Genomic DNA, 57671 nt, shown 5'->3' with positions numbered 1-57671 from the left:
CAAAAACAAGGTCACGAACAACCCAGTCCCGGCAGTGAGCGAGCCGTTTAATATTCCTATCAGGGCCAGCCCGAGACCGCCAATCACCATCCCCTGCCAGTGGCGGTTGCGAGGCTGGTCGTACTGGCCAAGCTCTTTTTTGGTCAGCGAGTAGATGCCCAGTCCCAGAATCAATGCTCCCAGCATGGCTTCCGCTGTTCTGCCCGGTACGAACAAGATCACATTGGCACCCAATATCACGCCCAGCATGCCAGCCACAATCACATAGACGGTCAGCGGCCAGTTGAGGCTGCCGGCTCTTATATGCTTGATAGCAGCCCCCAGTCCGAGGGCGACACTGGCGACTTTATGGGTGGCCAGCGCAACGGCAAAGGGCAGGCCAAGAAAGATAAGTAACGGAAACTGGATCAGGCCAGCACCGCCTCCGGACAGAGAGGCCAGGGTGTTGGACAGCAGTGAGCCAAGAAACAGGCCGAGAGTGTTAAATAGATCCATGATGTGTAGATAATTCCCTTTATCTGCAAGTGCCTGCATCTTATCAACTTCCCAGAGGCTCTGCATCAGGCATAACCGTACGCTCTTATGCGTCGAATGTGAGGACGACTTTGATTGAATTGAACGATTGGATTACTGAAATGTTGAGTGATGTTTACTAAATATGTTGATTCGGAATATTCGAAGTATAATCTCGTTTTTATCGAGTTTTTGTTGTTGTCGAGTCTTGTATTTCCCCTGATTTAGGTTCACTATCCGGCATCCATTTTTATGTGTTTCAGTTGGTACAGGTACAAGATTATGAGTCAGGGGCAGTTTGATTCTCTTTTACCGCCGCAGATGGCCGAGAAGGCCGCTGAGGTCGGGGTAGGCAAAGCAACAAAAGATCCGGTGAAGTCGCTGTTGCTGGCCATTACTGCTGGGATGCACATCGGGATTGCATTTGTTTTTTATACCACGGTGACCACTGGTACGGGTGACATGGCGTGGGGAATGGCGCGTTTTGTCGGCGGGCTGGCATTTAGCCTGGGATTGATCTTGGTGGTGATCACCGGTGGTGAGCTGTTTACCAGTTCGGTGCTTACTTTGGTCGCCCGTGCCAGCGGTAAAATCAGTTGGAAAAGCCTGTGCTTGAACTGGGGCGTTGTCTATATCGGTAATCTGATCGGCGCCTTGCTGCTGGTGGGGATTATGCTGGTCAGCAAGCAGTATCTGTCAGCAGATGGCGCTTTGGGGATCAATACTATGCAAATTGCCCAGCACAAGCTGCATCATGGTTTCTTCCAAGCTGTTGCGCTGGGGATCATGTGTAACGTCTTGGTGTGTGTCGCGGTTTGGATGACATTTAGCGGTCGTACCCTGACGGATAAAATCATCGTGATGGTATTGCCTGTTGCAATGTTTGTCTCGGCGGGTTTCGAGCACTGTATTGCCAATATGTTCCAGGTCCCGATGGCCATCGGTATCAAAAACCTGGCCTCCCCGGAATTTTGGCAGATGAGCGGAATGAATCCGGCTGACTTCGCCGATCTGACCATGGTTAATTTCATCCTGAATAACCTTATTCCGGTGACAATTGGTAATATTATCGGTGGTGGCGTATTCGTCGGGATGGGATACTGGATTATTTACCTGCGCGGTAAGTAACTTAGTCGTATGTAAGAGTTAACTGTTCTACGTTTGCTAACTTATTTTGTTAGTTATATTTCTTGTTAGATATTCGAGTCTGATGTTGGCCATAGTAAATTGCTATGGCCTTTTTTGTCATCTTTATTGGATATATCACTTCAGATCAGCGCCTTGCCTACGTGGCCCGATCTACCCAACTAGTCATTCTCACTGAAACGAGCACCTTGAGGTCGTTGGGGGTATTAATGTATGCCTACAGAGTGTTTGTGTTTAACGATAAATACTGGTTAAACGAGGAGGTAGTTTTTGGGACATCTGCTCCTTTTCAAAACACATAACAATAGATGTATTCACTTTATTTGTGGTTGTATATTCAGAGACATAAATCATTTTCCAACCATCATACATCTCTAAATCTTCATTCATATTACCGTCGGTTATGGACTCAAATTGAGTGCACCGAGTCATCATATTATTTTCACCGCTAGACTCACGGATGTGTGAGCTTATGTTTGCTCCCGTGCAACCACTTAAAACAACCGCAACAATAAGACATAGGAACTTGTTCATACACAAATGCTCGAAAAGTATAGATAAATCAATAATCTAAATATTGCGACCATTTTCGGGGGAAACTTAAATTTTTATTTGGGAAGAATTCAGTTCAGATAAGTGAAAGCTGAGGATTTTATCCATAAAAAAAACGCCCCCGCATGGCAGAGGCGTTCACACTATTTCTTAGTCGTTAATAACGATTAAGCGCTAGCTTCTTCGGCTTGTTTGGCCTGAATCGCAGTCAGTGCCACTGTGTATACGATATCGTCTACCAGTGCGCCACGAGAAAGGTCGTTAACTGGCTTGCGCATGCCCTGAAGCATAGGACCGATAGAGACTAGGTCTGCAGAACGCTGTACCGCTTTGTATGTCGTGTTACCAGTGTTTAGGTCTGGGAATACGAATACAGTCGCTTTACCCGCTACTGGCGAGTTAGGCGCTTTAGAAGCAGCAACGTTTTCCATGATCGCAGCATCGTACTGAAGAGGACCATCGATCACTAGATCTGGGCGCTTCTCTTGAGCAATGCGAGTTGCTTCACGTACTTTATCTACGTCTGCACCCTTACCAGACGTACCGGTAGAGTAAGAGATCATTGCAACGCGTGGTTCAATACCGAATGCTTTTGCAGAGTCTGCAGACTGGATAGCGATTTCCGCTAGCTGCTCGGCATTTGGATCTGGGTTGATTGCACAGTCACCGTATACCAGTACCTGATCAGGCAGTAGCATGAAGAATACAGATGATACGATTGACGCATCAGGTGCAGTCTTGATGATCTGGAACGGAGGAACGATAGTGTTCGCCGTTGTGTGAACAGCACCAGAAACCAGGCCGTCTACCTCGTTGTTTTCAAGCATCATTGTGCCTAGGAAAACAGAGTCTTGTAGCTTCTCACGAGCAACAACGTCAGTCATACCTTTCGCGCCACGAAGCTCAACCAGGCGAGCAACGTAGTTCTCACGAACTTCTTCAGAGTTGATGATAGTGACGCCAGAACCTAGGTTAACGCCTTGCTGTTCTGCAACACGCTTGATTTCTTCTGGGTTACCAAGAAGCACACACTCCGCGATGCCGCGCTCAGCACAGATAGCTGCCGCTTTAACGGTACGTGGCTCATCACCTTCAGGAAGTACGATACGCTTAGCTGCCTTACGGGCAAGTTCTGTTAGCTCGTAACGGAATGCCGGTGGGCTCAGGCGACGCTCTTTGCTTGAACCTTCAGTCAGTGATTCAATCCACTGGCCGTCAACATGGCTGGCCATGTATTCGTTAACTAGCTCAACACGCTCTTTATCGTCTGCTGGCACTTCCAGGCTGAAGCTCTGAAGGTTCAGAGACGTCTGCCAGGTGTTACCTTGTGCAGTCATTACAGGCAGGCCTGTTTCAAATGCGCGCTCACACAGATCCATTACTGGCTTAGGTAGCTCGTAGCCGCCTGTCAGCAGCAGGGCACCGATTTCAACGCCGTTCATTGCTGCCAGACATGCTGCAACAATAACGTCAGGGCGGTCGGCAGAAGTTACAAGCAGAGAGCCCGGACGGAAGTGCTCAACCATGTGCGGGATAGAACGTGCACAGAATGTGATGCTCTTGATACGACGAGTATCGATGTCACCTTCGTTGATGATTTCAGCGTTTAGGTGCTTGGCGATATCGCGTGAACGAGTCGCGATCAGCTCTGAGCTCCAAGGTGCACAGCCTAGTACACGGATTGGGCTTGAGTTGAATACCTGCATCACTTCAACGTGAGAAGGAACTGTTGCTTCTGCATCGTCAAAGATTTCAGATAGGTCCGGACGAGTACGACCTTCAGCATCAACCGGTGCGTTTAGTTTGTTAACGACAACGCCAGAGATTTGCTCGTTTTTGATACCGCCGAAGTTAGAACATGCTACTTCGATACGTTCTTTAAGCTGAGCTGGGTTGTCTGTACCCGGTGCAACAACGAATACGATTTCCGCATCCAGTGTTTTTGCGATCTCATAGTTGATTTGGTTTGCAAACGGGTGCTTGCGAGTTGGTACCAGACCTTCGATTAGCGCCACTTCAGCATCAGCTGTCGCTTCTTTGAAACGGGCAACAATATCTTCAAGCAGTACATCGCTCTTATCATTACGGATAAGCTCTTCGGCACAAGCCATTGAGAAAGGTTCTGCAACTTTCATGTCACTGTTAGCAGTGATGATGTTGGTTGTCAGATCAGGCTGGCCGCCGCCGTGACGTGGCTGGGCGATAGGCTTGAAGAAAGAAACGCGAACACCTTTGCGTTCCATTGCGCGTAGCACACCAAGGCTAACGCTCGTAAGACCAACTCCGGCACCAACCGGAATAAGCATAATAGTACGGGACACTATGGATTCCTCAACTATTGAACAATACAGTGCTGTTCAATAATGATTTGTTAACCGTTATTGAGCAGCACCACAAAAAAAAGGTCACAACTTTCGCCTTCGACGATAAAGCCATGAAAAAATGGCCGGCCAAAGCCAGCCATTATTTGCCGCGTCTGGTGCACAGCAAAGTATCGGCAGATTAGATTTCAGTCAGACGCGCTGTATCTTCTGCGATTACTAGTTCTTCGTTAGTTGAAACAACCATTGCAGGTACACGGCTGTTTTCAGTGGTGATCACACCTTCGCCGCCGAAGCGTGCTTTAAGGTTAGCTTCACCGTCAATTTCAACACCCAGGATAGCTAGACGGTTAAGAACCATCTCACGGATTGGTGCAGAGTTTTCACCGATACCACCAGTGAATACGATAGCGTCCAGGCGGCCTTCTAGTGTTGCAGTGTAGCCGGCAACGTACTTAGCCAGGCGGTGGCAGAACACGTCCATTGCACGTGTTGCTTCTTCTTTCTCACCGTAGTTGTCTTCAACGAAACGGCAGTCAGAAGTTACGCCAGTCAGACCTAGTAGGCCAGACTCTTTAGTGAACATAGTGTTGATTTCATCAACGCTCATGCCTAGCTTGTCATGTAGGTGGAACATAACAGCTGGGTCAAGATCACCACAACGAGTACCCATTACCAGGCCTTCAAGAGGAGTCAGACCCATAGAAGTATCTACAGACTGGCCGTTCTTGATAGCACAAACAGAAGCACCGTTACCTAGGTGGCAGTTGATGATGTTTAGTTCGTTTTCAGGCTTACCTAGACGCTCAGCTGTCTCACGAGTGATGAACAGGTGAGAAGTACCGTGTGCGCCGTAGCGACGGATACCGTGATCTTTGTATAGGTTGTATGGTAGAGCGTATAGGTACGCTTCTTCTGGCATTGTTGTGTGGAATGCAGTATCGAACACAGCAACGTTTTTCAGAGCTGGGAAAGATTTCTGAGCAGCTTTGATACCGATGATATGAGCTGGGTTATGAAGCGGTGCGAAAGTTGCAGCGTCTTCGATACCTTTAAGAACAGCTTCGTCGATTAGTGCAGACTTAGTGAACTGCTCGCCGCCGTGAACAACACGGTGACCGATAGCCGCTAGGTTTTCAGCTAGTTCCGGCTTAGAAGCAAGAATAGTGTCAACCATGAACGCAAGCGCTTCTTCGTGAGCAGCGCCGTTACCTAGTTGTGCTTCGTGCTTACCGTCAAGTTTCCACTTGATACGTGCTTCTGGAAGGTGCAGACATTCTGCAAGACCTGTCAGGTGCTCTTCACCTGATACCGCGTCAACAACAGCGAACTTAAGAGAAGAACTACCGCAGTTAAGAACTAAAACCAGCTTAGACATGAGAGTGACTACCTATAATCTGTCTGAAAGTTGATATTCAACTGATGAAAAATTACCCATAGGATAGACGACTTTTGATTCTGCCGATCCAATCTGGGTCAAATTCGTGTTATGTCCGTATAATAGAGAATTGAGAAACCCACAATCCTGGGCCATCCCTGGAGGCTGCCTTAGGTTGCCAGAACGATGATTACAGGCAACAATTACTTTAGGCGCGTCTAGGATAGCGATTGTTAAGCAATATAACAAAAAGATTTTTAGAAAAATTTAATTTGAATCAAGTTTATTATTCCTGAATTTGAATTTTTACTGTTTTTTTTGAAGTTTGGTGCTTTATGAGTCAAAACAAATCGATCTGGCAGTCTTTCAAAAATGGTCAGCAGTACATGGCTACCTGGCCGATGAGGAAAGAGCTGGCAATGATGTTCCCGGAGCCTCGTTACATCAAGGCGACGAAGTTTGCGACCCGAGTGATGCCTGCTGTGGCAGTGATGAGCGTACTGAGTCAGATGGCGTTTAACAACTATGATGCTTTGCCACAGGCAATTGCCGTTGCATTCTTTGCACTGAGCATGCCGTTGCAGGGGCTCTGGTGGTTGGGTAAACGCAGTCGGACGGATTTGCCGCCTTCGCTGGCGACCTGGTATCGCGAGATCCATGACAAGATCACCAGCGAAGGGTATGCGCTGCAGCCGATAAAGCCTCGACCGCGTTATCTTGAACTGGCGCAGGTGCTGAACCGGGCGTTCAAGCAGTTGGATAAGACATCGCTGGAGCGGTGGTTTTAATTTATTCCATAACCTTATTAAGAAGAGAGGTAGGGGGGATTGGTTACACTCATCCCCTCCCAGCCTCTCCATTGAACCTCTGCCTTGAATAGGCGGAGGGGCATTCACTGTTATATCAACCTAATGTCCAATTAAAAAGCGCCGGAGCTTCCCCGTCTTACATAGAAGCTCACCATGGCGCTTTTTTGTCGGTGTTTCAAGTCATGTATTAGCCTAGCAGCAGGCTATCATCCGCCAGCTCTTCACCGCGTACTTTGCTGAACATTTCGAGCAACTGCTTCACGTCCATGTTCTCTCTTTCTTGTCCCTGGACATCCAGCACGATTTCGCCCTGGTGCAGCATCACAGTACGGTCGCCGTAGGCAAGAGCATCCTTCATTGAGTGGGTAACCATCATGACGGTCAGGTCAAACTCCTCAACCACTTTTTTGGTCAGAGCCAGAACGAAAGCAGCCATGCGCGGATCCAGAGCAGCGGTGTGCTCGTCGAGCAACAAAAGCTTGCTGTCGGCCAATGAGGCCATGACCAGACTGACGGCCTGGCGCTGACCACCGGAAAGGAGGCCGATGTGATCGCCCAGGCGGTCTTCGAGGCCGAGGCCAAGAATACTGATACGTTCCTGAAAGAGTTTGCGGCGCTGTGACGACAGGGCCAGTTTCCAGCTTCGTTTGCTGCCACGCTTGTAGGCGAGTGCCATGTTTTCTTCGATTGTCAGCGAGGCACAGGTGCCCGCCAGCGGATCCTGAAAAACACGGGCGGCATACTGCGCGCGCTCATGGACCGTTTTATGGGTCACATCGATGTCGTCAATAAGCACCTGGCCGCCCACCATTGGGGTCTCCCCGCTAACGGCGCCCAGCAGCGTTGACTTGCCTGCGCCGTTGGATCCGATCACGGTGACAAACTGCTTTTCCGGCACTGCAAGCGAAACACCGCGAAGGGCCTGGTTTTCTAATATAGTGCCTTCATTGAAGGTAACGCGGATGTCATTTAATTCAATCATCTATTTTTACCCTCTGAACGGCTCAAGCCAGCTTTTTTGCCGTGCTGGCTTGTTTCTTCTTGCGTTGAATGGTGGTTTTCATTTTTGGCGCAATGAGTGCGACGGCAACCAGCAATGCGGTGATCAGGTTAAGATCCGAGGCTTGCAGGCCAAACATACCGCTGCTTAATGCAAAGGCAACAGCCAGGCGGTACAGAACCGAGCCAAGGATAACAGCAACTACGGCCACCCAGATTTTGCGTCCCGGGATCAGGGTCTGGCCGAGGATCACGGCTGCCAGTCCGACGACAATGGTCCCGACCCCAGAGGTGACATCGGCAAAGCTATTGGTCTGGGCAAACAAGGCACCGGAAAAACCGACCAGGCCGTTTGAAAGTGCCAATCCAAAATAGGTGTACAACGCAGTATTACCGCCCTGGGCACTGACCATTCGGCTGTTGACACCGGTCGCTCGAAGTCCGAGCCCGAAGTCACTGGCGAGCAGACGGGTGATGAACCAGGCACTGAAGATAACAAGCAGCAGGACAACGCCGAGGCGCATGATCCCCGAATCTATGCCGAGATCCATTGCCAGCAGCTCAAACGGAGTCAGGATGGTATCTTCGCCCAGCAAGGCCAGGTTTGGCCGTCCCATGATCCGAATGTTGATCGAGAAGGCGGCAATCATGGTCAGGATACTGGCGAGCAGGTGGAGAATACCGCAGCGGATCGCCAGAAAAGCCGTTACCAGCCCGCAAAGGCCACCGGCAAAGATTGCCAGCAGGGTGGCAATCCACGGGTTAACACCTGCTACAATGGCGGTGGCGGCAACAGCTGCACCCATCGGGAAACTGCCGTCGACGGTAAGATCAGGAAAGTCCAGAACACGGAAAGTCAGGTAAACACCGAGGGCAACCAGGCCGTAAACCAAACCGATTTCCAGTGTGCCCAGAAAGGCAAAGAAAGACATCTAAAACACTCCTTGTCTTTGGTATTAATCAGAGGTGTAACCTGAGAGACGAGCTGCTGAAAAGCTTTTCTCGTCCCTCAAGGCCAGACCTTGTCTGATGCTTATTCGGTGACTGACGTGGCGCGATCAAGCACGGATGCAGGGAAGGTGATCCCCAGCTTGGCGGCGGCTTTCTGGTTCAGGGCCAAATCAGAGCCTTTGGCAACTTTCACCGGTAGATCGGCCACTTTCTTGCCTTTTAGCAGTGCATCAACATAGTCAGCAGTCTGAACACCGACCTGATAGTAATCAAAGCCCAATGCCGCCAGGGCACCGTTTTCGATATATGTAGTCGAGGCGCCGACAATTGGTTTGTTGGCCTGGTTGGCTGCATTGACTAGGCCGTCAATGGCACTGGCGACTGTGTTATCCGTCGGAGCATAAATTACATCGGCCTTAGAGGCGACAATTTGGGCGGCAGCTTGTACATCAGCGCTTTTCAGTGCAGTGCCTTCAACAACATTCAGGCCTCTGGCGTTGGCCGCTTCGCGCAGTAGTTCAACCAAGGCTACGGCATTGGCTTCACCGGGGTTGAACACGACCCCGATATTTTTCACGTTCGGCAGTAGCTCTTGCATGAGCTCAACATGCTGGGCGACAGGAGACAGGTCAGAAAGGCCGGTGACATTGCGGCCAGGTTTGTCCATGTTTTTAACCAGCTTGGCACCGATAGGATCGGTTACCGCAGTGAATACGACCGGAATCGAGCGTGTCGACGCAGCCAGAGCCTGGGCAGTAGGAGTGGCAATGCCGACAAGGACATCAGGGCGTTCACCGACAAATTGCTTAGCTATCTGAACCGCAATAGCCGGATTGCCCTGAGCAGTCTGGTAAGTAAATTCGAGGTTTTCCCCTTCGACATACCCTTTTTCTTTCAGGCCATCCAATAATCCCTGGCGGGCCGCATCAAGGGCCGGGTGCTCTACAATTTGCGAGACGGCAACTTTGGCAACATCAGCCAATACGGAAGGGGATGAGAGCGCGAGAGAGGCAGCAACGCAGGCTGCGGTAAGCAGTTTATTGTTTTTGATTTTCTTGAATTCCATGTCACAAGCTCCTTGCCAATAGTGATGGTCAGTACGAGGGTGACAAGTCGGCTATTGTTTACCCTCTGGAATAATGTTTTATCGCAACAGAGAAAGAAAGAACATCTATATTTTAACAAAAGCGAAACAACTTACAGGTTGGATATGCTGGTTTTTGGTTGTGACATGGATGGTTGGGCTAAATGGATGGGTAATGGTGGGTTAAATTTCGAGCGGGTAGTTAGTTGCTAGAGTTATATTCTTAATTGGCATTCATTGGCGACAAACCGATAACGCACTCTGAACGTTAGTTTCATAACGGCATGTGTTCAGCCATCAGACAGCTATCAGGCAATATGATGTCCTCTAGGAGATATTAGCTGTATCTCTCCCAAAGAACCCCACAAGCTTGGCCGCCGGTGGGGTTCTGTTCAAATGCCCTACGGGTAACACTTCAACGTCTTGTTCCTTCCGTGTATTTTGCTCATGGCTGCCATCATCTTGTCATTGTCGATGTAGCTTTGCGGCAGTGCCATCACCTCTACACGATAATCAGGAGCTGATTCGGCCAGCGTCGAGCTGGCAGTCACCGGGGTAACCATCATGACATTCAGTTCCGGGTTTCGGGCACGAATGCGCGACGCGGTGCCGAGTCCTTCTGCCACATGAAAGCGACCGGCAACGTGGATGATCTGCCTGTTGGGGTGCAGAGCAAGATAATTCACCATACTTTCAGCCATCGTATCGTCCCAGGTTGTCTGGGCGGCAAACTGGCGCTGGGTTCTTGCTTCATCGCCGTGATGCATCGAGGCAATAAACTTTTGCTGGTAGGCGTCGTTGTCCAAAGTCAGCGATTCGGCTACCCAGTTGCGCTCAGTGGCCGGTAGTTTGCCTAGGTACTCAGCCCCGTTTTTACCAATGCAGCGGACAATGGGTCTGGGCGCGTTGGCCGCAATGACATCGAGCTGCTCTTGTTTGGCAAACTCGACCAACGGGCGGTAGTCACTGGCGTAGTTTGGCCAGGCATGACCTTCCTTGATTAATGTCTTCTCACCAATCTCCCCGGCAAGATACTGGTTCACAACATTTTGCTTCTCCCGGGTAAACTGCTCCATTGACAGGGCCATATCCGGGTTCAGGCGATAGAGCTGGGCAAACAGTTGTGCCTGCATCAGATGGGTACCGGGGTGTCCGTGCCACTCGCCGACCAGAACAATATCGGCACTCTGCAAAGCCTGGGCTAGCTCACTTATGCTTAAGGCCTGGCCTTGCGGAGAGGTGATTGTGTAGTCATAAAAAGTTGTCGGAAGTGGATCTGTATCCGAGTCTGATTGTGTTGTGGCAGGCTGGGTCGCGCATCCCATTAGCAGGCTGACCAACCCGAGGGAGAGCCAATTTTTCATTCATTCACCACTGTGCTCTGAGAAATTACAGGTTAAAACCGTATTTATCTTCGAAAATACCAAGCATGATGTGTTAGCCACAGAAGCAATTGCTGATAGCTGCTTGAGATAATCACTTGATATAACTGTAGACGGTGCGAAATGATAAGAGAGATGAAATTAGCTAGCAATGAAAATAAGAATTAATTTCAATTGGCGTTGAGCTTTCTGTTTACTAAGCGCTCAACCCGGTCCAAGCCAGAGGCCGAGACCGGACAGGTGCTGTCATGCGCTGGATCTATTGTCTGCGATACACCCGAACTGAAAAGTCTGCTTCGCAGCTAAATTCGTTGGCCGAACGGAGCTGCTCCCACACTGCCTCAGAGGTTTTCCAGGCAAACGGCGTCATCTGCATCAATGCTGTCGCTTCTTCACCGGAGAGGCTCATGTCGTAATGCAGCTGCTGGTCGGCAACCAACTCGAAGCCTTCGATGCTTTCTGCTGTCATCTCATGCAGGCGTACGTCATCGTAGATGAGGTCTTTTAGCTGGTACAGGTGACGGGCCGCAGGTGTGACCGTTACCAAAATACCGCCGGCCTTGATGGCACGGTAAAGCTCTTCGTCCTTGCAAGGGGCATAGATCCGCACCACGCCATCGAGCATACCGTCGGAGAACGGCAACCGGTGGCTGGAGGCGACACAGAAGTGACATGCTTGATAACGTTTGGCCGCATAACGGACAGCGACTTTGGAGATATCCAGTCCGTGGATGCAAAGCGCCGGGTGGGCCTGTTTCAGGTGAACAAACTCGGAGGTGTAGTAACCTTCACCGCAGCCGATATCGAGCAGGTGCCGTGAATCAGCCGGCAGATATTGATCCAGTTGTTCGACCACCATTTCACGTAACGGCTGGTAGTGGTCCGTATTGAGAAACAGACGGCGAGCCTGCATCATCTCTTTATTGTCACCCGGATTTTTCGAGCTTTTGTGATGGGCCGGCATCAGGTTGACATAGCCTTCTTTGGCCTGATCAAACTGGTGGTTGTTTTCGCAGCGCCACGAGTTAGCCTGAAGACTGAGCGGCGAATGACAAAGTGGACATTGGTAGGACATGGTGAAAACCGGATGATATAAGACAGCGGGTATTGTAAACATCCCCTTATACAGCTGCAAGCCGGGGCGACAGGGAGGCTGGTCCTCCCTGTCTGCAATCGCTCATAATGGTAAATCCTGACGTTTTATCTCTCTTTATAGTTATCTTTATCTCACCTTGTAGTTATCTTTATCCAGATTGTATTTCTTCATTCTCAGGTAGAGTTTCTTACGCTGTATTTTCAAGTAGTCAGAGACTTCGTTGATACGCCCGGCATACAAATAAAGCGCATCTTCGATCAATTGTTTTTCGTATTGCTCGACCAGGTCGTCCAGCGGGCTGGTCATTTGTTCTATGGGCTGTATGCGATCAGCGCCGGAAAGCTTGACGATCCCGATGGCATAGAGTTCAGCGACACTTTTTAGCTCGCGGATATTACCGGGCCATTGGTGGCGCTTGAGCGTATCGAGGTAAGCCTTGTCAATTTTCGGCTTAGGCTTGCCCAGCAGCGCGCAACTGTTGCGTAAAAAATGGTGAAACAGCGGAATGATGTCTTCCTTGTGAAAGCGCAGCGGCGGGATCGTAAACCTCACCTGGCTCAGGAAGTAAAACAGCTCCGGTAACAGGCGGTGCTCTTTAAGCTCGGTTTCCGGGCATTCACCGAAAATAGCAATCAGCTTGACGCCACGTTTGCCCGAGCGCTCCTGGTTAAGCAAAAAGTGGCTGAGAAAGCGTTGTACCTCTATTGGCATCGATGCCGGGTTCTGTATTATCAGGCTGCCCTGTTTCGCTTCCTCCAGGGTTGCTTCAAGTTCTTGGATGGAAGGCATCGAGTCGCCGTTTTTGATAACAAGAGGGTGTTTGCCTCGCGGGCTGTACTGATGCAGCAGGGTTGCCGTGGTATACCGGCCTGTACCGCTTTCACCCTGGATCAGGGCGTCTCTGTCGGCCGTTGCCAGTAGTTTGATATGGCTTCTGAGCTCTTCAATTTCAGGACTATTACCCAGCAGTTGCTCGGGGAGTTTGTTCTCGATAATTTGCCATTGTTCTACACGCTTTTTTCGCTCGTTGATCACTTTTTCCAGCAGTGCCAGTAGCTTTTTGGGCTTGAGAGGCTTTTCCAGATAGTCAATGGCACCTTTTTGCATGGCTTCGACGGCCATTTCGATATCACCGTGGCCGGTGATAGTAATAATGGGCAGGTGAGGGCTGATCATTTTGACCCTGTCGATAAGCTCCATACCGTTCATCGTCGGCATATAGATGTCAGTGAGGATCACACCTGACCAGTCTGCATGCAGCTCCTTCAGGGCATCGTAGGGATCAAGGCAGGCCCGCGTCTTGTAGCCGGCAAGCTGCAATAAGTGCTGGCACGAGTTAAGTACGTGCTGATCGTCGTCGATAAGTAATACTTGAGTGTCGTTACTGAGCGTCATGTGTCGGGAACTCCAAAATAATCATTGCACCGCCGGCTGGCGTCGACGCCAACCGGATTGCACCGTTCATACGCCTCATGATCGAACGGCAGATGCTTAATCCAAGACCCAGTCCCACCTCTTTGGTGGTGGTAAACGGGGTAAACAGTTTCGCTATAATTTCGTTGTCGAAGCCTTGCCCGTTATCGCAGCAGGCAAGGGTGAGCCGTTTATCGGTACGGCTTATTTCAATGATATCCACGCGGCCCTGGATATGGATCAGCGGAGCGAGAGCATCACAGCTGTTGAGTAGTAAATTCACCAGTACCTGTTCGATTTGGATGGTCTCACCAAGTGCATGGCTGTTGGTGGGGATCAGGTTGATCAGTTGGATATTATGTTGTTTGGCCCGACATGACACGATGTCGATTGCATGTCGGGTGGCATCAAACATGTTGACCCTGTCGACGGGCTTGGCTGTCGAAGTCTTTTTCGAGAAACTACGAAGGTTAGCAATAATATGATCCATCCGTTCGCAGACTTCGTCCATTTTATCCATGGTATCGTTGAGCTCCGGATAGGTCGTTTCATCGTAGCTCATCTGAACGGTATAGATATAGGTCGATAGTGCTGAGAGCGGCTGGTTCAGTTCATGGGCTAATGTTGTCATAGCCTGGCCTACAACGGCCATCTTAGCGGCCTGGATAAGTTCATCCTGGGTTGTCACAAGGTCAGCCTCGGCCCGCTTTCTTTCCTCAATTTCGTCCTGCAGTGCGCTATTGGCGGCAGACAGGTTCTGGGTCTTTTCCTCGACTTTCTGCTCGAGCCAGCGGGCTATGTTCTCCTGCTCGGTGATATCTGTCAGGGTAATGATCACCTTGGGCACCGAGTTTTGCTGGAAAAGGCGGAGATCCAGGCGAAAATAGCGGATTTGATGTTGGGTATCGTGCATGGCAACTGTCAGGCAAAACGCCCCCTCGCGGAGTAACGTACTGTTCTGGGTGAAGATGGATTTGAGCTGTTGATGTTTTTGCGGCTCGAATAGATCCCAGATGGCTTCTGATTTGATAAACGAGGCCGTCAGCAGCGGAAATAGCTCCTTGGCCTGGACATTCATTGATTCAATGATGCCCTGTGTGGTGCAGGTAATAATACTGGCCTGGGTGTTGTTGATTAGGTTCAGGGCATTGGTCTTCTCGATTTCCTGTCGCTGAAGGCAGAAGTTGCGTAGATCATTACCGAGCTTGCCGATCTCGTCTCGTCCGTTGACCGATACAGGCAGCTCGACCTCACCGGTCACGACGGCATTGAGGGCCAGGCTGAGATCGTGCAGCCGGGCAACGATGCGCTTACGGACGAAATAGGTACAGATAAACGCGCTACAGAGCAATGCGCTGATCAGTACGGCAAACAATAGTTGGTTGCCGGTTTTGACTGCTGTTTTTGCATCATGCTTGATCCCCGCCAGAGCCTGGCTGGTATGGATCACGAGCTGAGTGATTTGGTGTTGCTGAAAACTGAGGCGGGACTTGATAATTGCCTTCTGCTGCTCAGTTTGTTCGTTGTTCGCAATGATCTCCTGAAGTAGCTGGTGGAGTTTCCCGTTTGGTTGAACAAGGGTGATCAGTTCGAGAAGTAACTGATGCTGGGTAATACTGGCAGCATTGTGCTGCAGGGCATCACTCAGGCTACTGGTCTCTTGTGTCTTGTAGCCGATAAATTGAAAGGCACTGTCGAGGTTGCGCTGCTGGTGTTGGCGTATTACCTCCTGTACTAATGATACCAGCTCGTTTTCGTTGAATGTCAGCTGCTGCAAGGTGGAGAAGTCATTGCTGAGCAGCGCCAGTTTTTTCGGGCTTAGGCTAGAGGTTTGTGAGTTGGTGATCTGCCACTCCAGCTCCTGGTTGAGGGGAGTAAGTTCGTCGATGATGTCCTGGTGGAGCCACAAGATTGTTTCTGATGTCTTGTCGAGCGCCTGACTGAGCTCGATTCTGCGCTCCAGCAGGCGGGTAACGAGCTGGATATCTGCATTGAGAAGCGCATATTCCTGCCTGAGGTTGTTAACCAGCGGCAACTCGGTCAGCCTGACAGTCGCCTGGTTGAGTTCTGACATCTCAGTTGCCATCCTGGCCTTAAGCTGGTTAAGCCGGGTTAGGTTGCCGGTGGTGTATATCTCGTTGAGGCAGGCCTGGAGTTCGGCACTGTTCCGCTCCAGTTCATAGCTGGCTTTCAGGGCCGGTACGTTATCGTCCAGCATGAGATCAACCCGGTAGTCGAGCCTTTTCCAGGTGATAAATGCTACGCTGCTAACGAGCCCTACCATGAGTAGTACGCAGGTAAATGCCGCGACAAGCCGCGAACCTATGGTCTTAAATTTGAACAACATAGTTACTACTCTTGGTTAATCTGACTGAGCAGCGTATTGGCATTCAGCAAATTAAGTTTCAGTGTTTGTTTCCATTCCTGAATTTCGGCGGCAATATCCGGATCTCTGCCGCGCTTGGCCCAGTCGCTATGAAACCGTGCCAGATAGTCAGGTGAACTAGCCTGCTCGGCTGTCACCGGTACCTTGGTGGCATAGTCTTTGGCTAGCTGAATTTTTTCCTTTGCCTGAGGGGACAGGTTGGGTTGTGCTTCAAGCTCATGGATTGACTGCCAGGTACTATTGAGCTGATGGAGTTGCTCGGTAATGGCCTGATCAAAGAGGTGAGAGATCAGCGGGTCCCGGCTGTGTACCAACTGCTTATCCAAGATGAAGGTAACACTCTTGGCTAGCTGTGGTTGGTTAAGGGAATACTTGGCCATCGAGGTATTTTCAAGCAGTTGCTGGCCCGATTGAGAGAGCAGGAAGCTGATGAACGTGTTGGCATTGTCGATAGAGTGACTCTTTCGGGCGATACCAATATAGGCCGGCATCAGGATAGAGTTGGGCAAATAGTCAAAACCGATATAAGGGAAGACTTTCCGGCTATTGATGGCATAGCTGTCGATAACCGGTGCGGCACCGATAAAGCCTTTTGATATTGCCTCGCTGACCCCGAAGCTGCGTGCTGAAATAAAGGCAATATTACCGCCAATCTGCATGAGCAAGCGCCATCCATCTTCCCAACCGTAATGCTGAAGGATATTTTCGACCATCAGGTTGGTCGTGCCCGATCGTGACGGCGTGCTCATGGTGATGTGATGGAAATAGATTGCCTTGGTCAGGTCTTCCCAGGATGCCGGGATCGGTAAGTTATGGCTGTCGAGGTATTGGTGGTTATACATCAGACCAAAACCGGAGTAGCCAAAAGCAGTTACCTCACCTGAAATGTCGAGGAGGTGCGGGGTGAGCCAGGTTGGCAACTGGTGTGGCGGGCTGATGGCATGCAGTTGCTGATTGGAGGAGAGGCTGCTGAGCAGCACCGGCGACGAGGAAATGACGATGTCGATACTCTGGGCATCGGCTTTTGCCAGCAGGCGCAGTGCCGAGCGGGTTCGCCGGAAGATGACACGAACCTCGGTATTCGGGAACTGTTGCTGATACTGCTCTACCAGATGTGAAATAGAGTGCTTGGAAAAGGTGGTGAGTATCACAATCGGTTTGCTTTCGGCGGCCTGTATATTGGCTGAAAGCAAGATAAGCATAAAAAATAGCGTATAAGTAATGGTCTTTTTCATTTTCGTCGCAACGGAAGTGTGTCGTTTTTCTGTTTGGTCACCGCGCCTGAAAAACGCCAGAAATGACGTGTTTTGTGCGCCCAATCAAAATTCACATAAAAGATAAAAAATAATTTAAAAATACGATGCTCCTCTCCGGGAACATTTCTGTTTCTTTTCGGAATGATTATCCCTGATAGATTGATGACTCTCTAGTTCAAATGTCCTCTTGTTGTCCCAGACGAAAAGTAAATTTGGGAAAAAATGATCCCAAATCGCGTCACTTGCTGTTGAATTCGAACGCCATATTATCCACCGCCAAGCACTACAGCTTAACGATTTCATTTTTAGAAAAGTTATTTCGTATAGAGGGTAATATGTTCGATTTTTTTAAAACCCGGCCGGACAAGCCGGTTATGGAAGGGAGCGCCGAGAAGGTACAGGCGATCTTCAAGCGCCATCAAAGGTCTGTCTTTTGGGGCCTAGTATTTGGCTACGCAGTGTTTTACGTGGTTCGGATGAGCTTAGGCGTGGTGAAAAAACCGATGCTCGATGCAGAAATCGTCACCAAGGCCGAGCTGGGTATCATGGGCTCGGCATTTTTCTTCACCTATGCTATCGGTAAGTTCTCTAATGGCTGCTTGTCCGATTATGCCAATATCGGCCGTTTCATGTCGTTCTCGCTATGTTTGTCGGGGCTGACTGCCGTCGCAATGGGAATGAATTCGGCAGCCTTCTTCTTTGTGCTGCTATGGGGCCTGAATGGCTGGTTCCAGTCGGTGGGTTCAGCACCTTCTTGTGTGTCTTTGTTCCAGTGGTTTTCGCCAAAGCAACGCGGCAGCCGTTACTCTATCTGGGGGGGCTCGCGGAATATCGGTGAGGGCATTACCTGGATTTTGACAGCGTCGATGGTGAGCTACTTCGGTTGGCGCGCTGGCTTTATCGGTGCTGGTATTGCTGCTGTGATCGCCTCCTTGTGCATGTTCTTTATTCTGCGTGATCGTCCGCAAACCTACGGGTTGCCTGATTCGGCAACGGCTTTTGGTGAAGAGCCTGAGATCAAGAAGGCTAATGATCCGAAAGAGACCCGTCGTGCGCAGTTATTCATTCTTAAGCAGCCGGCAGTATGGTTGATCGCCCTTGCATGTGCCGCCATGTATACCTCGCGCTATGCAATGTCGTCCTGGGCCGTGCTATACCTGCAGGAGTCAAAAGGCTACAGCCTGATTGATGCGGGTTTTGCGATGTCAGCCTACCCAATAGCCGGTCTGGCCGGGGCTATATTGTCTGGCATTATCTCTGATAAGATTTTTAACTCGAATCGCCATATTCCGACCTTACTATATGGTATTGCCAATATCGCCGGTATGTGCCTGTTGTTCTTCGGCCCGCAAAGCCGAATGATGGATGCTATTGCCCTAGGTTTGGTTGGCTATGCGATTGGTGGCCTGGTGGTTTTCCTCGCTGGTCTGACAGCCTGTGACCTGATGCCGAAGAATGCGGTAGGGGCCGTGAAAGGTTTTATTGGTCTGTTTTCCTATATGGCGGCGTCGGCTCAGGAACTGATTTCGGCACATCTGATCAAGGTAACAGAAGTGGCTAACGAAGCTGGTGAGATGGTTAAAGTGTACGATTTCGGAACGGCGCAGTACTTCTGGCTCGGGGCTGCGGTGGTCTCGTTATTTCTGGCTTTGACAGTGTGGAATGCGAAGAAGGTAACGGATATCGAGGACGCAACTCCGGCAGAACCGATACTGGTTAAATAACATCTCCCTCCGGTAGTTGCAAATAGATAAAACCGCTCATAACTTGTGAGCGGTTTTTTATTGCTTTCATTTCCCGCAGCTTGAGGGAAAGCAGGTGAAACGGCCACCTGCCTTGTTTGTGGTTAGTGGGGTGTTCTTACCTTGTATTCTGCCTTGTCCAGAGAGTGTTTCTTCATTCTCAGATACAGTTTTTTGCGCGGGATCTGCAGGTAGCTCGAGACTTCGTTGATCCGGCCGGCAAACAGGTAAAGGGCATCCTCGATAACCTGCTTTTCGTAGCTGTCGACCAGATCATCGAGCGGACTGCTCATCTGCTCGAGCGGTTTGGTCCGCTCCTGGCCGGTAAGTTTGACAATGCCGATGGCGTAGAGCTCGGCGACATTTTTCAGCTCGAGCACATTGCCTGGCCATTCGTGGCGATTGAGCGTGTTGATGTACGCCTTGTCCACGGCCGGGACGGTTTTGTTGAGCTTTTGACAGCTTCGCTTCAGGAAATGGCGGAACAGTGGGGTGATATCACAGTTGCGCTGCTTCAGTGGCGGCAGGCTGAAGCGGACCTGGCTGAGGAAGTAGAACAGCTCAGGCAGCAGCTTGTCCTGCTCAACCTTCGCCTCCGGTGCCCCTTCAAGCACTGCCAGCACGCGGACTTCTTTTTTACCCTGGCGCTCTTGTTCAAGCAGGAAGCGACATAGCCATTGCTGGGTTTCTATTGGCATATCTTGCGGGTTGCTCAGGCACAGACTGCCGCCGCGGGCCGAGATCATGCTGCGCTGCAGATCTGCAGTACAGCTGATCGCCTGGCCGATAGCATTGGCATAAGGTTGATCGCGTAGTTCACTTTCCTGGTGTAGTAGCTTGGCAATGGTGTGGCGCCCTGTTCCGTTCTCGCCCTCAATGAGAACGTCTTTGGTGGTGAGGGCGGTTTGGGCGATCTGTTCGCGGATTTTAATGATCAGCGGACTTTCACCCAGCAATACCTCCGATGCCGAGTAGCTAACATTGGTGCGCTGCTCGATTTTCTGTTTTCTTATTGGTAAGTGTTTTTCCAGCAGCGTGATGAGTTCGGCGGGCTGGAGAGGCTTTTGCAAGAAGTCCAGCGCGCCCTTCTTGACCGCGTCTACGGCCATTGGAATATCCCCGTGGCCGGTGATCATGATAACCGGTAACTCGGGATCCAGGTCTTTGACTTTATCCAGCAGCTCCATGCCACTGAGCCCCGGCATGTACATATCGGTCACGACAACGCCAGGCCAGTTTTTGTGCAGCATAGAGATTGCAGCAGTAGGATCGGTTAGGGCGTGCGCCTTATAGCCAGATACTTCAAGCAAATGTTGATAGGCATCAAGTACATCTTGGTCATCATCAATGATGACAACTTCGATATCATTATTCATTATCATAGCGGTTTAGCTCCAATACGACCATTGCACCACCTTGAAGGTTCGAGGCGAGAAAGATATCACCATCAAAGCGGGTCATAATTGAACGGCAGATACTTAGCCCGAGGCCAAGCCCGACGTCCTTTGTTGTGGTAAAAGGTGTAAATAGTTTTTCGATAATACCGGCTGCAAATCCACCTCCGCTGTCACTGACAGCGATACGGATAAGGTTGTCTTTGCTGTTCAGATCGCAAATAGTTATTTCGCGTCGCTCGCTTCCTGCGACAGCATCACAGCTGTTAACGAGCAGGTTGACCAGCACCTGCTCGAGCTGCACCTGATCGGCTAGGGCATTGAGCGGGCTGTTAAGCTGGCTGGAGATGGTGGTCTTTTGCACCTTGGCCCGACTTTCGACAATCAGCATGGCCTGGAGGAAAGAGGCTTGAATATCAACCGCTGTCAGCGAGCTGTTGGCCGACTGTTTCTTCGAAAAGCTGCGCAGAGTCGAGATGATCCGCCCCATGCGAGAAGTCAGGTTGTCGATTTTTTCCAGACTGGCTGGCAGCTGGGTGTAGTTTTCCTTGTTGATTGCCATTTTGGTTGCAAAGACATGGGTCGAGATGGCAGATAGAGGTTGGTTGAGCTCATGGGCCAGCGAGGTCATTGTCTGGCCGACGACGGCCATTTTGGCGGCCTGAATCAAATCATCCTGGGTCGCCCGCAGATCCGCCTCGACCCGTTTCCTATCTTCGACTTCGGCTTTCAACTGGCGGTTACGGTTGGTGAGGGACTGGGTTTTTTCCCGGACCATGTTTTCCAGCCAGCGGGCAGCGTTTTCCTGTTCGGTGATATCGGTCATCGTGACAATGACCTTGTCGTTGTTCCCCTGTTTGAACAGGCGAAAATCCAGCCGCAGATAGAGCTTGTTATCGCCGCTGTGGCTGTGCATCAGGGTCAGGTTACAGGCCCGGTTGCTGAGCAGCGGGCTGGTATTGGCAAACAGGGCCTGAAGCCGCTGCTGCATGTTATTGCTAAACAGGGTCCAGATTGTCTGTTTGACCGGTGATGCATCGTAGTTGAATAAGGCTTGCGCGCTGGGGTTGACGGATTCGACTACGCCGTCCAGGTTACAGGTGATAATACTGGCCTGGGTATTGTTGATCAGGTTCAGCGCATTGCTCTGCTGCATTTCCTGCATCTGGCGGCAGAAGTAGCGCAGGTTATCGCCCAGCATGCCGATTTCATCATTGCCGGTGACCTGGATATTGGCGTTGAGTCGGTTGTTGGCGACAGAGTACAAATCTTGCGACAGCAGGTTGAGTCGTTTGACGATACCGCGGCCGACAAGGTAGATAGAGAGGGTCACTGTCAGGAATATAGACAGCAGTACGACACCGAACAGCACGATGTTGCTGATCTTGATCGAGTGGTTTGTCTGTTCGTTGAGCTCTTTGAGGGAGGCATTCTCCTGTTCAACCATGGCCTGGATAAGCTCTTCCTGATATTCCAACCGCGTCTGGATCTGGCCTTCATACAGCCTGATGGCATTGTGCAGTTCGACATCAAGCCTTAACTGTTCTTCCAGTACGCCTTTCGGTTCGACGAGGGTGATCAGCTCCTGCAGCAGTTGTCGGTATGAGATAGTTGACGGGTAATGGCTCAGGTTCTGGCTCATTTTGCTGATTTCTTCGGTTTTGTAGCCGATAAAGTAAAAGGCGTTGCCGAGATCCCGGTTCTTGCGCTGCTGGATGATCTCCTGCACCAGCTGGTGCAGTTCATTTTCTTTGATAGTGATTGACTGGATAAACGAAAACTCCGCCATCACGTCGGTGATCGCCTCGGTATTGATCGCATTGGGCAGCATTCGGGTAACCTGCCACTCGACCTCCTGGCGAAGCGGTGTAAGCTCATCAACCAGATCCTGATGGAGCCATTTGATGGCATTTTCTGTCTGGGCCAGCGAGTACATGTGCGTATTGCGCCGGTATAGCAATCCGACATAGGCCGAAATATCCGTCAGTAGGGTTTCATGCTCGGCCTTGATTGCCGGGTAGAATTTCAAGTTCGCCGCTTCTTTGATAGCGGCCGATATCTGTTCTAGCTTGGTGGTGATATTTTGCTTGAGCTCGGCATGTAAAATCGGATCGGTATTATTGCTGAGCATATTGAGAGCAGCCTGAAGCCCAGCCGTATTTCTTTCCAGCTGGTAACTGACACGCAGGGTCGGCATGTTTTTCTCGATGATGGTATTAACCTGGGTATTCAGGTTTTCCCAGTTAACAACGGCAATCAGGCTGACACTGATGGTCAGCAGGGCCATAAAGCCGATGGAGGCGACCAGGCGATTGCCAATGGTATTTCTGAGCAACATCACTGCACCTCTTTGATAGCAGCGAGGAGCTGCTCGGAGATGAGAATCGATTCCTCCAACTGTTTGCTCATCACCCGACGCCAGCGCTTGACGCTCTTGGCGGTATGCACATCTGTCTGAGAATGGATCAGGGCTTGGTTATAGACGGTGCTGTTGGCCTGCGCCTGGGTAACGGGTGGCGTTGATGCCAGCGCGATGGCGTGCTGATATTGCTGTTGCTGCGCACCGGTTAGCGATGGTTGCCGGGCTAGCTGGTGAATGTGGCGCCATGCCTGGTTGAGCAAATCCAGCTGATGGTTGATGATTTGGTCAAACAACAGCTTGATTAAGATGGTACGACGCTGCATCTGCTCATAATCAATCTGCAGCACGGTAAAAGGCTGGCTGGGCTTTTGGTGCAGGCCATACTTGTTCAGAGAGCTGGTCGACAGACTTTGCTGCACGTTGTCAGATAGCAGGAAACTGATGAAATCCAAACTGTGGCTGGCCTGGTGGCGGTTTTTGACCGCCGCGATATAGCTAGGTAGTCGTGGGCTTTGTTCCTGGTAGTGAAACCCGATAAACGGGAACTGTTTTTGATCTTCAAAGGCAAAGCTGTCAATAACAGGGCCTACGCCGGTTAGTCCGCGAGATATGGCATCGCTGACGCCAAAACTGCGTGCCGAGACGGAAGCAAGGTTGCCGCCAATTTGGAGTAGCAATTTCCAGCCGTCTGTCCAGCCGTACTGTTGCAAGATGTTTTCGACCATTAGATGCGTAGTGCCGGATCGGCCGGGGCTGCTCATAATCAGGTGCCGGAAATATTGTGGTTCGGCCAGGCTCTCCCAGGTCTGGGGAATATCGAGCCGGTGCTTGATCAGGTAATCCTTATTCCACATTAGCCCGTAACCTGAATAGCCGAAAACCGCGATAGAGGAGGCCGAATCCGACAGGAAGGGTTGCCTGTCGTTATCTAGGTTCTGGCTAAGCGAGTCCAGGGGTAGCAGCCGGTTGTTCTCTATGAGCGGCATGAACAGCGTTGGAGACGATGAAATCACAATGTCGATATCATGATCATTCTTGCTCAGTAGACGGAGGCCTGATTCTTCCCGTCGGTGAAGGACTTTTATGACTGCATCCGGATACTGTTGCTGAAACTGCTGGGTGATTGGGGTGATCGATGATTCGGTAAAAGTCGTCAGAATAATCAATTGTTTCGTAGGGGCAGCAATACAGGCTGATGAAAAAGATAGCATTAATATAATAAGTCGAATCATGATCTTTACTATTTACCTTGTATTGAGAGCCCCTGTATACAAGGTTACTTCGCAGGATTGTAGTGAATTAAACGAGGCGATGAATGATTTTCTAAGATGCTATCGATTTTATAGTTATATAGGTTAACTTTCGGTCGATAGTGACTCATCTTGATGTCAGGATTTGTTGGATGTCACATTTTATTGCTGTTATGGCAAGAGGACAAGCGGTGTTAGTGTGAGTACAGAGTGAACGTTGCTGGCTGATGAATAGAAAGTCGGAGTTAGGTAATAGTTATGGTTAAAATTAAATTGAATCCGGCTTGGGATATAAAAAAGCCGGAGTGTTCCCCGGCTTAGTCATCCCTAACGTTAGCGATTAGGCATTTTGAATCTGTTGGATTTCTGTCGCCGACAGGTGGTATTGGCGTGGGCAGTTACGCCATGTCTGAAGCATGCGGTGGTATTTTTCCAGCATCGGCACCTGGCTGTTGAACATGTGCTCAGACTTGTCAAATTGTGGGTACAGGCCTTCTTCGTCGGTCAGGAAACGAACGTAATGGACAAGTTGAGATTCTGTTGCTGCATCAAAGCCCAGGAATTGCAGGCGGCGTTGATCAACCTGGTTCTGGTTGTCCTCGCTGAGCATTTTGAATGATTCCTGCATCGCGTGATACATTTCCATAAAGTCAATTACGTTACGGCAGTCTTCTTCTTCCAGGCAGCCGAAGTCTTTATCCAGCTCACGCATCTGCAGACCATAGCCGCGCTCGACGATCGTTTGCAGGCGACGGTACTTTGCCGCGTTCTCCGGGTTCATTTTCGACATCAGGTAATACTGGTTAGATAGAATAAGACGTTGTGCGTTGGTCATTTCCATAATGGTTGGCCTTTAATATTGTATTGAGCTGGCATTGAGATTATCAGGTTGAAGGCAAAAAAAATTGATCTGACTCCGTCTTGCCAATGATTTTTTGTTAAATAAAATTGACTGGCTAAAGCTTGTGCAATCAGGCTTGAGGTCGATATTTAACAATTTTTTATCCCTGTTTTTTACAAGGTTATAGATGGGCTATCCTGTTGATATAACTTTAGCTTATTTGGCATAGAAGGTAGTGCAAGGATGACGATGCTACAGTGGATTGGCTATCTGGTTTGGCTGCTGATTTTGGTGGTGAGTTTTCCTCGGGAATTCTGGCCTAAGTTTCGAGCGGAGAAAGATTATCAGCACCTGGTGCTGGCAACGATTGTGATCCTGTTCTTGCTATGGAGTTTGAGGGCTGGGATAGCTGAAGGGCTGCAAGTGCACTTTCTCGCTTTAACGGTATTGGTATTGTCGCATGGTTGGCAAATTGCCGGACTGATAGGTTCTGTTGTGACTATATTGCTGGTCGCCGTGGGAGTGGTGGAGTGGCCCGTTGCCGGCTTATATGCGTTAACCGGAGTGTTGCTGCCTGCCATATTCAGTTACGGTGTCTTTCTATTTAGCTACCGCTATATGGCAAGGCATATGTTTATTTATATCTTTGTTGCTGCCTTCTTCAATGGTGCATTGACCATGGTTGCTCATTTACTGTTGACCAGCGGCTGGATGTATTTCGATTATGGTTATTCGTGGGACTATATCGTCGATAATTATTTGGTGCTGCTTCCGTTGCTGCTGTTCCCCGAAGCTTTGATAAACGGTATGGCTATTACCCTATTGGTTGTCTACAAGCCGGAATGGGTGAGAACCTTTGCTGATCGTGACTATATTTACCCCTCCAATAAGAAAGATAAATAAGTTGTATGGAATAAAAAACGCCAGACGATGTGCTGGCGTTCTTTTTACATTTAACCGTTTAGTTTGATAACCGGTGAGCGGCTTAGCTCAATCCGACGATATTCCCGTCTTCATCAATGTCCAATGCCATGTAGGCTGGTTTTTCAGGCAGCCCCGGCATCGTCATTACATTGCCGCACAGTGCATAGACAAAACCGGCTCCGGCACATAAGCGCAGTTCGCGGATCGGAACAATGAAATCTGATGGTGCGCCTTTCTGGCTCGGGTCATGGGTGATCGAGAGCGGCGTTTTGGCCATACAGACCGCGAGGTTGTCGTGTCCTTGCCGCTTCAGTTCGGCCAGCTGCTGTTTGGCCAGCGGTGACAGTTCGACACCACGGCCGCCATAGCCGACCTCGGCAACGGTCATTAGCTTTTCTTCCAGGGTTTGATCCAGCGAATACAGCGGTTTGAACTGTGCCGGCGTCTGGCAGGCGCTGACAACAGCTTGTGCCAGCTCGGTGGCGCCTTCTCCACCTTTGCCAAAGGCTTCGCTGATCGCGACATCGACATAGCAACCAAAGTCTTCCTCGCGGATCCAGGTCTTGAGCAAGTTAAGCTCGGCATCGGTGTCCTGCGGGAAGCGGTTAATTGCCACCACCACCGGAATGCCGTATTTCGCTGCATTGCGAATATGCCATTTCAGGTTATCGAAGCCCCCCAGCAGGGCTTTTTCATCCGGGGCGAAAATCGCCTCTGGCAGGGCTTGGCCCGGTCGTAAATCGTAACAGCCGGAGTTGGCTTTCAGGCCTCGTAAGGTGGCGACGACAACCGCACAGTCAGGACCGCGTTCTGCTTGCTGAGCTTTGATGTTACAGGCTTTCTCAAAGCCCATATCCGAGCCGAAGCCACCTTCGGTGATGGTGTAATCACTGAGTTTTAACGCAATGCGATCGGCAATGATCGACGAGTTGCCGTGGGCGATGTTGGCAAACGGCCCGGCATGGATTAGCGTGGGAACACCTTCCAATGTCTGCATCAGGGTCGGTTCGATAGCCTCGCACATGGTCACGGCCATTGCGCCTGCAACCTGGAGATCTTCGGCCGTTACCGGCTGGCCGTCGATGTTGTAGGCCAATACCAGTCGACCAAGACGCTGGCGCATATCGGCAAGATCTTTGGACAGGGCCAAAATGGCCATCAGCTCGGAAGCAGCAGAAATATCGAAGCCGTCGTTACGGGCGATCCCGTTGATAGTTTTGCCCGGCTCGTTGTTGCCGACAGTGATCATCCGCAGGGCACGATCGTTATGGTCCATCACCCGCTTCCAGCAGATGCGATCGATATCGATTCTAAGCGGTGTCAGGCCGGTCTTTTCGGCAAATGCTTCGTAGCCGTGGCGCTCTTCGTGGTATAGACGGGCGTCCAGTGCGGCGGCAGCCAGGTTATGGGCGGCTGTAACGGCGTGGATGTCACCGGTGAGGTGCAGGTTGAGTTTTTCCATCGGGGCCACCTGACTGTAGCCGCCGCCGGCAGCGCCGCCCTTGACGCCAAATACCGGTCCCATCGAGGGTTGGCGAATACAGGCCATAACGCGCTGGTTTATTTTGGCCAGACCCTGTGCCAGGCCGATGGTGGTGACGGTCTTGCCTTCGCCCAGCGGGGTCGGGGTGATGGCGGTAACCAGTACAAGTTTGCCTTCTTTGTTGTTGTTCAGGCGTTTAAGGATCGAGGGTTTTACTTTTGCTTTTAGCGTACCCTGTGGGGTTAGATCATCCGGCAAAATGCCAGCGTGTTGAGCGATGTGATCAATTGGAGTGAGTGTTGTTTCACGGCAAATTTGAATATCACTTTTCATTGGGGCCATAACCTCGCATCGGTAGCAATAAAGATATACTGCATAGAGCTGCATTCGCAGGTCGCGCAATCGTTTGCGTTTGGTTTATATCATAATTTTATCACGTGTATGTAGAAAAAATCCGATATAAGTGTGGTTAATTTGCTGTAGATCAGAGGTGCAATAATGGCTTGGGCGAATGTGAGGTGGCTGGTTATGTTTGCTGGTAATAATAACCTGCCGACCATGTCGGCAGGTTATTATTGGATTATGCTATTTCGGCTTTCTTCTGGTCATCCTTGATTCCAGCAACAGAAACCAGGTTGCCGTAGACCGGACGAACGGCCTTGATAATGTCGTTTCGGCTGATGATACCGACAAGCTGATCGTCCTTGACGACCGGGTAGCTGTGTGGACGGTTAACGACCATTGTGCGGGCACGTTCATTTAGAGACAAGGTGGTTAGCTGGGTAGCAATGCCGCCGCTGCTGACTGGGTATAGGATATTTTTGTCGATACACATGTACTCAGCCACTTCCAGAATTGAGTTGTCAGGGCTGACAGTCTGGATCTCGTGGCGCATCAGGTCCTGAACTTTGTCTTCGGCTTCCGGCATGTAGTCATTGCACCATAGATCAACCAAGGTGTCGTGAGTAGAAAAGAAGCCAACCAGGCGTTGATCGCTGGAAAGCACCGGTGCACCGGACAGGCCCTCTTTGATCAGGATATCGAGTGCTTCTGCGACAGGCATGCCTGGTAGAAGGGTCGTGGTAGCCGGACGCATATGGTCGTTTACAAGTAGGTTTTCCTGAAGCATGGTGTTGTCCTTAGTTAAAGCGGTCGTATTTGAGAAGTCGGGTTTAATAATGGTTGCTGTGGCATGGTGCTCTTTCGGCGAACTGAAGATTGCCCAGTAGCTCAGGCCGACCAGTACCCCGCCGCCAACGATATTGCCCAGCGTGACGGGAATAAGATTGGCAAAAATAAAGTTATGGATGTTCAGATCGGCATACTGCTCTGGTGATACACCCAGACCAACCCAGAACGATTCCGGTGCGATGTTCTGGATGGTGATACCCAGCGGTACCATAAACATGTTGGCGACACTGTGCTCAAAGCCGGTACTGACGAACATAGCCACGGGCAGTACCATCATCGCCATCTTGGTCATCATGTTGTTTGAACAAAATGTCATCCAAATTGCCAAACAAACCAGTAAGTTACATAGAATCCCCAGAGCAAAGGCTTCCATCGGCTGATGGTGCAGCTTGTGCTGGGCGATGTTGAGGGCATTGAGTCCCCACTGGCCGCCGTCAAGCTGATACAGGCTTGCCATCGACACCAGTGCCAGCAGCATCATCGCGCCGAGGAAGTTGCCGAAGTAAACTTTCAGCCAAGTAGTGAGCATCTTGCCTGAGGTGATGTGTTTGTTGGCTCGGGCGATAGAGGACAGCACGGTACTGGTAAAGAGTTCACCACCGCAAATCACGACGAGGATCAGTCCGAGGCTAAACGCCAGGCCACCAAATAAGCGGTTGATCCCCCAGCTCATATTGCTGCCACCAGTGGTGACGGTGATGTAAAAGACAAACGCCAGCCCGATAAATACGCCCGCCGTAATTGCCAGTGCGATGGTGGTACGGGTTGGCTTGGATGCCTTGCCGACCGCGTATTTTTCTGCTTGCTTCATCATCTCTTTGGGAGTGAAGTTACTGTTGTTGGATGCCATTGCCGTGGCCATTTCAAGCGTCTCCTGCGTGTAGTCCGGTATGCTGGCCGGTTGTTGTGATTACATAGGGGGTGGATAACGTCACATTTCCTCCTGTCGTGACTGGTAACTGGTATTCAGCATACGGTTGGAAAAATAGTTGAGTAAAATTGATAATTTTTTTAACCATAATCACTAAAGTTGATATTCTTGGCGACGGAAAACCAATTGTATTTATCGGGGAGAGTTTTAATGCGTTATTCACTGAAGCAACTTTCGGTGTTTGAGGAGGTGGCGAGCACGCGCAGTGTCAGCAAAGCCGCGGAAAACCTGGCTTTGACGCAGTCTGCAGCGAGCATGGCGTTGTCCCAGCTCGAGAAGTTACTGGGGCGGCCGTTGTTTGAGCGGCAGGGGAAGCAAATGGCATTGACCTACTGGGGGGCATGGCTTCGTCCTAGGGCAAAGCAGCTATTGTTTGATGCCCAGCAGATAGAACTGGGATTTTATGATCAGCACCTTGTCAGTGGCGAAATCAGCCTGGCAGCCAGTCAGACGGCGGCTGAACACCTTTTGCCAGAGCTTATCAGTATTATTGATAAAGATTTTCCAGAGTTACGCATCCAGCTTGTCGTGAAGAATGCCCAGAAAGTCATTGATAGAGTGAGAAACTATGAGTGTGAGCTGGGGATCATCGAGGGACGTTGTGATGACAGCCGGCTGGATCAGGAAGTATGGTGCCACGACCACCTGGTGATTATTGCTTCCAAACATCACCCTTACGCCAAGCTTGATACGGTGAGCTTTGCTCAGCTAGAGCAGGCAAAGTGGGTCCTTCGCGAACAGGGGGCCGGTACTCGGCAAAGTTTTGAAAGCGCGTTGCACGGGGTGATTGAAGATTTGGATGTCTGGCGGGAGTATGAACAGATCCCCGTTCTTCGTGCACTGGTTACCAACGGTCCTTACCTTAGCTGTTTACCCTATCTGGACGTGGTGAAGTATATCGATCGTGGTGAGCTGGTGGCCTTGAATGTTCCTGAGCTGAATATGAAGCGAACGCTATCTTTTATCTGGCGTGCCGATGCGATAGAGAACCCGCTTCGAGACTGTATTCGCCGTGAAGCCATCCGGATGATAAAAGACCGAAAAATGGAGATGTAGATTATATAAGTAAATTTGATGGGGCTGAGAAGTTAAAGTTATAGGTGTTTGTGCGCATATCATTTTTCTGATTGATTAAAGCTAGTGCGATTATTGGTTTTAATTTGGCATTATTGCTGATCTTTTCGGCTAATTACTACAGTTTCGCCGTTGTGATGCCTCAACATCAGCATTCGCGGTTAAGGATCTTGTTAGTTTTCATATCAATATTTATGATTCTTGTGGGCAGTATTTGTTATATGCTATTTGGCGCTTATGTTGATATTGAAGAAAAAGAGTTCTATTGCATTTGTTTTCATCCTTATGATCTATAAGCAAAAAATTGATATCCCAGAGATGTTTCTCAATTGACTCTCAATGGGGGGTGACAAGATCAGGCTAGATATTGCATGAGTTCCTCGTGGCTTTATCATATTCACTCTCTCATAAGGCTTGTCATTAGTCTTTCTGATGACAGGCATACTCACTTGAACAATGGCAATTTGAGACAGAGCAAGCCAAACCGCCTTCTTGGTACGGCTGTAAAAAGAGGTTGCTCCCAAAGCCGGAAAAAAAGTGAGATACATCTATTTGATTTCATTTAGCGCATCAATAACTGGTTAATTCTTGAGCGATCGATCTCTGGACAAGGTGGTGATTATCTTTACAATCCGGCCTTAGTTGATATTGCTAGGGACGATAAAATGATCATCAAAGGAAAGCCGGTAAGGGATATGTCCCTTAAGCTTAATACCTTGTTTCGCGGATTAGGCTGTCTGCTGCTTCTGCTTTTTTTAGTTAATTTACATTCACTTACAGATACTCTTTCCAATTCGGCCCTGTCGCTTCAAAAGCTAACGACGGCGATGGGGCCAGGTAGCAAAGCCTCGGTTGTGGCAGAGGCGGCAGAGCCTGCTGTAGCAGAAACAGCGCTGGCTGATAAAGCACCGATCGAAGAGAAAGCCACAACTTTCGAAGACGAGGTGGTCGAGCTGAGAGAGGCCGCGCTGGTACGCTTTGCCAACAAGTTTAATTTTCCTAACTCGGTTGAGTTTTATAGTCTGGCCAGCAGTGAAAACTGGATGTTTAGCCCGGTGACAGTAAAGAATAAAGACAACGTCCTTAATTTAACGACATGCGGCTATTATGCGGCCAAAAATGCCATGGGCCTTGCCCGTGAGCGAGAGCCATTCATCATTGACCTGGTTTACGACTTTTTAAACCAGAGATATAGCGTTCATGGGTATTTCAAGGATGACAGAGCTAACTACCATCAATTTAACGGAACCAAAAAGCCGGTTGAGCTGAGCCGCAACCGCTTCAAAAATAAGTGGGATGTTGCCTGTAAGCCGTTAAATGTCGAGAAGTTTGACGATATTCTTTCGGTAGCCACTCTTGGGCGCTTCGAGCCTGACGCAGAAATGGCATTTAAGCGGCAGCTAAATGCGTTTGGCGCTAATGTAAAAAGCGAAATCGAAACTTGTATTACAGATGAAACGCTTATTGCTTCAGTACCTAAGCTTGCGACACGTAAGGATCTCTGCCTGGCCAATGCACAATGTACGATTTTAGATGGCGGTGTCGGCGGTAAATGTGACGTTGTGAAGAAGGCATGTTCAAGTGATGCGGCATCACAGCTTTGCCAGACAACTGGCGAGGCTATCACGAGCAAGACAACCGATAACGACCAAGCTGCCAGTTAGCCTGTGACTCGTGTAATCAATAATAGGGGGATATCGTTGCAAGATATTGATTTTAATGCAGGAGCAAAGTAGGGCATTTTGCTCCTGCCATTTGACAAGGTAGGTCGCTGCGGATCAGTACATCACATTATGGCCGTAGCTGGCGATAATGCTTTTGACCTTTTCCATGACCTCTTTCGAGGGCGGCTTAACATCAGCTAGCTGATACTCAAAACCGAGGGCTTCCCATTTATGCTCGCCCAACTGGTGGTAAGGCAGCAGCTCGACCTTCTCAATGTTGTCCATCCCCTGAATAAACTCACCAAGCAGATGCGCTGAGCGTTCGTCATCGGTGAAGCCCGGTACGATAACGTAGCGGATCCAGGTTTTCTGGCCGCGCTGATGAAGATAGCGGGCAAAATCCAGCACACGCTTGTTCGGTACGCCGACCAAATTCTGGTGGATGCTGTCATCAAGCTGCTTGAGATCCAACATCACCAGATCAGTACTATCAAGTACTTCATCAACGACATCGGTATGCTTGCGAATATAGCCGTTGGTATCAAGGCAAGTATGAATCCCTTCAGCCTGAGCGGCGCGGAAGAAATCACGGACAAACTCAGGTTGCAGCATGGCTTCACCACCAGATGCAGTGATACCGCCTCCAGAGGCTTTCATGAAGTGACGGTACGAAAGGGCGTCTTTCATGATCTCGTCAACAGTGATTTCACGCCCGTCGTGGAGATCCCACGTATCACGGTTGTGGCAATACTGGCAACGCATTAAGCAGCCTTGCATAAATACGATAAAACGGATGCCGGGTCCATCCACGGTACCGCAGGATTCAAAAGAGTGAATTCGGCCTTTTACTGACATTGCTTTATTTCTCCGCATGGTGCGTGTTTACCTGTCATTTTATTACAAAATGACAGGCTAAAATAGCGAAAAAAGCGTTATACATGTAAGGGTAATACATTCCCTTCTTCCTCCACTTGTTCATTCCTTACCTTGCTGTTATGGCTTAGCCACTGATGTCAGCGTCACTGTTGTTTTGTTTCACAGTGATAACCATATTAATGCGAAAAATATGCATACCAACCACGAAATTGTTACATCTGTCGCTTGAAGTGCGGCGAAAATCCCAGCACTATACGCTCCAAAGTGCCTATGCGCTCTTTGCTTAATGAGCTCGTTTCATTTTGCTTAACAATTGATTGTTGCTGAAGGGGACCCAACCAAGGTATTCGGGGTGGGAAGGCGGAGGCAGAAAGAGGCTGCAGTCAGGCAAGATAATAATAAACAAGGAGATTTATGTTCAGTTTAAGCAACTTGACCGTCAGGAAGAAGTTAATCGCCTTTGTCGCTACTGCTATTGGCCTGCTCTTGTGTGTCAGCGTTTATAATACGCTGGAACAACGTCAGGCCGCGTATCAAGAACGAAAGACGTCGTTGCAAAGCCAGATCGAGCTGGCTATCAGCACGCTTGAATTTTATGCATCGCAGCAGGAGGTATTGGGGGCCGCGAAAGCGCAGCAGCAAGCCATTACGATGATAAATGCCCAGCGCTATGGCAAAGGGAATTATTTTTGGGTGACGACTCCTGATCTTGAAATTATTACCCACCCGCTCAAACCCAAGCTCAACGGAACCAATGCCCGCCAGCTTACCGATGCCGACGGTAAGTTTCACTGGCAAGAGATGGTAACGACCAGTGAGAAAAGCGGTGCCGGCTATCTCGATTATCGCTGGCGCTCTCCCGAGGGCGAAATCAAACCTAAGCTCTCGTTTGTACAACGTTTTCCTCAATGGAACTGGATTGTAGGCACTGGCGTCCATGTCAAAGATATCGAAGATGAGTTTATGCTGACTTCGATGAAAACGGGCATGATGGCTGCGGCTGCGATGCTGGTACTGCTTGCGGTTGGTTATTTTATCAGCCACAACATCTCCGATCCGCTTGAGGCGCTGGTGGGTAAGTTTGATGCCATTGCTGACGGTGATCTTAGGGTTGATTGCCACTCTGAACGTCGTGATGAAATTGGCAAGCTGGCGCGTCGTATGGATACCTCGATAAGTGCTATTCGCAATGCCCTCGAGGTTGCGGCCGCCTCCGCCCATCAGTCAACAGATATGGCCAGTGCTATTGCTTCTGCCAGCGAAGAGAGTGCTCAGAGTATCCAGTCGCAACATATGCAGTTAGAGCAGCTTGCCACGGCCATGAATGAAATGACGGCAACGGTTGCCGATGTAGCGCAAAATGCAGAGCAAACGGCCACCATGACCAAGGACATGTCCCATAAGGCAACAGCCAGCAGTGAACGGCTGGAGGATACTACCCAGAATATCCAGCAGGTCGCCAGCCAAATCGCTGAGGCCGACAAGCGGGTGGAGGAGCTTAAGCAGGGCGTCCTGCAGATCAGCGAGGTGGCCGAGGTGATCAAGGGAATTTCTGAACAGACTAACCTTCTGGCCCTGAATGCGGCGATTGAAGCGGCTCGTGCCGGTGAGCAGGGGCGGGGATTTGCCGTCGTGGCTGACGAAGTGCGTAACCTTGCTCAGCGTACACAGAAATCGACTGAGGAAATCCAGGTGACGGTTGACGGGCTGACGCGCGGAGCGCTGGAGGCGGCGACGGCGATGAAGGCGAGCCATAATAGCAGCCGGAACAGTGTCGAGAATGCTCAGAACAGTCAGCGCGAGCTGAAACATATGCTTAATGCATTGTATCAGTCCACGGATCGGGTAGCCCAGATTGCGGCAGCGGCAGATCAGCAGGGTACGGTGTCGGAAGACATCAACGGTAATGTCAGCAGTATTCATTTATCTGCGAATGAAGTGAATGCGGCTGCCCAGCATCTGGCGAGCCAGAGCCAGGCGCTGGCAGAAGCCTCGGAAGAGCTTGCTCACCAGCTACAGCATTTTAAGGTGTAGCTCGGTTATTGGAGTGTAATTTTTCGCAGATATAAAAAAACCGACCCTAAGGTCGGTTTTTATTACTTACCTGCTAGCGAACCAGCAGATGAGCTTTACTGTCTCTCAATTATAGAGATTCAGTGAAAGTACGCGCGATAACGTCTTTCTGCTGTTCAGCAGTCAGAGAGTTGAAACGCACAGCGTAGCCCGATACACGGATAGTTAGCTGTGGGTACTTCTCTGGGTGCTTAACTGCATCTTCAAGCGTTTCGCGGTTAAGAACGTTAACGTTCAGGTGCTGACCGCCTTCGATGCCAGCTTCATGGTGGAAGTAACCATCCATCAGGCCTGCAAGGTTAGCTTTCTGAGTATCAGCTTCTTTACCTAGCGCGTTAGGAACGATAGAGAAAGTGTAAGAGATACCATCTTTCGCATCAGCAAACGGCAGTTTACCAACAGAAGTCAGAGATGCTACCGCACCTTTTTCGTCACGACCGTGCATTGGGTTAGCACCCGGTGCGAAAGGAGCACCAGCTTTACGGCCGTCAGGTGTAGTACCAGTCTTCTTACCGTATACCACGTTAGATGTGATAGTCAGGATAGACTGAGTTGGGATTGCGTTACGGTAAGTGTTTAGCTTACGGATCTTGTTCATGAACGTTGTAACAAGTTCACAAGCGATGTCATCAACGCGTGCGTCGTTGTTACCGAACTTAGGATAGTCGCCTTCGATTTCGAAATCGATCGCGATACCGTCTTCGTCACGTACAGGTTTAACTGTTGCGTACTTGATTGCAGACAGTGAGTCAGCAGCAACAGACAGACCAGCAATACCACAAGCCATTGTACGAATAACATCACGGTCATGAAGAGCCATTAGTGATGCTTCGTAGCTGTACTTGTCGTGCATGAAGTGGATGCTGTTTAGTGCAGTCACGTACTGCTTAGCCAGCCAGTCCATGAAGTGATCCATGCGCTCCATTAGATCGTCATAGCTCAGCACTTCATCAGTGATCTTGTCCATCTTAGGACCAACCTGGATCTTCAGCTTCTCATCCACACCACCGTTGATGGTGTAAAGCATAGTTTTCGCCAGGTTAGCACGCGCGCCGAAGAACTGCATTTGCTTACCAACAACCATTGGCGATACACAACAAGCGATCGCGTAGTCATCAGAGTTCATGTCAGGACGCATCAGGTCGTCGTTTTCGTACTGGATAGAAGAAGTATCGATAGATACTTTCGCACAGAAACGCTTAAAGCCGTCAGGTAGCTGCTCAGACCAAAGTACAGTGATGTTTGGCTCTGGAGAAGGACCCATGGTGTATAGGCTGTTTAGGAAACGGAAGTTAGTACGTGTTACCAGCGTACGTCCGTCAAGGCTCATACCACCCATTGACTCTGTTGCCCAGATTGGGTCGCCAGAGAATAGCTCATCGTATTCAGGCGTACGTAGGAAACGAACCATACGTAGCTTCATTACGAAGTGGTCGATCATTTCCTGAGCTTGTTCTTCAGTGATCTTGCCAGCAGCGATATCACGCTCGATGAAGATATCCAGGAACGTAGAAGTACGACCCAGAGACATAGCAGCACCGTTCTGTGACTTAACAGCAGCTAGGTAGCCGAAGTATGTCCACTGGATTGCTTCTTGTGCAGTTGTTGCAGGTGCAGAGATGTCGTAGCCGTATTTCGCTGCCATTTCTTTGATCTGGCCCAGCGCACGGTGCTGCTCAGCGATTTCTTCGCGAAGCTGCATAGTCATCTGTAGGTCTTCGCCGTTCTCGAACTTCTCTTGCAGAGAAGAGAACTGAGCGAACTTGTCCTTCATTAGGAAGTCGATACCGTATAGTGCTACGCGACGGTAGTCACCGATGATACGACCACGGCCGTATGCATCTGGAAGACCAGTCAGAACACCAGACTTACGACATTTCATGATATCCGGCGTGTAGATATCGAAAACGCCCTGGTTGTGCGTCTTACGGTACTCAGAGTAAATCTTAGATACCATTGGATCTAGTTCACGACCGTATACCTTGCACGAACCCTCAACCATACGGATACCACCGTTAGGGATGATAGCGCGCTTAAGTGGAGCGTCAGTCTGAAGACCTACGATAGTCTCTAGATCTTTGTTGATGTAACCTGCGTCGTGAGCAGTGATGGTAGAGATAACAGAAGTATCGAAGTCAACAGGAGCGTGAGTGCTGTTTTCCTGTTTGATACCTTCCATAACCTGATCCCAAAGCTTGTTAGTCGCTTCAGTACCTTCAGATACTAGGAAAGACTCATCACCTTCATACGGTGCGTAGTTTTTCTGGATGAAGTCGCGAACGTTTACTTCGTTCTGCCATTCGCCTGCAGCGAACCCTTCCCAAGCTTTAGCAAATTGCTCTGCCATGACATACCTACCTTTTTAGTAGAAAAAACACGTACTGGTTTAATCGCCGTTGAGCTCATCACCACCGGTTGATGGTGCACAGTACACTTTTATTAACAATAATACGGATAATCAAATCGATTGGTGTATCGTGATGATTTCATTATTCGTATTAACGCTAGTTATCAATGCCTAAATCAAGCTGGGGCAGCATAACATACTGCCCCAATTTTCATTATAGTAATGCTGGAATGCCGTATTTGCCTTCAAGCATACCTACTGCCAGCATCGCAATCAGACAGACAACCAATACACCGCCAGGGATGATGATTTTGTCTGCGAAAGATAGCTTCGATGCACGCTCTTTGTCACCGATAAGGCCGTTGTTGTCCAGTAGCATAGTCAGTGCCCATGCCAGAACCGGGTTAACAACTGCAGCTGCAAAGATACAGATACCAGCAGATTGTGAATCTTTTGTTTCTTTTACCATCTGCACACCGGCTTCCAGCAGTGGCAGGAATACACCAACAAGTAGTGCTACACGCATTACTGGCGGCCATACAGCTACATCCATTGGGAAGCCCAGGATGGCGATGAACATAACCAGAAGGCCTAGGATAATCGCACCGCCAGGAATAGGACGCTTGGCGATAGCAGCCGGGATCATGTAGGTACCCCAAGACGATGTGATGTTACCACCACCAAGTGCTGTACCGACCATCTGGCGGATAGAACACATAGTCATAGTGTCATCAACATCCATCAGTACTTTGTCAGTACCGCGTGGGTAGTTAAGTTCCTGGAAAATACGGTGGCCAAGGAAGTCTGGTGACCACATAGCAACAGCCAGGATGGCAAACGGCAGTGATGCAATGAAGTGCTGCATAGTTGGCAGACCTAGCATCCAGCCTTCTTCTGTGCTGCCCCACCAGTACACAGGGTTCAGGTTAGGCAGACCCATTTCAGTTTCAAACTTAAGATCGAAGCCGGCACCCAGAACCAGGGCAACAAGCAGGCCTGTAACAGCACAGGCAGGAATAGCCAGCCAACGCTTGTTGATGCGGGCCAGGTAAGCATAAAGAACAATGTTGACAGCCAGTACAATCAGACCGACATAGCCCATGCTGCCCGCTGCGATATCAGCTGACTGCAGGCCGGTCGCCCAGGTCTGGATTGAGCCGATCTGGCTCATGGTACCGGTAAAGCCAAGGAATATCAGCAGGCCACCGGCGGTACCTTCCGAGGTCAGGTTCACCAGTTTGGAACCGCCTTTGAAGTAACTAAGCAGAAGACCGAATACACCAAGAAGGATAGCAAGAGCAAGAGGGTGGGCACCGGCCAGGGCGATAGCACCGATAAGTGGGATCATCGGACCGTGGTTACCGGCCAGGTTGGCGCGGGGGTTGATAAATCCGGATGCTAAGACACAGAAAAGAAGCGCAGGAAGCAGCATCTCTACACGAGCAACTTCGATAGCGAACTCTTTACCCAGATTGATGTGATCCCAGGCTTGAGTCAGGCCGTCGGCCCAAGACATCATTACCGCAGAGTACATTGCGATAATACCGATAGTACCGGCCAGGGCTGGGACTAAATCTTCTAGCTCAAAACGGAAGTCACGACCCGGCAGGTTCAGGCCGAAGCGGCGTGGCTTCATGATTTTCAGCTCATGATCAAGATAGTCAGAGCGACTTGAGAAGTCAGAGGCAGGGCGGTGCAGCTCCTGATAACTTCTTTCTTCAGATGACATAAGTGCCTCGTTCTACGTTTAAATAATTTTTGTATTTAGTGTATCTAACTTTGAGCGCAACCTGGAAATAACCCCTCAGGTGCAAGCTGTTCTATGTGTAATTATATTTCACCAAATTTTACTGAAGTGTACCGCTTGGTCCGATAAAGGGAATTGATCTCGATCACTACGCTTAAAAAAATGTAGGAAAAAAACCAAAAAAAATTGAGCGAGAAGTGCATTTGTTATGAAAAATGAAAGAGATTATATAACTAAAGTAAAACTGTGAACGGGGTCGCAAATAGCTGATTTGGGTTTAAGTTGTTGATTTTTAATGACTTGATTTGCAGCGGCCCATAATCTGTGTTCTACAGGGGAGTCTACACCAAAAGAGGCAGTAATGCGTGCATTTTATGACCAGGGTGATTGGGCTGTAAAAATAGTCATAAAAAAAGCCAGCAACTGAGTTGCTGGCTTTTTTGGCGTCAAAGTTGCAACTTTGTAATAAAATTACTGATTATTTGCTTTTTTAGTGACTAGCGGTGTTGTGCTATGCCACTGGCAACCCTTTACCGCTGGATGATTTGGAACTCACCCAGTTGGTTTTTCTGATTCTCAGCCAGCTGTGACAGGTGGCTGCTGGCCTCGGCCGTCTGGCTAATACCGGCCACGTTCTGGCTGATGATGTCATTAATCGTGGTGATATTGCGGGTAATATCGTCAATCGCCCGGCTTTGCTCGTCAACTGATGCGGTAACATCGCCGTTGACCTGACTGATATGCTCAAGCGCCTGGGTAATGGATTCAATCTGGTTGCTGGTTTGTTCTGCGATTTCGCTATTGGTTCTGACCTTGCTCAAGCTGTTGTTGACGGCATCGACAACGGCTGAGGATTTGTGCTGCAGCTGTTCGATGATAGTTTGGATCTGCTGGGTTGAGTCCTGTGTCTTGGCGGCAAGCACTCTGACTTCGTCGGCAACCACGGCAAACCCGCGACCGCTTTCGCCAGCACGGGCGGCTTCGATTGCTGCGTTAAGTGCCAGTAGATTGGTTTGCTCCGAAATTGAATCGATAACAGTGATGACTTCGCTGATCTTGATACTCTGCTCATTGAGATCGATAACCTGGGTTGATGTTTCATCAAGTTGCGAGGCTAAATCCTCAGTCAGCTGACGGGAGTGCTGGGCAATTTCGGTACTTTCGGCGCCCATCGCCAGTGCCTGCTGGGCACTTTCGTCGGCGGTCTTGGCATAACCGTCTACCTGGGTGGCGGCAGCAGATAGCTCGGTAACCGCAGCAGCAATTTGCTCCACCTGTTGTTGCTGCTCCCGGCCGTTGACCTCACTTTGGGTCATAACTGCAGCCAGCTCTGTCGAGGAGGTCGCAACTTCGTCACTGACACCGCGCAGCGAGCGAATGGTAGCAGCAAGCTGAGAAATGGCATCATCAAGGCTGGCACCTAGCAGGCCAATTTCATTTTTTCCCTTGATGTTTGTCTGGACGTTGAGGTTGCCTTCAGCCAGTGCCTTGACGGCAAGATACAGTGATCCCATTACGCTGCTAATCGCGTTGGATAGGATGATACTGATCGCCAGGGCTAGCACGGTTGCAATCGCTGTTGCCGTTAACTGGCTGGTTGTCACCGAGGCTAATAGCTTAGAGGTCTTGTCCGATAATTCTTCAGTTTTTTGCAGCGAGGCCGTGGCCAGGCCGGTAATGATCTGGGTGTTGTTATTACCCAGCTCAATCATACGATGGGTCGTTGCCTTCTTGTCTTTCTGCAACTGGATAATTTCCAATAACTGGTGTTCCCAAAGCTGGGCATTTTTAATGACTGTTTGTGCTTCAGGCCAGTGCTTAAATTCATCCAGGTATGCATTGAGTTTTTTTGTATATTCTAATGTTGTCTGAGTATCTTGCTGACTTTGTCCTTTTACCCCGACAGCAACATGGTAAAGCATCAAGCCGGCAGTATCCGAGATATCGGAGAGGTTCATGGTCCAGCGATCAACGTCTTCCATACTTCTATTTTTGGCGATCAGTGTATCCGCGGCGGTAATATCCGTGGTGATCCAACTGGTCGCATCATATAGCTTGATGATGTTCTGGCGCTGGGCTCTGAGTTGTTCGGACGCCTGGACATATAATTTGTAGTTGCTGACAAAGTTATCCAACGACTGTTTCGCCTGGGGGGTGAGGGCGCGGTTGTCAGATTGCATCAGGGTGTTGAAGCTGCGCTGTACCTTGGTCAGGTTGCCATTGTTGACTTGAACCATTTCATCAAGGCGGTCATAAAACCCTAGCGCATAAATTGACTTCATGCGGCTGACATCTTGCAAGTCCTGAAATTCTTTCATCGTGCTGTTAAAAGCAATAAAGTCGTTGACTTTATTTGTGTTTGCCTCAACTTCTGATAATAGATTTTGACTAATAATGATAGTAATAATAAAACATAGAACGGCAAAGGCTGACGATAACGAAAGCAGTATCCGCAAAGGAAGGTTTTTAATTGTATTTAGCATGTTTAATCAACGTCGAAAAGTGGCTTCATATGAACATGAAACCAGTGATAGTAATTAGAATTATCGTTGCATATTGATATAAGATCGGAGAAAGCAATCGAGTTGCCCTTTATTATATATCCAGTGAGGTTAACTTAATAGGTTTATTATGTTTATCTGTAAATAGGTCGTCATGAATAATAAAATATCGAATCGTCATTATTTGAAATAATATTTAATATTCTCACATATAACTTCTTATTTTCGTTAAATAATAAAAGTCAAATTTAAATAACTAATTAAGTTCATTACGAAATATAAGAATTAGCCTGCTGATCATCTCGGTATATCAGCCCAGCTCTTTTGATTACGTGTTATTCCCTATGGTTTTGCAAGTCTGTTACATGTGTTCCGGCTTGGCATATATAGATGCCGTGCAGGCACTATTTTGCTCTTTTTGAGAGAAAACTCATCAGTGTTGTAAGTTAATGCTGACTTTTTGACCGTCGTCCCATATTGAAACAGCACCAAGTGAAAGTAATCACAGTTATCTCTTGCTCTCTGTAGCAGAATGAATTGGCCAGAGGGGGTGATCTCAAATACTTTCTCTGGTAACTAATAATTATTCATTACTTTAGTCCAATATTTCAAAAGTATTCAGACTAAAATAGATGAGAAAATGAGGGATACGATGAAAGCAACAATAGCATCAACTATAAACGCGATGCGTGATGACTATATTGCCGCAGTGAAGCGTTTAGTTGCCATTCCCAGTGTTTACCAGGATGACGATAGCGGTACGCCGTTTGGTCAGCCTATCGATGATTGCCTGACGGAAACCCTGAACCTTTGTCATGAGCTGGGGTTCGCCATTTATAAAGACCATAAAGGCTATTACGGTTACGCTGAAATAGGCGACGGTGAGCAAATGATTGGTGTGCTGGGGCACCTGGATGTTGTGCCTACCGGTGAATTATCAGCCTGGGATTCAGCCCCGTTTGAACCGGAAATTCGTGATGGCAGACTTTATGGCCGCGGGACTCAGGACGATAAAGGTCCAACCCTGGCTGCCATTTTTGCCGTTAAGGCACTGATTGATAGCGGTGTTAAATTAAATAAACGGATTCGGTTTATTTTTGGTACCGATGAAGAAACCTTGTGGCGCTGTATCGACCGTTATCTGGAAAAAGAAGAAGTGCCGCAGTGCGGCTTTACTCCTGATTCTGCATTCCCGTTAATTCATGCGGAAAAAATGCTGATCCAGTCTTGGTTGCATGGCCCGGGTGATGAATTATTACAACTTGATTGTGGTGGTGCCCTGAATGCCGTTCCTGAACTGGCGAAATATGAAGGGCCGCTTTGGGAAGAATTGGCAAGTAAGCTTGATGATCTTGGCTTTGATTTTACGGCCGAAGATGCCGAGGTAACCGTATTTGGTAAAGCCGCGCACTCTGCGGCAGCTGATATCAAAGGGGTTAATGCCATTGCCCGTTTGTGTATGGCACTGAGTGAGCTTGGTGTGACACATCCTGCGATACGGTTCGTGGCCGAGCTGGTTGGCCAGGATGCCAATGCCAAAGAGATTTTTGGACCGGTTGAAGATGTGAGCGGTCGGTTGACCTTTAATGTGGCTCAGCTATGTATTGATTCACAACATAGCAAGCTCGGTATTGATATCCGGGTACCGGTGACGTTTAGCAAAGAGAATTTTGACAGCGACATGACGGCTGTCAGCGAGCAGTATGATCTTCAATATGAAGAGTTTGATGTGTTGCCATCGTTGTATATGCCGGCTGAAAGCCCGGTTATCCAGACCTTGATGGCAGCCTATCAGGAAGTAAGCGGTGATCTGGAAAGCCAGCCTATGACCTCTGGGGGAGCAACCTATGCGCGTGCTATCCCTAACTGTGTGGCCTTTGGGGCGATTTTTCCCGGTCGCGACAAAGTTGAGCACATGCCCAACGAGTACCTCATTATTGATGACATGCTTAAAGCGATGAACGTGTATGCAAATGCGATTTATCAATTGCAGGGAGTAGAGCTATGACAACAGCAACAGAGGCTGGCAAAGCGAAGAAATCCTTCAAGATGCCAACGGTTTACACCATTCTCTTTATTATTATTGCTCTTGTGGCATTGCTGACATGGATCATGCCGGCAGGTAAGTATGACTATATCGTCAACGGCACTGATCAGGTGATCCCGGCGGCGGAAGTGCTCGACTATGACGGTGGCGAAAGACTGCTGCCGATCCCGGGCTCCTACCAGGAACTGGAATCTTCGCCACAGGGCTTTATTGACGTGCTGATGGCGCCGATCAAGGGCTTCCACAAAGCCGTAGACGTCGCACTGTTTGTATTGGTAATTGGTGGCTTCCTGGCCGTTACTATGCGAACCGGTGCCATGGACTCCGGTGTGGCGGCGATTGTACGTAAGTTCCATGGTCGCGAGCAGATGATGATCCCGGTATTGATCAGCTTGTTCGCACTCGGTGGATCGACCTACGGTATGGCGGAAGAGACCGTGGCTTTCTGGGCGGTGATCTTGCCGGTAATGGCGGCGGCCGGCTACGACCGCATGGTTGCGGCAGGGATCATTCTGCTTGGCTCGGGGGTGGGCGTACTGGCCTCGACGGTTAACCCGTTTGCTACCGGTATTGCTTCAGGGTTTGCCGGCCTGCCAATTGGTGAGGGTATTGGCTTACGAGTGATCCAGCTGATCATCCTGATTGTTCTGGCATCATGGTTTGTTATGCGCTACGCCTCCAAGGTCAAGGCAGACAAATCCCATTCAGTGCTGGCTGATATTGAATTTAACGATGAGTTCTCCCACGTAAAAGAAGATACTGGCGAGTTTACCACCAAGCAGAAGCTGACAATGGGCGTGTTCTTCGGCGCCTTCCTGGTCATGATTTACGGTGTGATCCCTTGGGAAGACATGGGCATTACCGCAATTCCGACCCTGTGGTGGTGGTTCGATGAACTGTCGACGCTCTTCCTCGCCTCTGCCATTTTGATCGCAATTATTAACCGCATGTCTGAAGGCGACTTTATCAAGACGTTCCTTGAAGGTGCCAAAGACCTGATTGGCGTAGCACTGGTGGTTGCGGTCGCTCGTGGTATTTATGTGGTGATGGATAACGGCGTGATCATCGACACCATCCTTAACTGGGCAGAAGGTGTGGTAACCGGTTTGTCCTCGGGCGTGTTTGTGGTCGTGACATACTTTGTTCACATCGTGCTGAGCTTCTTCATTCCTTCAACCTCCGGTCTGGCGACGGTTTCAATGCCATTGATGGCACCGCTGGCTGATTTCTCGGGTATCGGTCGTGACTTGATCATTACGGCTTACCAGTCTGCCAGTGGCTGGATCAATATCTTCGCGCCAACGGCGGGACACCTGGTTGCCGGTTTGGCTCTGGCCAAGATCCCGTACGAGCGTTTCCTTAAATGGGTAATGCCGTTTGTGATTATGGTGCTGGCGGTGACGGTAGTAACGCTATTTGCCGGTGCCGCAATGGCGTAATCATGCTTAGTTAGGGCCTGGTTCTGAGGTATTGGGCCGAAAAGGACGAAGACGGGGACGATGATAAGTCGTCCCCGTCTTTTTTTTGGTGATATGACCGGTCAAGCGCTTGGGGCTGGCTAATTATTTCTGATAATATCGAAATATATAAGTTGACGGATTTACTCATGGAATTAGAAATTGTTGCCAAGGCCTTGAAAGAGCTAGGCCATCCGACGCGTTTGCGGGTATATAAGCATTTGGTGAAATCAGGCTATAACGGTTTGCCTGTCGGTAAGTTGCAAGAAGAGCTGGATATTCCGGGCTCGACATTATCACACCATATTTCAGGGCTGGTGTCGGCTGGGCTGATAGAGCAACAACGTGACGGCAGAACCCTTTACTGCATCCCCCAGTACGACATGCTCGATGGGGTGGTGGGCTTTTTGCAAGATGAGTGTTGCAGTAGCCAGCCACCGGGTGAAGAAAAGGAATAAACGTCCAATCGCGTTACGATTTTGGCCGCAGGGCGAGAACATGCAGCAACCTTTCCGGGGTTTGTGGCCAGATAAGCGGGCTGGCAACCGGGTTGTTTTCGTTGAACCAGCCGGTGAAGCGCTGTGTATTGTACTGATAAAACTGCACGGTATTGTAGAGCGGCACCGTTACTTGTTGGCCGGCAATAATCTCGTTGAGTTCGCGAATAATGGCCAGCCGCTGGTGGGCGGTAGAGACGGTCGGAAACTGTGCCAGCAAGCTATCGACCCGGGCATTTTTATAGAAATGCATGGCATAGCGCGGGTACTGCGGAGCCTGGTAACGGCTATTGAACGCCGTATCGAAGTACTTGAACGGGGTCGGACCTTGCGGAAAGTTGGTCAGGGCCAAGGTATAGTCGCCATCTGTCAGGCTGTCGACGAAGTGGTTAAAATCGGCCTCGACCAATCGAATTTTCAATCCAACTTGTTCCAGCATTTCCGCCAGCAGCAGGGCGGTGGTATTAAAATCAGACCAGCCTCTTGGCGTCAGAAGCGTTAGCTCCAGCGCGCTGCCGGATGGCAGCTCCCGCCAGCCGTCATCATCCTTATCCTCGATGCCTAACAACGACAGCTGCTCTTTTGCCAGTTCCGGGTTGTATGTCATATAGGGCAGGTATTTCTCTGTCGCAATCGGATCGGCCCAATGTTCAAAGCGCTGACTCATCCCCGAGGCGAATCTTGAGGGTACCCCCTGGCCAAAGGCGGCGATATTGATCAGTTGCTGACGTTGTACCGACATAGATACCGCCCGGCGGAAATCGACTTCCTCAAAGACGGATCTTATTTCCGGCTCCGAGGCCTTGAAGTTAAATAGGAGGCTGATAGGGCTGGATGGCGGTAGCCAGTACTTAAAGTCCGGCGAGTAGGAGGCATACTGACGTTCGATATCAGGAATAAACGATCCAGCCCAGTCGAACTCCCCCTTTGATATCCGCGCGATAAAGTCATCGTTATTGGTGATCTTGGGATAACGGAGGCAGTCGATGTGACGCGCTTTTGCTTGCCAGTAGAACGGGTTGCCGCATTGCAGATAACCTGCTTCGCTAAGTGATTCTATCTGGGTATAGGGGCCGGTACCTACAGGTGTGGTATTGGCATAGGTAACGGGATCGGCAACCTTCTCCCACTGATGCTTGGGAACAATTGGCAATAGCACCAGATTATAGGCGACGAGGGCATTGGGGTTATTAAGCTTGAAATAGACTTCGTGCGGGCCAAGTTTTTTTACACTTTCTACCCATTGATTTATGCCATGTGAATCAAGTTCTGGATATTTTTGTGCTAGAGAAAATGAAAAAACAACATCATCAGCGGTGAATGATTTTCCATCTGACCAGGATATTTTTTCTCTGAGGGTAAAAGTGATCCCTTTCAGATCAGGGTCCAGCTGGTAACCCGTAGCAAGTCGGTATTCCGGCTTATTGTTTTGCAGGGTATTGAAAACAATGAGAGGCTCAAAGATAAACTCATGCGTCGTAGGCATGCTTGCCTTGGAGAAAGGGTTAAAATTGGCAGTAATCTGATCGACGTAGGCCGGGACTACAGTAAGAACACTGCGGTTTTCTTGCTCTTGGGCCAATACTCCTGCTTGACAGGAAAGCACTATCAAACCAATGAGTAACAGCCTAATGCTATAGTGAGTTACTTGATTAAAATAGGCTCTATACATATACCAACCCGGCCCGACTTACGCTATGACGATTTTATCGCAATAACCTACCTTAAGTTGGGGCTATTATCAAATCTCCTGATCGGGCTGATAAATGACTAATTATGCACACTATTTAACTGTTGATTCTTGAGGTTTTTAGGTTAACAAAATGTTGCTAATTGTGGTTCGTGGTGATACCTTCGATGAAGTGCTCGGAAAACAGACTATATCTCTATAACTGAATTTATGTGCCAGAAGGCTAAAAAACGGTCAGATGAGAGTCATTAAAGAGCGTAATTTCCCGATTCACGGAGCAACAGGAGTTAGCGCGCATGGCAGATGTAGTGGCGCTTGATGTAAAGGAACTGCATAAGTCTTTTGGTCAGAATGAAGTCCTAAAAGGAATTTCGCTGACGGCTCACCGTGGCGATGTTATTTCAATTATTGGTTCTTCCGGTTCAGGGAAGAGTACATTTCTTCGCTGCATCAATTTATTGGAAACCCCGACTCAGGGTGAAATCTGGGTGAATGGCGAACTGATAAAAATGAAAAATAATCGCCGGGGAGAGTTTTTACCGGTGGACGAAAAGCAGGTTCAGCGAATTCGCTCGCGGCTTGCGATGGTTTTTCAGGGCTTCAATCTGTGGTCGCATATGACAGTGCTGGGTAATGTTATCGAGGCGCCTATTCATGTATTGGGGGTTCCCAAGGCCGAAGCTATCGAAAAGGCCGAGGAGTTGCTGAAGAAAGTGGGTCTGTACGAACGACGTAACTATTACCCGGGCCATTTATCTGGCGGTCAGCAGCAACGGGCTGCAATAGCAAGGGCGCTGGCAGTCGATCCGGAAGTCATGCTATTTGATGAGCCGACATCTGCTCTGGATCCGGAGCTGGTGGGCGAAGTGTTGGGTGTCATGCAGGATTTGGCACAAGAGGGCAGAACAATGCTGGTGGTCACCCATGAGATGGCGTTTGCCCGCGATGTGTCCAACCAGGTGATGTTCTTGCATCAGGGATTGGTAGAAGAACAGGGGCATCCCGACAAATTATTTACCAACCCTGAATCAGAAAGGTTACAGCAGTTTATTTCTTCGATTTACTAAACTGAGTATTCGGTTTTTTTATCACTGCGTCGGCTTGTTTGGGGACAGGCCGGTTCAGGTGCAAACACAACAGGAGTAGAAGATGAAAAAATGGATTTTGGCAGCTGCCATGGTATCAGCACTTGGTGCAACATCGGTGCAGGCAAAAGACTGGAAGGTTGTTCGTTTTGGTATCGAAGGTGCCTACCCTCCATTTAGCTGGACAGAGCCAAGCGGTGAGCTGAAAGGCTTTGATGTTGATATGGCCAACGCGCTGTGTAAGGAGCTGCAGGCAAAATGTAAGATTGTTGCCCAGGATTGGGACGGCATCATTCCTTCGCTGCTAGCCCGTAAATACGACGCCATTATTGCGGCGATGTCGATTACCGAAGAGCGCAAGAAGAAAGTTGACTTCACTGGCAAATACGCCCTTATTCCAAACAAGTTTGTTGCCAGGAAGGGAACGGATATTGAGTTCACCAAAGAGGGGCTCAAAGGCGTGAAGGTGGGGGTTCAGCGTGCAACAACTCACGATAAATACCTGACAGACAACTATGGTGGTTCTGTTTCTATTGTACGTTACGGCTCCTTTGATGATGCCTACCTGGATCTTAAGGCAGGCCGAATTGCCACTATCCTTGGTGATGCCTCAGCGCTTGAAGAAGGTCTGCTGAATAAGAGCGGTGGTGATGGTTATGAGTTTATTGGCCCGTCACTGACCGACCCTAAGTGGTTTGGCGATGGCTTCGGTATCGCTGTTCGTAAGCAAGACAAAGACCTCACCAAGCAGCTGGATCAGGCTATCAAGTCTTTGCGTGAAAAAGGCATCTACCAGGAAATTGCAGCGAAATATTTCGCTTACGATGTCTACGGTCAGTAAAGCGTTGTAGGTATGAGTCTCTAGAGGCGAGTATCGAGCCGAGATGCTCGATACTCGTCCCTGGTTACTTCTCCCTTTGCAGTATAAAGGAGCAACCTTTTGTTAGATTTAAAAGGATATGAATGGTCACTGGTTGAAGGGGCATGGATTACCCTGCAGGTAGCCTTGCTATCGCTAGTGCTGGCCATGATCTTAGGTATGCTGGGTGCGTTGGCGAAGCTTTCTCCGTATCGCTGGGCGAGGGCGGTAGCCACACTATATACCACGGTGATCCGCGGGATCCCTGATCTGGTGCTGATGATGCTGATTTTTTTCGGCGGGCAGATGCTGTTGAATGACAGCCTGTATAGCATGAATGAATGGCTCAACAATTACTTCTCCTCATCGGATCCGAATCATGAGTGGACGGAGTATCTGCCGGACTATGTTGAAATCAGTCCGTTTGTCGCCGGTATTCTAACAATTGGTTTTATCTTCGGCGCCTATATGGCCGAAACCTTCCGCGGGGCCATTTTATCGGTCGATAAAGGTGAGCTTGAAGCCGGAAAAGCCTATGGCATGAGTGGTTTCCTTTCTTTTCGACGTATTTTGTTGCCGCAGATGATCCGCCATGCCTTGCCGGGATTTGGTAATAACTGGCTGGTATTGCTCAAAACAACCGCTCTGGTATCAATTATTGGCCTCGACGACATGGTCCGTAAGGGGGCACTGGCTGCCGGAACGACTCAGATGCCATTTACCTTCTATATGACGGTTGCTGTTATTTTTCTTATCTTTACCTCTTTTTCCACCACGGCACTTAAGTGGGTAGAGCGTAAATTCAGTATTCATGCGAGGTAAGTGATGGACTTTAGTATTCTTATCGAGAGCTGGCCACTCTACCTCGAAGGCTTCTATACCACGGTATGGATGGTGTTTGTTGCCCTGATTGTCGGGCTTATTATTGCGATTCCGATTGGGATTGCCAGAAATAGCAAACTGCCTGTCGTGTCCGGACCAGCATGGGCGTTTATTTACTTTTTTCGCGGTACACCGTTGTTGATCCAGCTGTATCTGATCTATTACGGATTAAGTCAGTTGATTGTGGTTCAGGGTACCCTGTGGCAGGATGCCTGGTTTTGTGCGCTGGTGGCTTTTGTTCTGAATACGGCTGCCTACACCGCTGAAATCATTCGAGGCGCGATCAATAGTATGCCAAAAGGTGAGATAGAAGCGGCGAAGGCATATGGCATGAGCACGCCACAAGCGTTTCGTAGGGTGATACTTCCCAGTTCTTTGCGACGTGCGCTGCCAGCCTACAGTAACGAAGTGATCTTTATGGTCCATGGCTCGGCTGTCGCCGGTATTGTAACCATCGTTGATTTGACCGGGGCCGCCCGAATTGTCAACTCGCGCTACTATGCGCCGTTTGAGTCTTTCTTGTTCGCAGGTCTGTGCTATATGGTGCTGACATTTATCATTATCTGGGGCTTCAGAAAGCTGGAAGGTCACTGGATGAAGCATCTGCGCCCGCTGACTTGATGGAGACCGCGCCGACAGAGAATAGAGCCAGCCTTGCTGGCAAGAAAAGAAAGCCCAGATTTCTCTGGGCTTTTTGCATTGCTCGGGACTTGCAGTTACTTGAATGTCGACCAAATCGGCGCATGATCAGACGGCTTTTCGATCCCGCGCAGTTCGTAGTCGATCCCTGCCTCGATACAGCGCTCTGCCAGTGACGGGGTTGCCAGTACCACATCAATACGCAGGCCACGGTTATCGACAAACCCTTTGGAGCGGTAGTCAAACCACGAGAACTTGTCGTCAACCTCAGGGTGAAGCTGGCGGAAGGTATCGACAAAACCCCAGTCCATTAATGTTTTCAACCATTCGCGTTCAATCGGCTGGAAAGAACATTTGCCAGTCTTCAGCCAGCGTTTGGCGTTGGCTGGCCCGATACCGATATCCAGGTCGATAGGGCTGATATTGATATCACCCATAACAATCACTTCTTCTTCATTGTTGTGGTGATCGTTCAGGTAACCCATCAGATCGGCATAGAATTTTTCTTTCGCCGGAAACTTGGTCTCGTGGCTGATGTTATCGCCTTGCGGGAAATAGCCATTGAGGACGGTGACTTTCTTGCCGTCGGCCTGCTCGAAGGTTGCCATAATCATACGGCGCTGCGCATCTTCGTCATCGGTCGGGAAGCCTTTTTTCACCTCGACAGGCTCTTGTTTGCAAAGCATAGCAACACCGTAGTGCGCCTTTTGGCCGTGGTGGTAGACTTTGTAGCCCATCGCCTCGACATCTTCGAGCGGGAAGGCTTCGTCGTGAACTTTGATTTCCTGAAGGCCGATCACGTCAGGCTGATGTTTGTCGATCAGAGCCTGAAGCTGGTGAAGGCGAGCCCGGAGGCCGTTGATGTTGAATGAGATGACTTTCATTTTAATTATTCCCAAAGGTTATCAGGCTGTTAACTGGCATTCGTTGGATTTTATCATACAACCGGGGAGGCGGTGAAAGAACTCTTGTTGGTTACGGGTTTAATATTAGGGAAATAGATGAAACTAAATGTTTTGAGACAAGTAAGATCTTACTTTTAATATATTTACAGGTGTGATAATTTTCATCCATCTATTTATCAAGCCTAACAATAATGAAACCAATAGATGATATCGATATTCGGTTGCTAAAGCTGTTTTTGGCAATTGCCGATAGTGGTGGTTTTTCTGCAGCTCAATATCAATTAAATATGCACCAATCTAGCATAAGTAAAAAAATGAGTGATTTGGAAACGCGACTGGGAATGACACTATGCCAACGCGGAAGAGGGGGGTTTAATTTAACGACAGATGGCTTAAAAGTTTATGAAGCCAGTAGGAAACTGTTTGAACATATCAATGATTTTCAATGTGAAATTAATGATATACGCAATATATCAAGTGGAAACATCCAGATAGGTTTAACCGATAACCTGGCCACAAATAACCATTGCCACATTCAGACTGCGATCAGTGAGTTTTGTAACAGATATTCAAAAGTAAATATCAATACCCATATATTTGATACGGCAATGATCGAATCAAACTTGTTAGACAGTAAGTTTGACGCTGGGATTACATCACCAGAAGTGTTTAAAAGTGGCCTAAAGTATATTTATATTTTTAATGAGCAACAGTATTTATATTGTACCCCTTCGCATCCTATCCTGAGTTTGGGGCGGACAGTGACGGCTGATGATATCCTGGCTCATCCTGTTGTCGACCGTGGCTTGGCCCACCCGGTAACACCGTTGAATCATATTAAAGAGCAGGCGTATAAATCGAAAACGACGAACATGGAAGCAACTGCACATATGATTCTCTCTGGTCATTTCATTGGTTATCTTCCAGAGCATTATGCTCAAATATGGTTAGAACGTCAGAAAATGGTAAAAATACCGATAACTGCCGAATTGGAATATAAGCCGAATTTTTATTTGACGATAAATGAGCAGCAAGATTTGTCCTGTGCAGCGAAAGCCTTGGTTTCTGCTATTAAAGAGGCTCATGGTGTTAATACCGACAGTTAATTAACATTAGCAGTAACAAGTGTTATTGTTGGCTTAATATTTTGTGGTGATAATATTAAACTGGTTGTACTTTTAATAAGGTATATATAATAGTAATGTCTTATTTTTGGCCTCTTTCCCTTACTTTATTAAAAAGCCAAGTGAATATAATAAAATAGCTATTTAATGTTGGAGCTAAATAGATATAACTACGCCCTCTTCGATGTGGTTATTTTGAGGCTCCACCTATGCAACACCCTTCTTTATCGTTTGACCTTCGTGTAATTGAAGACAATGCCCGGATATTGGGACATCTTTGCGGCGATAAAGGAGTTATTCCCGTGGGAATTTCCAAGCTGATTGCAGGTACGGAGTCGATTGCTCGAGCGATGATATTAGGTGGTATTCAAACTATTGGGGATACACAGCTACAAAACCTGATGAAGATCGCCGATCTTCCTTTACGGAAAATGCTGCTACGAAGAGTGTTGTTGTCGGATGTTGAGGATGTTGTTGAGTATGCTGATATTTCTCTTCACACCAACGGCGTAGTACTTGAAGCATTGTCGAGAGCGGCGGTCGCGGCCAGCAAGAGTCATGAGGTGATTCTTATTCATAACTTTGACAGTTTGCCTGATACTCCGGCTAATGGCTTCGGTACGGAAATACTGGTCGAGCAAGTGTTAAGGCTACCGGGCCTGACGTTTGGCGGAATCTGCAGCCAGTTGGCGTGCTATGAAGACTATGAAAAGGGCTCGGTGGGAACGGGTGACGCAACTGACTATTCAGCTTATTCGATTTGTTCTACTGACTTTGCAGGCAGCCATAGTGTCGAGAGCTTGTCGGGGGCCGACATTGCAGGCGTTGTACTCAGGATGGCTGAAAAAAATAGCCTGCCCAGCCTGATCCAGTTACGTATGGGGAGTGCTTTAATCATGGGGCTCGGTTTAAATACGACTTTAATCCCTGATATGCCCCAGTCCGCAATCAGCCTTGAGGCAGAAATCGTTGAGATAAAAGAAAAGTCTTCTGTTTATATGTACTCCATTCATGCAGAACAGCCCAATCACGAGCTGCAGTTCAACGATCGCGGTCTCAGGTTAAGAGCCCTGTGTGCTATCGGGAAGCGAGATGTTGATGTTCGGCAGCTAACGCCTGCCGATGATGGCATTATGATTATCGGGGCGACGGATAAGGTGTTGATTCTTGATATCACTGATGCCAATACCAGCTATCAAATTGGTGAGCCCCTGCATTTTCATCTTTCATACCATGGTGTACTGCAATGCATGGCTTCAAAGGCTGTTTCCAAGCAATACTGGTGTTAGCCATTATCAGGTAGCTGGTCTCAAGGTATAGCTTGCGATATCTGCCTATTCAGAAACTTCGAACAACATCATCAATCCCTTGATACCGACCTTAAGTCAGGAAGCACTTATACTCTATAGCCAGAACGAAAGACTTTTTACTGAATTCTGGGGGTTGAGATGGGTAAGTTAGTAAATGGTGTATGGCAGGATGTCTGGTATGACACCAAATCAAGTGACGGTGAGTTTGTGCGCGAAGATGCAGGCTTTCGCCATTGGCTAACGGCCGATGGCAGCAACGGACCAGAAGGGCAGCAGGGCTTCAAGGCTGAATCCGGGCGCTATCACCTTTATGTTTCGCTAGCATGTCCCTGGGCGCACCGAACGTTGATTTTCCGTCATCTTAAAGGATTGGAGCCACATATCGATGTGACGGTGGTGAGCCCGGATATGGGGGAGCAGGGCTGGGTATTCCGTGAGCCCGAGCCGTTGTATGGTTTTCAACATATGCACCAGCTCTATAGCAAAGCTAAGTCGGATTATACTGGCCGGGTAACAGTTCCCGTATTATGGGACAAACAAACCCAGACCATTGTCAGCAATGAGTCGTCAGAAATCATCCGGATGTTTAACTCGGCATTCAACCATATCACCGGCAACACTGACGATTATTACCCGCAGGTGCTGCGTGCTGACATCGACAAGTGGAATGATTATATCTACCCAACCATCAACAACGGTGTGTATCGCTGCGGCTTTGCGACTACGCAAGAAGCTTATGATGTTGCGTTCGAAGAGTTGTTCGCAGCATTAGATAAGGTTGAAAATCACCTGGCTGAGAGTCGCTACCTTGCCGGTGATACATTGACAGAAGCGGACTGGCGCCTCTTCACTACCTTGGTCAGGTTTGATGCCGTCTATGTTGGCCACTTTAAATGTAACCTTAAGCGGATTGCTGATTACCCGAACATTCAAGGTTATCTCAAAGAGCTATATCAATATTCAGAAGTGGCGAAAACGGTCGATTTTCACCACATCAAGCGTCATTACTATTTCAGTCATACCATGATCAATCCGACTGGCGTTGTTCCGCTAGGACCGGAGTTGGACTTGTTGTCTCCTCACGGCCGCGATCGACTGTAATTCCTTCGTACTCTCGTGCCGGACTAGCTGGCTAGTGGCGTTTGGATACTGGCGGGTAGGTAGTGGCTGGCTCTCTTTCTGTAGGCCACTGCCAGCCGTATCTGGTGAGGGGGATGTTGCGGTTCACTCATCAGACTCAGCACATTATCGCGCCATTGTGCCAGATCATCCGGTAATGGCATGGCAGAAACTGCTTGCAGGCTCTGCCGAATCTTGTCCTCGTCAAATTGCTTCAGAAGATATAGACACTGCAACCGTCCTATGTGTGCTTCACTGCAGTAGGGGTAATCAATGAGAATTTGCTCGTAGAGAATCAGGGCCTGGTCTGCCTGATGAATATCAAATAGCTGATAGCAATGGGCGAGGGTGCTTTCGAGATTTCTCACTGACTGTATCAGTGCCTCATTGCTTCTTAGTGCGTCAAGGCGGTTTTGGCTATGGCCGTCAAACTGATCGCGCAGTTTCAGGGCTCGGTTTATCTCGCCAATCAGCTTTGTTTCGCCAAGGTGAATCAAGGCGGGCAGTACATCGGCCAGAATCACCGAGGGCAGCTTGGTTATAGAGTCGAAGTAGGTCGACAAACCGAGCATGAGCCGCCGCTTGGCCTTAAGGGGCTGTTCTTGAGCCAGATAGAGTCTGGCAAGCGTAACATGTCCAAAGCAATCCAGGAAGGGTTGCTGAATAGGCAGCAACCTTGAGTGGGCACGATGGTGGATCGCTTTCAGTTCCTGTCGAAGAACCCTGCGGCTTTTATTTGTTGATTGAGCAAAGTACAGCTGTTCAAAAATCGCGGTAAATTCGGCAAAGCGAATGATCCAGCCGATATCAATAATGGGCAGTCGCGAGGCAAGTGTTTTTCCTGCGCTAACAAGGTTCTCTGTGTTATTAAGATCTGCGGCCAGTTGGGCAACTCTCAGTGCCCGGTGGCTGATGCTCGGAGTGAAGCTCAAGGCGGTTTCGGCTGTTGTGAGCGCTTCGTAATAATGCTGGCTCTCTTCCTGGTAATGAGACAGGCAGTCGTAGGCATCCATAATAAGCGGCGAGCGTTTGATAAGCTGCTCAAGTACCGCAATGGCATCGGCCAGCATGCCCTTATGGTGCAGAAGGCGAGCTTCAATCAGACTAATCTGATGGGTGGGATTTTTTCGTTTTAAAATAGTGGTAATCTGCTCGGCCTGTTCCCATTTCCCGGATTCAATAAGCAAATCCAGCAATAAAGCTTCAGTTCGATGGTTATGCCCTTGCTCTCTCAGCTGCTTTTTGCACAGCTCGATAGCCATAGTGATCCCATGTACCTCCAGCGCCTCGTAAATCGGTTTGCGCTCGACACATGCTATACGCACTTCAGTTAATTTCCTCTTGAGCCCTGACAGAGTAACAGGCTTGGTCATAAAACTGTCAGGCTCGACAGCCATCGAGGTCAGAATCACCTCGGTAGAAGCATCGCCGGAGATCATGATGATGCCGCAATCAGCCGAGATATATTTACGTTTTCTCAGCAGACAAAGTAGTTCAAAGCCGTTGAGGGTGGCATCAAGGTGGTAGTCGGTTAGCAGCAGATCGTAATGATGCTTTTTACAGCTTTCGATAGCATGTTGATGGGTGAGTGAGACGTCGATATTGCGAAGCCCAAGGTTGTTCAGCAGGCTTTTTAACATGGCCGCAGCTGTACGCTGATCATCAATAATCAGTACTCTTAACTTACTGAAATCAATATCAATTGATTGAGAGTTGCTGCTCTGGAACTGGGCCATAACATACCCCTGCGTTAGCATCAAATATGCATTTGGTTTTACTCTAGCGTGATTTGCAGGATCGGCTTTGTCTCAAAAAAGAGATTCTTCTTAAATGGTAGTCTTTTTTTGAGTTAGTAAGAACAAAAAAACAGCACAAAAAAAGCCAGCTGCTTGCGCAACTGGCTTATAAATGATGGTGGAGGGAGATGGATTCGAACCATCGAAGGCGGAGCCGTCAGATTTACAGTCTGATCCCTTTGGCCACTCGGGAACCCCTCCACGGGGTGTTGCTAAATTGTCGGCTTTTAAAGCCAGAAAACTGTCGGCCACTCTAGTGAGTTAAACAATTTTCAAAATGATGGTGGAGGGAGATGGATTCGAACCATCGAAGGCGGAGCCGTCAGATTTACAGTCTGATCCCTTTGGCCACTCGGGAACCCCTCCACGGGGTGTTGCTAGTTGTTGGCTTTTAAAGCCTGAAAACTGTCGGCCACTCTAGTGAGCTAAACAATTTTCAAAATGATGGTGGAGGGAGATGGATTCGAACCATCGAAGGCGGAGCCGTCAGATTTACAGTCTGATCCCTTTGGCCACTCGGGAACCCCTCCACGGGGTGTTGCTAAATTATCGGCTTTTAAAGCCAGAAAACTGTC

The 57671-nt window shown here is 49.1% G+C and carries 43 protein-coding genes and 3 tRNA genes (1 of these 46 running past the window's edge); 18 read left to right on the top strand and 28 right to left on the bottom strand.

Features of this window, described 5'->3' with window-relative positions; all coding sequences use genetic code 11:
- Window positions 1-495 carry the 5' portion of a sulfite exporter TauE/SafE family protein gene (locus tag L4D19_RS27090; RefSeq protein ID WP_428454993.1) on the bottom strand. Its footprint begins 267 nt before the window's first position, so only the first 495 of its 762 coding nucleotides appear in the window; its start codon is at window positions 493-495; its stop codon lies off the left edge, out of view.
- 300 nt (window positions 496-795) lie between these two features.
- Between L4D19_RS27090 and focA (L4D19_RS27085) the strand changes: the two genes are divergently transcribed.
- A complete protein-coding gene (focA, locus tag L4D19_RS27085; protein ID WP_428454977.1) occupies window positions 796-1641 on the top strand; it encodes a formate transporter FocA in 846 nt (281 codons plus the stop codon).
- Between the two features lie 252 nt (window positions 1642-1893).
- On the opposite strand, the gene L4D19_RS27080 is transcribed toward focA (L4D19_RS27085), so the two are convergent.
- Entirely contained in the window at window positions 1894-2193 is a 300-nt protein-coding gene (locus L4D19_RS27080) for a hypothetical protein (protein WP_428454976.1), read from the bottom strand.
- A 185-nt stretch (window positions 2194-2378) separates the two neighbouring features.
- Window positions 2379-4517, bottom strand: a complete 2139-nt coding sequence (gene pta, locus L4D19_RS27075; protein ID WP_160653300.1) for a phosphate acetyltransferase — start codon at window positions 4515-4517, stop codon at window positions 2379-2381.
- A 32-nt stretch (window positions 4518-4549) separates the two neighbouring features.
- Here pta and L4D19_RS27070 point away from each other — a divergent pair, with 32 nt between their 5' ends.
- Window positions 4550-4717 carry a hypothetical protein gene (locus tag L4D19_RS27070; RefSeq protein ID WP_428454975.1) on the top strand — a complete coding sequence of 56 codons (168 nt, stop codon included), beginning with the start codon at window positions 4550-4552 and terminating at the stop codon, window positions 4715-4717.
- Here L4D19_RS27070 and L4D19_RS27065 read toward each other — a convergent pair.
- Window positions 4714-5910: an acetate kinase gene (locus L4D19_RS27065; protein ID WP_428454974.1), complete on the bottom strand. Its 1197-nt coding sequence runs from the start codon at window positions 5908-5910 to the stop codon at window positions 4714-4716. The two genes, L4D19_RS27070 and L4D19_RS27065, sit on opposite strands and share 4 nt — an antisense overlap.
- A gap of 335 nt (window positions 5911-6245) precedes the next feature.
- On the opposite strand from L4D19_RS27065, the gene yfbV reads away from it, so the two are divergent.
- Complete coding sequence (gene yfbV, locus L4D19_RS27060) at window positions 6246-6698, top strand: terminus macrodomain insulation protein YfbV (RefSeq protein WP_075763196.1); 453 nt, start codon at window positions 6246-6248, stop codon at window positions 6696-6698.
- 208 nt (window positions 6699-6906) lie between these two features.
- Here the strand turns inward: yfbV and L4D19_RS27055 are convergent, their stop codons facing one another.
- The 8 genes from L4D19_RS27055 to L4D19_RS27020 form a co-directional block, all read right to left on the bottom strand.
- The gene (locus L4D19_RS27055) at window positions 6907-7701 is read right to left on the bottom strand and encodes an ABC transporter ATP-binding protein (protein WP_428454973.1); all 795 of its coding nucleotides are present in this window, start codon (window positions 7699-7701) and stop codon (window positions 6907-6909) included.
- Between the two features lie 22 nt (window positions 7702-7723).
- On the bottom strand, window positions 7724-8650 hold the full coding sequence (locus tag L4D19_RS27050; protein WP_160653170.1) for an ABC transporter permease: 927 nt from the start codon (window positions 8648-8650) through the stop codon (window positions 7724-7726).
- 101 nt (window positions 8651-8751) lie between these two features.
- Window positions 8752-9720: an ABC transporter substrate-binding protein gene (locus L4D19_RS27045; RefSeq protein ID WP_428454992.1), complete on the bottom strand. Its 969-nt coding sequence runs from the start codon at window positions 9718-9720 to the stop codon at window positions 8752-8754.
- 434 nt (window positions 9721-10154) lie between these two features.
- Entirely contained in the window at window positions 10155-11117 is a 963-nt protein-coding gene (locus L4D19_RS27040) for a ChaN family lipoprotein (protein WP_428454972.1), read from the bottom strand.
- 277 nt (window positions 11118-11394) lie between these two features.
- Entirely contained in the window at window positions 11395-12210 is an 816-nt protein-coding gene (gene rlmA / locus L4D19_RS27035; RefSeq protein WP_428454971.1) for a 23S rRNA (guanine(745)-N(1))-methyltransferase, read from the bottom strand.
- Window positions 12211-12357: 147 nt separating this feature from the next.
- The gene (locus L4D19_RS27030; protein ID WP_428454970.1) at window positions 12358-13626 is read right to left on the bottom strand and encodes a sigma-54-dependent transcriptional regulator; all 1269 of its coding nucleotides are present in this window, start codon (window positions 13624-13626) and stop codon (window positions 12358-12360) included.
- Entirely contained in the window at window positions 13613-15991 is a 2379-nt protein-coding gene (locus L4D19_RS27025) for an ATP-binding protein (RefSeq protein WP_428454969.1), read from the bottom strand. The genes L4D19_RS27030 and L4D19_RS27025 overlap by 14 nt, the downstream gene beginning before the upstream one ends.
- A gap of 5 nt (window positions 15992-15996) precedes the next feature.
- The gene (locus tag L4D19_RS27020) at window positions 15997-17265 is read right to left on the bottom strand and encodes an ABC transporter substrate-binding protein (protein ID WP_428454968.1); all 1269 of its coding nucleotides are present in this window, start codon (window positions 17263-17265) and stop codon (window positions 15997-15999) included.
- Window positions 17266-17621: 356 nt separating this feature from the next.
- Between L4D19_RS27020 and L4D19_RS27015 the strand changes: the two genes are divergently transcribed.
- The gene (locus L4D19_RS27015) at window positions 17622-19010 is read left to right on the top strand and encodes an MFS transporter (RefSeq protein ID WP_428454967.1); all 1389 of its coding nucleotides are present in this window, start codon (window positions 17622-17624) and stop codon (window positions 19008-19010) included.
- Between the two features lie 122 nt (window positions 19011-19132).
- Here L4D19_RS27015 and L4D19_RS27010 read toward each other — a convergent pair whose 3' ends face one another.
- The 4 genes from L4D19_RS27010 to L4D19_RS26995 form a co-directional block, all read right to left on the bottom strand.
- The gene (locus tag L4D19_RS27010; RefSeq protein ID WP_428454966.1) at window positions 19133-20410 is read right to left on the bottom strand and encodes a sigma-54-dependent transcriptional regulator; all 1278 of its coding nucleotides are present in this window, start codon (window positions 20408-20410) and stop codon (window positions 19133-19135) included.
- Window positions 20397-22760 (bottom strand): ATP-binding protein, encoded by a 2364-nt coding sequence (locus L4D19_RS27005; protein ID WP_428454965.1) that lies wholly within the window; start codon window positions 22758-22760, stop codon window positions 20397-20399. Before L4D19_RS27005 ends, L4D19_RS27010 begins: the two co-directional genes overlap by 14 nt.
- A complete protein-coding gene (locus L4D19_RS27000; RefSeq protein ID WP_428454964.1) occupies window positions 22760-24016 on the bottom strand; it encodes an ABC transporter substrate-binding protein in 1257 nt (418 codons plus the stop codon). Before L4D19_RS27000 ends, L4D19_RS27005 begins: the two co-directional genes overlap by 1 nt.
- A gap of 358 nt (window positions 24017-24374) precedes the next feature.
- On the bottom strand, window positions 24375-24875 hold the full coding sequence (locus tag L4D19_RS26995) for a YfbU family protein (protein WP_075763188.1): 501 nt from the start codon (window positions 24873-24875) through the stop codon (window positions 24375-24377).
- A 249-nt stretch (window positions 24876-25124) separates the two neighbouring features.
- Here L4D19_RS26995 and L4D19_RS26990 point away from each other — a divergent pair, with 249 nt between their 5' ends.
- Complete coding sequence (locus L4D19_RS26990) at window positions 25125-25778, top strand: energy-coupling factor ABC transporter permease (protein WP_428454963.1); 654 nt, start codon at window positions 25125-25127, stop codon at window positions 25776-25778.
- Between the two features lie 82 nt (window positions 25779-25860).
- Here L4D19_RS26990 and L4D19_RS26985 read toward each other — a convergent pair whose 3' ends face one another.
- Together L4D19_RS26985 and focA (L4D19_RS26980) are read right to left on the bottom strand one after the other, a co-directional pair.
- A complete protein-coding gene (locus tag L4D19_RS26985) occupies window positions 25861-27615 on the bottom strand; it encodes a formate--tetrahydrofolate ligase (protein ID WP_428454962.1) in 1755 nt (584 codons plus the stop codon).
- A 247-nt stretch (window positions 27616-27862) separates the two neighbouring features.
- Window positions 27863-29335: a formate transporter FocA gene (focA, locus tag L4D19_RS26980; protein ID WP_428454961.1), complete on the bottom strand. Its 1473-nt coding sequence runs from the start codon at window positions 29333-29335 to the stop codon at window positions 27863-27865.
- A 219-nt stretch (window positions 29336-29554) separates the two neighbouring features.
- On the opposite strand from focA (L4D19_RS26980), the gene L4D19_RS26975 reads away from it, so the two are divergent.
- Together L4D19_RS26975 and L4D19_RS26970 are read left to right on the top strand one after the other, a co-directional pair.
- Window positions 29555-30460, top strand: a complete 906-nt coding sequence (locus L4D19_RS26975) for a LysR substrate-binding domain-containing protein (protein ID WP_075763185.1) — start codon at window positions 29555-29557, stop codon at window positions 30458-30460.
- Between the two features lie 683 nt (window positions 30461-31143).
- Window positions 31144-32142 carry a hypothetical protein gene (locus L4D19_RS26970; protein WP_428454960.1) on the top strand — a complete coding sequence of 333 codons (999 nt, stop codon included), beginning with the start codon at window positions 31144-31146 and terminating at the stop codon, window positions 32140-32142.
- 114 nt (window positions 32143-32256) lie between these two features.
- Here L4D19_RS26970 and pflA read toward each other — a convergent pair whose 3' ends face one another.
- Window positions 32257-32997 carry a pyruvate formate lyase 1-activating protein gene (pflA, locus tag L4D19_RS26965; RefSeq protein WP_428454991.1) on the bottom strand — a complete coding sequence of 247 codons (741 nt, stop codon included), beginning with the start codon at window positions 32995-32997 and terminating at the stop codon, window positions 32257-32259.
- A 435-nt stretch (window positions 32998-33432) separates the two neighbouring features.
- Between pflA and L4D19_RS26960 the strand changes: the two genes are divergently transcribed.
- The gene (locus L4D19_RS26960; RefSeq protein ID WP_428454959.1) at window positions 33433-35052 is read left to right on the top strand and encodes a methyl-accepting chemotaxis protein; all 1620 of its coding nucleotides are present in this window, start codon (window positions 33433-33435) and stop codon (window positions 35050-35052) included.
- A 109-nt stretch (window positions 35053-35161) separates the two neighbouring features.
- Here L4D19_RS26960 and pflB read toward each other — a convergent pair whose 3' ends face one another.
- The 3 genes from pflB to L4D19_RS26945 form a co-directional block, all read right to left on the bottom strand.
- Window positions 35162-37438 (bottom strand): formate C-acetyltransferase, encoded by a 2277-nt coding sequence (pflB, locus tag L4D19_RS26955; RefSeq protein ID WP_428454958.1) that lies wholly within the window; start codon window positions 37436-37438, stop codon window positions 35162-35164.
- 214 nt (window positions 37439-37652) lie between these two features.
- Window positions 37653-39167, bottom strand: coding sequence for a DUF3360 family protein (locus L4D19_RS26950; RefSeq protein ID WP_160653209.1), 1515 nt, complete (start codon window positions 39165-39167; stop codon window positions 37653-37655).
- 548 nt (window positions 39168-39715) lie between these two features.
- Window positions 39716-41503, bottom strand: coding sequence for a methyl-accepting chemotaxis protein (locus L4D19_RS26945; protein ID WP_428454957.1), 1788 nt, complete (start codon window positions 41501-41503; stop codon window positions 39716-39718).
- Between the two features lie 835 nt (window positions 41504-42338).
- Here L4D19_RS26945 and L4D19_RS26940 point away from each other — a divergent pair.
- The 3 genes from L4D19_RS26940 to L4D19_RS26930 all read left to right on the top strand — a co-directional run bounded on the left by L4D19_RS26940 (window position 42339) and on the right by L4D19_RS26930 (window position 45648).
- Window positions 42339-43694 carry a M20 family metallopeptidase gene (locus tag L4D19_RS26940; RefSeq protein ID WP_428454956.1) on the top strand — a complete coding sequence of 452 codons (1356 nt, stop codon included), beginning with the start codon at window positions 42339-42341 and terminating at the stop codon, window positions 43692-43694.
- Window positions 43691-45172, top strand: coding sequence for a YfcC family protein (locus L4D19_RS26935; protein WP_160653218.1), 1482 nt, complete (start codon window positions 43691-43693; stop codon window positions 45170-45172). The genes L4D19_RS26940 and L4D19_RS26935 overlap by 4 nt, the downstream gene beginning before the upstream one ends.
- Before the next feature lie 167 nt (window positions 45173-45339).
- Window positions 45340-45648, top strand: coding sequence for an ArsR/SmtB family transcription factor (locus L4D19_RS26930; protein WP_428454955.1), 309 nt, complete (start codon window positions 45340-45342; stop codon window positions 45646-45648).
- 13 nt (window positions 45649-45661) lie between these two features.
- Here the strand turns inward: L4D19_RS26930 and L4D19_RS26925 are convergent, their stop codons facing one another.
- Window positions 45662-47269: an ABC transporter substrate-binding protein gene (locus L4D19_RS26925; RefSeq protein ID WP_428454954.1), complete on the bottom strand. Its 1608-nt coding sequence runs from the start codon at window positions 47267-47269 to the stop codon at window positions 45662-45664.
- 404 nt (window positions 47270-47673) lie between these two features.
- On the opposite strand from L4D19_RS26925, the gene L4D19_RS26920 reads away from it, so the two are divergent.
- The 4 genes from L4D19_RS26920 to L4D19_RS26905 all read left to right on the top strand — a co-directional run bounded on the left by L4D19_RS26920 (window position 47674) and on the right by L4D19_RS26905 (window position 50824).
- On the top strand, window positions 47674-48444 hold the full coding sequence (locus L4D19_RS26920; protein ID WP_075763174.1) for an ABC transporter ATP-binding protein: 771 nt from the start codon (window positions 47674-47676) through the stop codon (window positions 48442-48444).
- An 82-nt stretch (window positions 48445-48526) separates the two neighbouring features.
- The gene (locus L4D19_RS26915; protein WP_160653227.1) at window positions 48527-49303 is read left to right on the top strand and encodes an ABC transporter substrate-binding protein; all 777 of its coding nucleotides are present in this window, start codon (window positions 48527-48529) and stop codon (window positions 49301-49303) included.
- A gap of 99 nt (window positions 49304-49402) precedes the next feature.
- A complete protein-coding gene (locus L4D19_RS26910; RefSeq protein ID WP_428454953.1) occupies window positions 49403-50143 on the top strand; it encodes an ABC transporter permease in 741 nt (246 codons plus the stop codon).
- Between the two features lie 3 nt (window positions 50144-50146).
- A complete protein-coding gene (locus tag L4D19_RS26905; RefSeq protein WP_428454952.1) occupies window positions 50147-50824 on the top strand; it encodes an ABC transporter permease in 678 nt (225 codons plus the stop codon).
- A gap of 95 nt (window positions 50825-50919) precedes the next feature.
- Here the strand turns inward: L4D19_RS26905 and xthA are convergent, their stop codons facing one another.
- Window positions 50920-51726 carry an exodeoxyribonuclease III gene (gene xthA / locus L4D19_RS26900; RefSeq protein ID WP_428454951.1) on the bottom strand — a complete coding sequence of 269 codons (807 nt, stop codon included), beginning with the start codon at window positions 51724-51726 and terminating at the stop codon, window positions 50920-50922.
- Between the two features lie 212 nt (window positions 51727-51938).
- Here xthA and L4D19_RS26895 point away from each other — a divergent pair, with 212 nt between their 5' ends.
- The 3 genes from L4D19_RS26895 (at window position 51939) to L4D19_RS26885 (ending at window position 55282) form a co-directional block, all read left to right on the top strand.
- Window positions 51939-52853 carry a LysR family transcriptional regulator gene (locus tag L4D19_RS26895; protein ID WP_428454950.1) on the top strand — a complete coding sequence of 305 codons (915 nt, stop codon included), beginning with the start codon at window positions 51939-51941 and terminating at the stop codon, window positions 52851-52853.
- Between the two features lie 227 nt (window positions 52854-53080).
- Window positions 53081-54160, top strand: a complete 1080-nt coding sequence (locus L4D19_RS26890; RefSeq protein WP_428454949.1) for a type III PLP-dependent enzyme domain-containing protein — start codon at window positions 53081-53083, stop codon at window positions 54158-54160.
- 159 nt (window positions 54161-54319) lie between these two features.
- Window positions 54320-55282, top strand: coding sequence for a glutathione S-transferase family protein (locus L4D19_RS26885; protein WP_428454948.1), 963 nt, complete (start codon window positions 54320-54322; stop codon window positions 55280-55282).
- A gap of 23 nt (window positions 55283-55305) precedes the next feature.
- On the opposite strand, the gene L4D19_RS26880 is transcribed toward L4D19_RS26885, so the two are convergent.
- From L4D19_RS26880 to L4D19_RS26865, 4 genes are all read right to left on the bottom strand, one after another.
- Window positions 55306-57036 (bottom strand): response regulator, encoded by a 1731-nt coding sequence (locus L4D19_RS26880; protein WP_428454947.1) that lies wholly within the window; start codon window positions 57034-57036, stop codon window positions 55306-55308.
- A gap of 176 nt (window positions 57037-57212) precedes the next feature.
- Window positions 57213-57297, bottom strand: a tRNA-Tyr gene (locus L4D19_RS26875).
- A gap of 80 nt (window positions 57298-57377) precedes the next feature.
- A tRNA-Tyr gene (locus L4D19_RS26870) sits at window positions 57378-57462 on the bottom strand.
- Between the two features lie 79 nt (window positions 57463-57541).
- Window positions 57542-57626, bottom strand: a tRNA-Tyr gene (locus L4D19_RS26865).
- Between the last annotated feature and the right edge of the window lie 45 nt (window positions 57627-57671).

The sequence above is a fragment of the Photobacterium kasasachensis genome (genome assembly GCF_050336885.1).
In the GTDB taxonomy this organism is placed as follows: domain Bacteria; phylum Pseudomonadota; class Gammaproteobacteria; order Enterobacterales; family Vibrionaceae; genus Photobacterium; species Photobacterium kasasachensis.
The sequence above is the reverse complement of the archived record's forward strand: the minus strand, read 5'-3'. Positions and strand labels throughout refer to the sequence as shown.

Excerpts from the sequence above, each read along its gene's own strand:
- L4D19_RS27040 (WP_428454972.1), bottom strand. The coding sequence starts at position 11,117 with ATGAAAAATTGGCTCTCCCTCGGGTTGGTCAGCCTGCTAATGGGATGC.
- L4D19_RS26940 (WP_428454956.1), top strand. The coding sequence starts at position 42,339 with ATGAAAGCAACAATAGCATCAACTATAAACGCGATGCGTGATGACTAT.
- L4D19_RS26975 (WP_075763185.1), top strand. The coding sequence starts at position 29,555 with ATGCGTTATTCACTGAAGCAACTTTCGGTGTTTGAGGAGGTGGCGAGC.
- L4D19_RS26895 (WP_428454950.1), top strand. The coding sequence starts at position 51,939 with ATGAAACCAATAGATGATATCGATATTCGGTTGCTAAAGCTGTTTTTG.
- L4D19_RS27005 (WP_428454965.1), bottom strand. The coding sequence starts at position 22,760 with ATGTTGCTCAGAAATACCATTGGCAATCGCCTGGTCGCCTCCATCGGC.
- L4D19_RS27050 (WP_160653170.1), bottom strand. The coding sequence starts at position 8,650 with ATGTCTTTCTTTGCCTTTCTGGGCACACTGGAAATCGGTTTGGTTTAC.
- L4D19_RS27000 (WP_428454964.1), bottom strand. The coding sequence starts at position 24,016 with ATGATTCGACTTATTATATTAATGCTATCTTTTTCATCAGCCTGTATT.
- L4D19_RS26945 (WP_428454957.1), bottom strand. The coding sequence starts at position 41,503 with ATGAAAGAATTTCAGGACTTGCAAGATGTCAGCCGCATGAAGTCAATT.
- L4D19_RS26915 (WP_160653227.1), top strand. The coding sequence starts at position 48,527 with ATGAAAAAATGGATTTTGGCAGCTGCCATGGTATCAGCACTTGGTGCA.
- L4D19_RS27015 (WP_428454967.1), top strand. The coding sequence starts at position 17,622 with ATGTTCGATTTTTTTAAAACCCGGCCGGACAAGCCGGTTATGGAAGGG.
- L4D19_RS26890 (WP_428454949.1), top strand. The coding sequence starts at position 53,081 with ATGCAACACCCTTCTTTATCGTTTGACCTTCGTGTAATTGAAGACAAT.
- pta (WP_160653300.1), bottom strand. The coding sequence starts at position 4,517 with ATGCTTATTCCGGTTGGTGCCGGAGTTGGTCTTACGAGCGTTAGCCTT.
- L4D19_RS27020 (WP_428454968.1), bottom strand. The coding sequence starts at position 17,265 with ATGAAAAAGACCATTACTTATACGCTATTTTTTATGCTTATCTTGCTT.
- L4D19_RS27010 (WP_428454966.1), bottom strand. The coding sequence starts at position 20,410 with ATGATAATGAATAATGATATCGAAGTTGTCATCATTGATGATGACCAA.
- L4D19_RS26990 (WP_428454963.1), top strand. The coding sequence starts at position 25,125 with ATGCTACAGTGGATTGGCTATCTGGTTTGGCTGCTGATTTTGGTGGTG.
- L4D19_RS27030 (WP_428454970.1), bottom strand. The coding sequence starts at position 13,626 with ATGACGCTCAGTAACGACACTCAAGTATTACTTATCGACGACGATCAG.
- L4D19_RS26905 (WP_428454952.1), top strand. The coding sequence starts at position 50,147 with ATGGACTTTAGTATTCTTATCGAGAGCTGGCCACTCTACCTCGAAGGC.
- L4D19_RS27065 (WP_428454974.1), bottom strand. The coding sequence starts at position 5,910 with ATGTCTAAGCTGGTTTTAGTTCTTAACTGCGGTAGTTCTTCTCTTAAG.
- L4D19_RS26880 (WP_428454947.1), bottom strand. The coding sequence starts at position 57,036 with ATGGCCCAGTTCCAGAGCAGCAACTCTCAATCAATTGATATTGATTTC.
- pflA (WP_428454991.1), bottom strand. The coding sequence starts at position 32,997 with ATGTCAGTAAAAGGCCGAATTCACTCTTTTGAATCCTGCGGTACCGTG.
- L4D19_RS26970 (WP_428454960.1), top strand. The coding sequence starts at position 31,144 with ATGATCATCAAAGGAAAGCCGGTAAGGGATATGTCCCTTAAGCTTAAT.
- L4D19_RS27055 (WP_428454973.1), bottom strand. The coding sequence starts at position 7,701 with ATGATTGAATTAAATGACATCCGCGTTACCTTCAATGAAGGCACTATA.
- L4D19_RS26930 (WP_428454955.1), top strand. The coding sequence starts at position 45,340 with ATGGAATTAGAAATTGTTGCCAAGGCCTTGAAAGAGCTAGGCCATCCG.
- focA (WP_428454961.1), bottom strand. The coding sequence starts at position 29,335 with ATGGCCACGGCAATGGCATCCAACAACAGTAACTTCACTCCCAAAGAG.
- xthA (WP_428454951.1), bottom strand. The coding sequence starts at position 51,726 with ATGAAAGTCATCTCATTCAACATCAACGGCCTCCGGGCTCGCCTTCAC.
- L4D19_RS27080 (WP_428454976.1), bottom strand. The coding sequence starts at position 2,193 with ATGAACAAGTTCCTATGTCTTATTGTTGCGGTTGTTTTAAGTGGTTGC.
- pflB (WP_428454958.1), bottom strand. The coding sequence starts at position 37,438 with ATGGCAGAGCAATTTGCTAAAGCTTGGGAAGGGTTCGCTGCAGGCGAA.
- L4D19_RS26885 (WP_428454948.1), top strand. The coding sequence starts at position 54,320 with ATGGGTAAGTTAGTAAATGGTGTATGGCAGGATGTCTGGTATGACACC.
- L4D19_RS26935 (WP_160653218.1), top strand. The coding sequence starts at position 43,691 with ATGACAACAGCAACAGAGGCTGGCAAAGCGAAGAAATCCTTCAAGATG.
- L4D19_RS26960 (WP_428454959.1), top strand. The coding sequence starts at position 33,433 with ATGTTCAGTTTAAGCAACTTGACCGTCAGGAAGAAGTTAATCGCCTTT.
- L4D19_RS26995 (WP_075763188.1), bottom strand. The coding sequence starts at position 24,875 with ATGGAAATGACCAACGCACAACGTCTTATTCTATCTAACCAGTATTAC.
- L4D19_RS26920 (WP_075763174.1), top strand. The coding sequence starts at position 47,674 with ATGGCAGATGTAGTGGCGCTTGATGTAAAGGAACTGCATAAGTCTTTT.
- L4D19_RS26950 (WP_160653209.1), bottom strand. The coding sequence starts at position 39,167 with ATGTCATCTGAAGAAAGAAGTTATCAGGAGCTGCACCGCCCTGCCTCT.
- yfbV (WP_075763196.1), top strand. The coding sequence starts at position 6,246 with ATGAGTCAAAACAAATCGATCTGGCAGTCTTTCAAAAATGGTCAGCAG.
- L4D19_RS26985 (WP_428454962.1), bottom strand. The coding sequence starts at position 27,615 with ATGAAAAGTGATATTCAAATTTGCCGTGAAACAACACTCACTCCAATT.
- rlmA (WP_428454971.1), bottom strand. The coding sequence starts at position 12,210 with ATGTCCTACCAATGTCCACTTTGTCATTCGCCGCTCAGTCTTCAGGCT.
- focA (WP_428454977.1), top strand. The coding sequence starts at position 796 with ATGAGTCAGGGGCAGTTTGATTCTCTTTTACCGCCGCAGATGGCCGAG.
- L4D19_RS27025 (WP_428454969.1), bottom strand. The coding sequence starts at position 15,991 with ATGTTGTTCAAATTTAAGACCATAGGTTCGCGGCTTGTCGCGGCATTT.